Origin of the sequence: Microcoleus sp. C2D2 (assembly GCF_036702495.1) — a bacterium.
Taxonomy (GTDB): Bacteria; Cyanobacteriota; Cyanobacteriia; order Cyanobacteriales; family Microcoleaceae; genus Microcoleus.
Map to the genome: position 1 here is coordinate 1 of NZ_JAUBTO010000047.1, position 51,222 is coordinate 51,222.

Annotated in this window: 27 protein-coding genes, 1 tRNA gene and 2 pseudogenes; 8 read left to right on the plus strand and 22 right to left on the minus strand. The window is 45.5% G+C overall.

Going from position 1 to position 51,222, the window contains the following annotated elements; all coding sequences use genetic code 11:
• Nucleotides 1-390: 390 nt before the first annotated feature.
• The 11 genes from QUB61_RS16745 to tnpA all read right to left on the minus strand — a co-directional run bounded on the left by QUB61_RS16745 (nt 391) and on the right by tnpA (nt 15,721).
• A complete protein-coding gene (locus QUB61_RS16745) occupies nt 391-534 on the minus strand; it encodes a hypothetical protein (protein ID WP_333130413.1) in 144 nt (47 codons plus the stop codon).
• A 163-nt stretch (nt 535-697) separates the two neighbouring features.
• Complete coding sequence (locus QUB61_RS16750) at nt 698-1,183, minus strand: glutathione peroxidase (protein WP_333130415.1); 486 nt, start codon at nt 1,181-1,183, stop codon at nt 698-700.
• Nucleotides 1,184-1,476: 293 nt separating this feature from the next.
• Complete coding sequence (locus tag QUB61_RS16755) at nt 1,477-2,385, minus strand: DUF2382 domain-containing protein (protein WP_333130417.1); 909 nt, start codon at nt 2,383-2,385, stop codon at nt 1,477-1,479.
• 198 nt (nt 2,386-2,583) lie between these two features.
• On the minus strand, nt 2,584-3,438 hold the full coding sequence (locus QUB61_RS16760; RefSeq protein ID WP_333130420.1) for a DUF2382 domain-containing protein: 855 nt from the start codon (nt 3,436-3,438) through the stop codon (nt 2,584-2,586).
• A gap of 720 nt (nt 3,439-4,158) precedes the next feature.
• Complete coding sequence (locus tag QUB61_RS16765) at nt 4,159-4,617, minus strand: DUF1499 domain-containing protein (protein WP_333130423.1); 459 nt, start codon at nt 4,615-4,617, stop codon at nt 4,159-4,161.
• A 125-nt stretch (nt 4,618-4,742) separates the two neighbouring features.
• Nucleotides 4,743-6,401 (minus strand): adenylate/guanylate cyclase domain-containing protein, encoded by a 1,659-nt coding sequence (locus tag QUB61_RS16770; RefSeq protein WP_333130425.1) that lies wholly within the window; start codon nt 6,399-6,401, stop codon nt 4,743-4,745.
• Nucleotides 6,376-8,946: a response regulator gene (locus QUB61_RS16775; protein ID WP_333130427.1), complete on the minus strand. Its 2,571-nt coding sequence runs from the start codon at nt 8,944-8,946 to the stop codon at nt 6,376-6,378. The genes QUB61_RS16770 and QUB61_RS16775 overlap by 26 nt, the downstream gene beginning before the upstream one ends.
• Nucleotides 8,943-9,335, minus strand: coding sequence for a response regulator (locus QUB61_RS16780; protein ID WP_333130429.1), 393 nt, complete (start codon nt 9,333-9,335; stop codon nt 8,943-8,945). The genes QUB61_RS16775 and QUB61_RS16780 overlap by 4 nt, the downstream gene beginning before the upstream one ends.
• Nucleotides 9,336-9,545: 210 nt before the next feature.
• Nucleotides 9,546-10,970 carry a response regulator gene (locus tag QUB61_RS16785; protein ID WP_333130431.1) on the minus strand — a complete coding sequence of 475 codons (1,425 nt, stop codon included), beginning with the start codon at nt 10,968-10,970 and terminating at the stop codon, nt 9,546-9,548.
• Between the two features lie 7 nt (nt 10,971-10,977).
• A complete protein-coding gene (locus QUB61_RS16790; RefSeq protein ID WP_333375424.1) occupies nt 10,978-14,922 on the minus strand; it encodes a PAS domain S-box protein in 3,945 nt (1,314 codons plus the stop codon).
• A 385-nt stretch (nt 14,923-15,307) separates the two neighbouring features.
• Entirely contained in the window at nt 15,308-15,721 is a 414-nt protein-coding gene (gene tnpA / locus QUB61_RS16795) for an IS200/IS605 family transposase (protein WP_333130435.1), read from the minus strand.
• 63 nt (nt 15,722-15,784) lie between these two features.
• Between tnpA and QUB61_RS16800 the strand changes: the two genes are divergently transcribed.
• The gene (locus QUB61_RS16800; RefSeq protein ID WP_333130437.1) at nt 15,785-17,035 is read left to right on the plus strand and encodes a transposase; all 1,251 of its coding nucleotides are present in this window, start codon (nt 15,785-15,787) and stop codon (nt 17,033-17,035) included.
• Nucleotides 17,036-17,170: 135 nt separating this feature from the next.
• Here QUB61_RS16800 and QUB61_RS16805 read toward each other — a convergent pair whose 3' ends face one another.
• Nucleotides 17,171-19,912: a family 10 glycosylhydrolase gene (locus tag QUB61_RS16805; RefSeq protein WP_445300252.1), complete on the minus strand. Its 2,742-nt coding sequence runs from the start codon at nt 19,910-19,912 to the stop codon at nt 17,171-17,173.
• A gap of 458 nt (nt 19,913-20,370) precedes the next feature.
• Entirely contained in the window at nt 20,371-23,109 is a 2,739-nt protein-coding gene (locus QUB61_RS16810; protein ID WP_333130441.1) for an RNA helicase, read from the minus strand.
• 500 nt (nt 23,110-23,609) lie between these two features.
• On the opposite strand from QUB61_RS16810, the gene QUB61_RS16815 reads away from it, so the two are divergent.
• Complete coding sequence (locus QUB61_RS16815) at nt 23,610-25,568, plus strand: adenylate/guanylate cyclase domain-containing protein (RefSeq protein WP_333130443.1); 1,959 nt, start codon at nt 23,610-23,612, stop codon at nt 25,566-25,568.
• A gap of 88 nt (nt 25,569-25,656) precedes the next feature.
• Nucleotides 25,657-26,688 carry a succinylglutamate desuccinylase/aspartoacylase family protein gene (locus QUB61_RS16820; protein ID WP_445300251.1) on the plus strand — a complete coding sequence of 344 codons (1,032 nt, stop codon included), beginning with the start codon at nt 25,657-25,659 and terminating at the stop codon, nt 26,686-26,688.
• 274 nt (nt 26,689-26,962) lie between these two features.
• Here QUB61_RS16820 and QUB61_RS16825 read toward each other — a convergent pair whose 3' ends face one another.
• The 4 genes from QUB61_RS16825 to QUB61_RS16840 form a co-directional block, all read right to left on the minus strand.
• On the minus strand, nt 26,963-27,286 hold the full coding sequence (locus QUB61_RS16825) for a hypothetical protein (protein WP_333130445.1): 324 nt from the start codon (nt 27,284-27,286) through the stop codon (nt 26,963-26,965).
• Between the two features lie 56 nt (nt 27,287-27,342).
• Nucleotides 27,343-27,978 (minus strand): serine/threonine-protein kinase, encoded by a 636-nt coding sequence (locus QUB61_RS16830; RefSeq protein ID WP_333130463.1) that lies wholly within the window; start codon nt 27,976-27,978, stop codon nt 27,343-27,345.
• A 241-nt stretch (nt 27,979-28,219) separates the two neighbouring features.
• A complete protein-coding gene (locus QUB61_RS16835; protein ID WP_333190057.1) occupies nt 28,220-30,481 on the minus strand; it encodes a phosphodiester glycosidase family protein in 2,262 nt (753 codons plus the stop codon).
• Between the two features lie 178 nt (nt 30,482-30,659).
• The gene (locus QUB61_RS16840; RefSeq protein WP_333130449.1) at nt 30,660-36,140 is read right to left on the minus strand and encodes an AAA family ATPase; all 5,481 of its coding nucleotides are present in this window, start codon (nt 36,138-36,140) and stop codon (nt 30,660-30,662) included.
• 125 nt (nt 36,141-36,265) lie between these two features.
• Between QUB61_RS16840 and QUB61_RS16845 the strand changes: the two genes are divergently transcribed.
• Complete coding sequence (locus QUB61_RS16845) at nt 36,266-36,544, plus strand: hypothetical protein (RefSeq protein WP_333130451.1); 279 nt, start codon at nt 36,266-36,268, stop codon at nt 36,542-36,544.
• 1,332 nt (nt 36,545-37,876) lie between these two features.
• A complete protein-coding gene (locus QUB61_RS16850; protein WP_333130453.1) occupies nt 37,877-42,607 on the plus strand; it encodes a glutamate synthase-related protein in 4,731 nt (1,576 codons plus the stop codon).
• 201 nt (nt 42,608-42,808) lie between these two features.
• Here the strand turns inward: QUB61_RS16850 and QUB61_RS16855 are convergent, their stop codons facing one another.
• The 4 genes and pseudogenes from QUB61_RS16855 to QUB61_RS16870 form a co-directional block, all read right to left on the minus strand.
• Nucleotides 42,809-45,934 carry a hypothetical protein gene (locus QUB61_RS16855; RefSeq protein WP_333130455.1) on the minus strand — a complete coding sequence of 1,042 codons (3,126 nt, stop codon included), beginning with the start codon at nt 45,932-45,934 and terminating at the stop codon, nt 42,809-42,811.
• Nucleotides 45,931-47,511: a trypsin-like peptidase domain-containing protein gene (locus QUB61_RS16860; RefSeq protein WP_333130457.1), complete on the minus strand. Its 1,581-nt coding sequence runs from the start codon at nt 47,509-47,511 to the stop codon at nt 45,931-45,933. Before QUB61_RS16860 ends, QUB61_RS16855 begins: the two co-directional genes overlap by 4 nt.
• Nucleotides 47,512-47,696: 185 nt before the next feature.
• Complete coding sequence (locus QUB61_RS16865) at nt 47,697-47,993, minus strand: CU044_2847 family protein (protein ID WP_333130459.1); 297 nt, start codon at nt 47,991-47,993, stop codon at nt 47,697-47,699.
• Nucleotides 47,994-48,313: 320 nt separating this feature from the next.
• Nucleotides 48,314-48,811, minus strand: a pseudogene (locus tag QUB61_RS16870) (Uma2 family endonuclease); the annotation flags it as partial.
• A 428-nt stretch (nt 48,812-49,239) separates the two neighbouring features.
• Between QUB61_RS16870 and QUB61_RS16875 the strand changes: the two are divergent.
• From QUB61_RS16875 to QUB61_RS16885, 3 genes are all read left to right on the plus strand, one after another.
• Nucleotides 49,240-49,443 carry a hypothetical protein gene (locus tag QUB61_RS16875; RefSeq protein ID WP_190659577.1) on the plus strand — a complete coding sequence of 68 codons (204 nt, stop codon included), beginning with the start codon at nt 49,240-49,242 and terminating at the stop codon, nt 49,441-49,443.
• A 154-nt stretch (nt 49,444-49,597) separates the two neighbouring features.
• A tRNA-Ala gene (locus QUB61_RS16880) sits at nt 49,598-49,670 on the plus strand.
• A gap of 124 nt (nt 49,671-49,794) precedes the next feature.
• The gene (locus QUB61_RS16885; protein WP_333130461.1) at nt 49,795-50,646 is read left to right on the plus strand and encodes an Arm DNA-binding domain-containing protein; all 852 of its coding nucleotides are present in this window, start codon (nt 49,795-49,797) and stop codon (nt 50,644-50,646) included.
• On the opposite strand, the pseudogene QUB61_RS16890 reads toward QUB61_RS16885, so the two are convergent.
• Nucleotides 50,617-51,111: pseudogene (locus tag QUB61_RS16890) on the minus strand (IS630 family transposase); the annotation flags it as partial. The gene QUB61_RS16885 and the pseudogene QUB61_RS16890 sit on opposite strands and share 30 nt — an antisense overlap.
• Nucleotides 51,112-51,222: the final 111 nt, after the last annotated feature.

The following is a 51,222-nucleotide window of genomic DNA, read 5'->3' on the forward strand; positions in this document are numbered from 1 at the left end:
GGTTGGAGAAGTCCTGCCTCAGCAAATTGGCTCGTAGATTAAAGAATCCCCGTGCGTAAACGCCGGGGAGTGTCAACTAACAAGTCCGATGGAAGTCGGAAAAACGAAGAAGCAATAAAATTAAGGGTTTCAGCAATTAAGAACGTTCTCACCTTCTTGGCGGTTGCTAGAAAATTGAATTCTGTTATAGCCTTTCGAGCGAAAGATGAGGTACTCATGGGCATAGGCCTCCGTGGGCATAGGCCTCCGTGGGCATAGGCCTCCGTGGGCATAGGGCATACCTCACTTTTTTGAGAACCGCTATAGATTTATTCAGAGTTTGTAGTGAAGACTTCAGTCCTCATAGAAATCTGAGGATTTAACTCCTCACTACGAACCACTTTTATATTGTTATTTTTCTTTAGGGAACGATGCCATGCCTACAAATAGCATGGCCAGCCCGCCTGCAAGAATTGCGAAGGCAAGTAAACCTACAACTAAATCTAATCCCGATGTATTTTCCATTAAATTAAACCGTTCTCCAATTAAATCCAATCATCGGTATTTGTTAATTGCTGAGTGCTTGCCAACAATGGGGAAGAGAAGAAAAAAACCAAATCTCAAGTTAGAAAAAAAGCATATTAAGTTCTTCCCTCTTCCCTAAACATCCATCCGTTAAATCCGTTAAGTCCTATACACTGCTTCGTTGCCTTTCTTCTTATTTTGCCAATTCTCGGTCAATCGCAGCGATCAGTTCTGGCGAATCTGGGCCCACGCTGCTGCGGAATCGGGCAACCACTTCACCCTGTTTGCTAATTAAGAATTTCTCAAAATTCCAGGAAACCTCACCCTTGGGATCGACTGCACTCGTAAGCTTAGCGTACAGCGGGTGCTGCTGAGTGCCTTTAGCGCGTACTTTGTCAAATAATTCAAAGCTGACGCCGTATTTTGTCGTACAAAAATTGACAATTTCTGAATTAGTTCCGGGTTCTTGAGCTCCGAAGTCGTTGCAGGGAAATCCTAAAACGCGGAGTCCAGCCGCGCTGTACTTCTGGCTCAATTCTTCAAGTCCTTTGTATTGAGGTGTATAGCCACATTTGGAAGCTACGTTAACTATCAAGAGTACCTTTCCAGCGTACTCTCCTAGCTGCTTCTCTGCGCCTGCGATCGTTTTTACTTGAATGTCGGAGATGGTGCTGGGCATTTTCAAATACTTTTAAACTTGGCCACCACAATTTTACCGCAATTCGATACAATTTTGTCTAGATGGCGATCGCTAAAAATTTAAATATCCCGACCGGGGCGGGTTTACGGAGTTCGGGCTTATATTATAGATATTGGTGAACCGACCCCTACCAACCTTACGGTTAATTTACCGAAGATGACCTTAGTAGATGGCGGTGAACTTTCCCCAAAGAACAGATCGCCACAGTCCCCTCTTAGATTTAAGTTGTTTCTCGCTAATAGCTAAAATCCACACCGAGGAGGACGAAGAGTTTAACTATCTGAGTGGTTTTCCGTGAGCCATTTTTGGTAAGTATCCTCAAGCTGCTTGTTTTCCAGAACGAGTTCTAGGCGGACTTTGACGCAACCGTGGCGGGGTTGAGAGGCGATCGAATTTAAGATTTTGCTAGCTTTCTGCACAGAAGTAAATTCAGCCTTAACTGTCGGTTCCTGGCGATCGCTCTTAACCTCCGTCAAATCTATACCAGTGATGCTTCCCTCGCCCAAATCTATTTCTGCCAACACCTTCGGATCGTCGCCGACTTGTTCGACAATCAGCTTTTCCCACTGGATGGGCACTTGTACCATCCGAGTTTCAATTTCTTTGCGCACGATGACTTCGCCGACTTTGCGCTTGCTGCGATTGATCACCAATCGTTCTTCTAGCAGGCGAATTACTTCTTGATCGACAATATCAATGTTTTCCTCCTCCTCATCTGTCTCCAAATTTTCATCTGTGCGATCGGCATCTGTTAGATTTGACATAGCTGTTGAGGGATTCGTTAACTCGCTGTTGTTAAATTCACTATGCTGTTCTGAGGCATTTTCTAAAGACTGACCCCCGGCATTTGCCGAAACTGCCGGCAGCAGATCGACTTGAGCCGAATTAATACTTAGAAACAGCGCTTTTTGGTGATAATCCACTTTTTTTAGCAGCTTAATACTTACTATAAAAACGCGGGTATTTTCGGTGCCTAGCCCTGCCACCACAAAGTTTAACTGACCGCTAGCATCAAAATAGACATCTTTTATTTTGCCTACCAACAGACCTTTATTGTCTTTGACTGTAAAACTTTTTAGCTTAGTTCTAACTTTTTCCGGCACCCGGTTGAGACGGGTAATTGATTTGGCAGTTGCTATCTTTTCTGCTGATGCTTGACCGTTAATTTTTTCAACTTTCATGAAACTTTCCTACTTAAGGATTTTTATTAGGCATTGCTAAAGGCGGGAAAAGTGCATAAACTTTGGCTAAACCAGACAATTTTTGTACTCCCCCCGCCCCGTTATATAGGAATTGCGCGATGCCACGAATCACACCGGCGCAGTGACAGAATTATGTAATTAATGCGCAATTCCTATGCAATACCTGTTGGGGTTGGTTTAGATATTTTTATTATCTACAACCGCAGTTCCCTCGGTTTTAACGTCTAATTCTTCACGACGCAAGGTTTCTTCGCCCTCAACCGTGGTGTGAACAACTTCTTTTCTGACGTTGACTTCTTCCCGCACGAAAGCTTCCTTGCGAATGTCGGCCGTTTCTTCGTAGACATCTAGGCGTGCAACTTCCCCTGATTGGAAGTCAGCCTCACCGGCTGAAACTACTTGACCCGCTTCTACGGGCGTTACTCGCTCGATTACGACTCGTTCTTTTTCAATGGGTACTGAAGCTCGCGCTGTTTCAGTTTCCACGCGCTTGCCAACTGCTACTTCGCCTGTTTTTGCGCGGTGTTTGTTAGCAATCAAGCGTTCTTCATAAAGCTTGAGATTTTGGTGCTGCTGTTCGTTGGTTTCGTAGAGGGGGCGGTCGATATCGTAGCTGTAGCTGCTGCGATCGTAGCTAGCAGGAGTTGCAGTGCTTCCAACGCCAGTTTCTTGATTGCGGTAAACGCCTCTTACCTGTTCTTCGCGATCGTAATCTACTGATTCTAATTCATTGTAAGCCGGCAATTGTTCTGCTTGAGCTTTGCTGCGAAGGCCTGTTGCGTGGACGCGACGGGCTCCGTAGTCGAAGCGAGCCGAGCCGATGGGCAGCAATACTTTTTTCCCAAAAATCCAAATACCGGTATCAATTACCAGATAGCGAAAACGACCAGTGTCATCAACCAAAGCGTCATAAACGGTGCCTACTTTTTCATCAGAGTCACCAGCATAAACATCAAATCCCTTGATGTCGTCTCCAGCAAAGATTTCTTCCTGATAATTAGGATAAAAATCTGCTAATCTTTGAAGTGCCATGTGTTTTTCCCTCGTCGTTACTACTTAAATTAATAGTAGAAATTAATTTGTTGACTTCCCTCTCCCTAAAGTCTGAAGTGTATAATTTAGGGCGTTTAATACTATAGGAATACGGCCCCATCTCTTCTGTGGTAGCGCACTCAGCTATTGTAAAGGTTGTAAAATTCCTGTAGATGGAAATATTGGCGGTTGACAGGCTCAGCATTAGAGCAGCTTATATTAAACAGGACTTATACCAAATCCGGTTTCTTATACCACTTCACAAAAGTAGTGCTACATAGAGATGGTACGCGAGCATCTCTAGGGACACAGCCATTCCGTGTCCTTACCGTCCGCTTGGACTGTTAATAATTGTTAATACTAATTTAAAAAATTCTTGCTACAATCCTCAATCTTATACCAATTATTAAAAGTCAAAGCCAACCGTAGGGACACGGGGCTGTACCCTGTCCTACTCCCCGCGCCGAACACGGCACCGCCCCGTGTCCCTACTGTTAATAATTGTTAAGTAGATGGTGATAAATAAACATTATATCAAATCCGTTAGCATCGGAACAGTAAATTCGAGTTGACTGTTGACTGTTGACTGTTGACTGTTCACGGCGTCAACAGTCAACATCATTCCGGTGTAACCGGAAATGATATTACATAGTGAATTACAAAAATCAAAGCCCCTCATCTTGCAGGAGAGGGGCTTCGGGAAAGCTAGAAAATTTAAGTTCAGAGTTGATTTAGTTGAGTTCTGATAGTTTCTATCCTTTTGCGGTTAACTCCTAAATCTGACTCTCCCAGACGCGAAGCCGATCGCACATGGATGACTTTTGCTCCATCATCTACCAAAAATTCAACGTCATCAACAAACCCCATCAAAGCACTGGTGAACTCCGCATAGAGGTAATTATCAGTTGCCGTGATAATCTTAGTTTTTCCCAAAGACTCGATCGCCCCTTTGAGCTTTGCCATCGCTTCACTCTGGGACGAAGTGTATGCCAAAGGCTCAATTTTGTGTTCGGCATCTTGACTGAAGCTGCTGACGCAGTTGGGGGAACTCGGGCACGCTGCGAGTTTTCCTGACACAATGCCGATATTGGCAGGTCTTTTTCCAGCAAACACTGTTTTTTCTCCGGGTATAGCGATAAAACTCGCGATCGACAGTACCGCTACTGCTAGCAATGACATTAAAATAACTAGGACTCTTTTCAATGCTGTCGGCGATTTTGTTTCAACTTTTTGCAAAGGATTAGCCCTCCTGAAAGTGCAAATTACATCTATTTTTAATATTAATTGAAATTGACCGCGCCAACTCAAAAAGATTTACTTTGTTCTTCAATCAACCAGTAAGTCAGCATATTTCCTTTACCTTTAATCGGGATCTGACCCCGTTCTTCAAAAACAAACTGCTCTTTCAAACGCTCGTAAGTCCCCGCCGTCACTTGAATTTTACCAGGCAATCCGTTCGACTCCATCCGCGAAGCAACATTAACAGTATCGCCCCACAAATCATAGCTAAATTTGCTAATCCCAATAATTCCCGCCACCACCGAACCGCTGTGAAGCCCGATCCGCAATTGAAAATTTTCTCCAATTTTGACATTAAACTTTCTCAAAGCTGCCTGCATATCCAAAGCTAAAAGTGCGATCGCCTCAGAGTGATCTTCCCGCGGCGTTGGCAAACCCCCAACCACCATGTAAGCATCCCCAATAGTCTTAATCTTTTCCAACCCGTGCAACTCAGACAACCTATCAAACTCCGAGAAAATTCCGTTCAAAATTTCTACCAACTGCGTCGGAGTTTTTTGAGCAGAAAACTCTGTAAAACCAACCAAATCAGCAAACAATACGCTCACATCATCAAAATGATCCGCTATCAACTTTTGCTCTTTTTGCAAGCGTTCCGCAATAGGTTTCGGTAAAATATTCAGCAGCAATTTCTCTGTTTGCTCTTGCTGCAATTTCAGGGCTGCCTCAGCTTGTTTGCGCTGAATAAGCGAACCGAGCTGCGTAGCAACCGCGCTCACTAATTCCAACAAGCGCGGCTGACATGGAAGAGCTTTCTCGCGATAAAAAATCAAAATAGCTAACACTTGGTTGTCCGCCAATATTGGCACCCCAAAAGCCGCTTTCAATCCCACAGCCGCCGCAATTTTAGACCGCCAAAAAATTTCTTTCGGCGCAGTAGAAATATCCTCGATCCATTCAGACTGCTGTGACTGCCAAATCCTCCCCGAGAGTCCCACACCGGGAGCAAAAGTTAACTGCCAACTTGTTTGTCGGAATTGGGCAAAACTCAAGTCGCTGACGTACCTGCCTGTAGCGCATTTTAAAACGCCCTCACTGCAAGGAATCCAAGCTTCGCCCAGATTCCATTCAATAGTTTGGCAAATTAAACCTAAAATCACATCTATAGCAGACTCAAAATCCTCAGATTTGCTAATAGCTTGAGTTGCCTTCAGCAGCAACGTCGTTTCCATTTCAACCTGGCGGCGTTCGGCGATTTCCTTGTGCAACTGGATATTTTGATGGGTCAACTTTTGATTTTTTTCTTGCAATTGCATTTGCAATGAACGCACAGTAAGTTGATTGCTCACTCGCGCCAATACTTCTTTCACCTGAAAAGGTTTTGTGATATAATCGGCTCCGCCCACTTCAAAAGCTTTTGCCTTATTTATTCCTTCTTCTAGCGCGCTGAGAAAAATGATAGGAATTTCCCTAAATTGCGGTTCTGATTTCAGTTTTTGACAGAGTTCGTAGCCGTCTAGATCCGGCATCATAATATCGAGTAAAATCAAATCTGGTGCGCTAGATTGAATCGCATCTATGGCAGAAAAACCATTAGTAACAGGTCTAACTTTATAGCCGTTTTTTTGCAAAATTCTAATTAACAAACGCAGATTATCTGGCGTATCGTCAACTACTAAAATATCTGCTTGATAGTTTTCAGTTTGTTCCGCATCGATCTGCATTATCTGATTCCTCCGCCTCGGCAATTAAATTGAAAATTTTCTGGTAATCAAAATTATCGAGATGACCCTGGAGGATTGCGGCAAATTCAGGATGAGCGTCCCTTATTTCCTCGATTGTCCTGGAAATTAAGTCAAAATCAGCACTGCGGATTACCTGCTTAATGTTGTTTATCCATTCTGCAGGAAGTTTGGGCAAATAAGCAAGCACAGCATTAGAGGGGGAAGCAGATAGATTATTTCGATCGCCTGTGGAGATAAACTCCGTTGAGTTAGAGTAGACATACTTCACCCCCAAATGTTTGCTGAGGGTATCAAATATATCTGTTTTACGGAAAGGTTTGCTAATAAAATCGTCGCAGCCGACCAATAAAGCAAACGATCGCCTTCCTTCAATTGTACTAGCTGTCAAAGCAATAATCTTCGGAATCGGGGAATCGGGAGCGTCCATATTCATCTCCCCGTTTTCTTGCTGCTCTTGCTCTCTCTGCTGTATACTCGCCTTAATTTGTTTAGTAGCTTCGTAGCCGTCCATCACTGGCATTCGCACATCCATCAAAATTAAGTGCGGGTGCCAATTTTCCCATATTTCTATTGCTTCGCGACCGTTGGTGGCTTCTTGGATCCCGAAACCCAAGGGAGAAAGCATTTTGACTAAAAGTTGGCGGTTGTCTTCGCGATCGTCCACAATTAAAATGCGGTAGCACGGTTGATTTGGTTCCAACCCAGTAACTTCGCGGTTAATTTGCTCTGTGGGAATATCAGCAGCATAAACCGCACCGACTGGAATTTCAAATTTAAAAGTAGTGCCGACTTCCAGTTGACTTTCTACGACGATTTCTCCTCCCATCAGGCGGACAAACTGACTGCTTATCTTCAATCCTAAACCCGTACCTTTCTGATTTTTTTGACCGGAAGCTGTTTGCACAAATGCCTTAAAAATATTGCCCAATTCTGACGGAGCAATGCCAACTCCTGTATCTTCTATTTCAAACTGAAGGAAAAAACCCGGCACAGTTAAGTCCTCAGCCTCTTCCATCAATTTTACCCTGGCAAAATCACTGCTATTTAGCGCCAATTCCCGAATACTTGTTGTGGTATCAAAGCAAGCTGTTGGACGATCCAATAAATCACAAAATCCCGATGTTTCTAACTTTCTCACTCTTAAGATTATCTCGCCTTTTTGGGTAAATTGAATCGCATTGCTGAGAAGATTAATCAGCACTTGCCGCAGTTTAATATCATCGGTGCGCACGTACTGAGGAACGCCATCCTCCCGCAGAAAAAGCAACTGCAATTCTTGACTTAGTGCCCGCAGTTGAAACATATCTTGCAAATCGTCAAGCAAGCGGTAGAGGTCGAAGTTTTTCGGGTCGATAGTCATCCGCCCCGCTTCGATTTTTGACAAGTCTAAGACTTCATTGATCAAGGTGAGCAAGTGTTCGCCACTACGGCGAATAATTCTCATATTTTCTTGGTTTTCGACAGTAAGATTCGGGCTGGGTTCCATGATTTGCGCAAACCCGAGTATGGAATTGAGAGGGGTGCGCAACTCGTGGCTCATATTGGCAAGAAACGTGCTTTTAGCTTTATTTGCGGCTTCAGCAGCTTGTTTTGCTTGTTGCAGTTGTTCTGTGCGTTCGTCAATTTGGGCTTCTAAGGTGCGCTGGTAATCTCCTAGTATTTTTTCGGCTTGTTTGCGATCGCTAATATCTTGAAAAGCTGCGATCGCATAAGCAATATTTCCGCTAGCGTCAAAAATCGGCGTGGTATTGATCTCGATCGCAATTATTTTTCCATCTTGACGGATTTCTACATCGTCAACCTTGACAAATTCTCCTTTCAGTGCGCGCAAAATTGGCAGATTATCCGGCGGGTAAAGCTCATCAGTATTGGCAACATAAAGTTGATAAGTTGCAGCTAATTGTTCCGCAGTGCTTTCCGAAATAGTGTCTGCACCCAGCAATTGCCCCGCTGTCTGGTTGAAATAGGCGATCGAGCCGTCGGGATTATAAACAGAGACCCCCACTGGCAAAGCTTCTAAAAATTGACTCAGGCGGCTTTCACTCGCAGACAGCGCCTCATTTACTAGCTTTAACTCTTCGTTTACTTCTTGCCGCTTCAGGATTTCATCTGTTAACTTTTGGTCTTGCAAGTAACTGTGAATTGCTTCTACTACCGTTAATTTTAAGTCTTCATTTTGCCAAGGTTTAGGGATATAACGGTACAATTTAGCATACTTGATAGCATTGCTCAGGGCTTCCAAATCTGCCTGCCCCGTCAGCATAATAGTCAGCGTATCCGGCGAGCGTTCGTGAATTCGTCTGAGCAGTTCGTCCCCTTTAATATCCGGCATGATATAATCGGAAAGCACCAAAGCAATCTCGTATTCATCGGCCTGCAAATCTGCCAGCAACTCTAAAGCATCAGCCCCCCCTTCCGCCGTTTCAATAATACACCGATCGCCGATCGCCTTTTTGAGTTCAATTTTTAAACTGTTCAAAACGTCAGGTTCATCATCAATACAAACAATCACAGGTTTTTTCATAACTTAGCCAGCCCAGATTTTATAGTCTCTATTAACTCTTTGCTCTTCCACGGTTTGTACAAACAACAGTATAAATCTGCTTCTTGTACTGCCCGCTGAAGTGCCGCTGCATCCGCTTGCCCCGTCAACATCACCTTAATAATTTTAGGATATTTTTGGTGAACTTTAATTAAAAGTTCATCACCTTTAATTCCCGGCATCAGCCAATCAGAAATAACCACAATTACCTGAACTTCTTCTTGAAATTCCTTAAGTAAATCTAAAGCTTCATCACCACTTTCCGCTAATTCATAAAAGTAATCATTTTTAAATTCATTCTTTAGCTGTATCTTGAGAGTATTCAATATATCTGGTTCATCGTCAACGCAAAGAATTACAGGCTTATTCATCTTTTCCTCTCTGCTTTAATTTTAGTAGGTTTACCAACTTCACTTGCTTCTACGTTATTGCTTTCGGGCGAAGATGCAGAATATATGTCCCCTATCTTATTTTAATAGAACTTCCGAACAGAAACCCGGTTTCTCGCAATAAATCTTGTATTTGCCAGCGAGACAGCCACGAGTGTCACGGGAAATCAGCCTCCTGCGGGTAAGTTTTGTTTAATAGATTGGCAGCGAGACTGTAAAAGTTGTCTGCCCCGGTACAGAATCTACAGCAATTGTGCCTTCGTGTTTTTCAACAATTTTTCTGACAATATCCAATCCCAAACCGCTACCTTCGCCCGCAGATTTAGTCGTAAAAAATGGCTGAAAAATTTTGGGAATAACTTCTGGGGGAATGCCTTTGCCGTTATCAGTAAATTTGACGAAAATATTTGCCTCTTGCTGCTGAGTTTCAATCGTTAAAATACCTTTATAATCCATTGCTTGCAGGGCATTGTGAACGAGATTCGTCCAAACTTGATTTAAGTCATCTGGATAGCACATAATTTTGGGTAAATCTCCATAAATTTTCACTACTTCTATACCGTGTTTCAGTTGATTTTGATAAAGGGTTAACACCGTTTCAATGCCGTCGTGCAAGTTCGCCTGGACTTTTTCTTCCTTGCTATCGAAATGAGCGTAGGTTTTCAAGGCAAATACTACTTTGCCCGACTTCGCTGTCGCTCTTTGGATCAGGCTAATACTTTTTTTCAAGCTCGCAAACTGGTAAGCAGTATTTAAAACTACTTCCGAATCCGGCAATTGAAAAAGTGGCAACAACTCTTCTATGTTTGCGTAGATTTCCATGTCAACTAAGGTATCGGCAATTTCCTCTGGATTTTCAACAGATTCGGCAATCAACTCCCCCGTCAACTTCTGCTTAAATTTCCGCTTCTCTCTGCTGGTAAATGAAGTTTCTTGATGGGTAGCTCTGTACAGTAAAGTTAAAAAATAAGCTTGGCTTTCTTCAGAAAGTTCTTGAAAAAATTTAGGCATTTTTTCTAAATTATCGTCCCAAAAATTAGCTATATTATTAATAGACGAACCTATAATGCCCAGGGGGGTATTGATTTCGTGGGCAATGCCGGCAATCAGTTGTCCCAGTGCTGCCATTTTTTCCGATTGAATCAAATGCTCTTGGGTGGCTTGCAGTTGGTGGAGCGCAGTTGCTAAATCTTGATTTTTTTCTTGCAAAGTTTGTTGCAGCGAACAAATTTTTAAATGTGTTTCTATCCGGGCTAAAACTTCTTCAACCTGAAACGGTTTGGTAATGAAGTCCACTCCCCCAACTGCAAAAGCTTTAACTTTATCCGTCACGTCGTTAATCGCACTGATGAAAATCACCGGAACGTCTTTTGTTACTTCACAATCTTTGAGCCGCTGACAAACTTCATAGCCATCCATCTCTGGCATCATAATATCCAGCAGCACTAGATCCGGGAGCATTTTTTGAGCGGCAGACAGTGCTAGCTTGCCGTTGGGAACCGGGCGAACTAGATAGCCTTTTTCGCTCAAAATTCCTGCCAGCAGCCGCAGGTTTTCGGGCGTGTCGTCCACTACTAAAATATTAGCTCGATTGGTTTGAGGTAAAGTTGAAGTCATCGGGTATTTACTGGTTCTCGCTGATCTTGATTATGTCCAAAATTCTGTCATATTCAAAATTATTAATGCAATCTTGAAGCCTGCCCGCAAGAGAGGAATTGACAGTGCAGATTTGTGCGATCGAACTAGCGATCGCCTCCATGTCCACACTCAAAATATTTTGCTTGAATTGGGCCATCCAGTCTGGAGAAAGAGAGGCGAGATCCTCCGGTGTCAGCACCTCCTGACTTGACTCCCCTACACCTGCCGCACTGACTGCTGTTGGATCTTCATAAATATAGCGTACTCCTAAATGTTTTCCCATTGCCACGAAGATATCCTCCTCTCGGAACGGTTTCCGAATAAAATCATCGCAACCCGCCGAAAGAATCACTGCCCGTTCTTCCTCCAAAACGCTAGCAGTCAGGGCTACAATCGCCGTTGCTTGCCCGCCAGTTGTAGTTTTAATCTGTTTCGTTGCCTCGTAGCCGTCCATCACGGGCATTCTCATGTCCATCCAAATCAGATGCGGTTCCCACTCCATAAAAATATCCACCGCTTCTTTACCGTTATTAGCTTCTCTCAACTCAAATCCGAGGGGACTGAGAAGTTTTACCAACAGTTGGCGGTTCAAAGGTTTGTCGTCCACAATTAGCAAGCGATAACTCGGCTGATTCGGCTCGAGGGCAACCACTCGACGTTGAGTTTTTTTGCTTTCAATATTACCAGCTTCAACCAGATGAACTTGGATGTAAAACTGAAATAATGCACCCTTTCCGATCTCGCTGCTAACAGTAATTTCACCTCCCATTAATTGCACGAACTGGCGGCTGATCGCTAAACCTAAACCCGTTCCTTCCTGAGAATCTTTACCTGTTTTTGTCTGCACGAATGCTTCAAACAACTGATGGATTTCCTCCGCAGCAATGCCTGCACCAGTATCTTGAACTTCAAAATACAGCGAGTAGCTGTCTGGCAATTGGTCAGGGCAATTTTTGTGTACCTTCCGCCTTCCTCCTTTGACTTGCACCGACACTCCCCCTTCAGAAGTAAATTTAATTGCATTGTTGAGCAAATTAATTAAGACTTGGCGCAATTTCACTTCATCGGTGCAAATGTAATGGGGTACTTCCGCGTCCCGCTCGAACATTAATTGCAAACCTTTTTGCTCAGCTTTGAGAGCAAACATATCTTCTAAATCGTCGAGCATCTGGTACAAATCGAAGTTTTTTTCATAAAGGGTAGTGCGTCCGGCTTCGATTTTGGCTAAGTCTAAAACTTGGTTGATTAAAGCTAGCAAATGTTCGCCGCTGCGCAGGATAATTGCGACATCTTCTTGATTTTCAGGACACAGGGTTTCACTGCGGAGCATGACTTGAGCAAAGCCGATGACCGCGTTCAGGGGCGATCGCAATTCGTGGCTCATATTGGCGAGAAAGGCACTCTTAGCTTTGTTTGCTGCTTCGGCCGCTTCTTTCGCCTGCTGCATTTTCATTTCCGCTTGTTTGTTATCAGTAATGTCTTTAATAAAACCTTCATAGTAAAGTAGATTTCCTGCTTCATCGCAGACAGCGCGACAATTTTCGGAAATCCAGATTATGCTGCCATCTTTGCGGTAAATTTCTGATTCAAAGTTTGATAGTATCTCATACTCGTTTATCAGCTCTGTAAATTCGTCGCGGCGGTTGGGTTTCACGTAAAGCTGGTTCTTGAAATTTGGCTGTGCTGCTATTAATTCTGCGGGCGATTCGTAACCGTATAGCTGAGCTAAAGCGGGGTTAGCGCTGATGTATTTCCCGTCACCAGCAGTTTGAAAAATTCCATTCAAAGCATTTTCATAAATGTTGCGGTACTTTTCTTCTGCTTCCCGGAGGGCAGTTTCTGCTTTTTGGCGATCGGTAATATCGCTAGAAATCGACAAAAAACAAGCTTCTCCGTCAATATCGATGGTTTCTATCGACAGCAGTGCCGTTCTTTCTGTACCATTTTTATTGCGAAACCTGAGATCGTAATTGTGAATAGCTGTCTTGTTTTTTAACATTTGAATCATGCGGTCACGCTCTCCCAAACTAGCCCAAAAATTGAGCTGCACCGCTGTTTTACCGATAATTTCTTCCTGACTGTAGCCCATCATCCTGCAAAAACTATCATTAATTTCTAGATGACAGCCGTCACTGATTCTCGTGATAGTAATCGCATTCGGACTCGAACGAAAAGCTTTAGAAAACTTTTCATTTGCCTTAGCAAGTTCGGCGGTGCGTTCTGCAACTTGCACTGCTAAATTTTGGTTGTATTCCCTTAATAGTTTCTCCGCTAGTTTGCGTTCCGTAATATCTTGAAAAACGCACATTCCGTAGAGAATATTTCCTTGGGCGTCGTAAATAGGAGTTCCCGAAATTTGCATGGGAACATTTTTGTCACCCGAGAAGATTTCAATGTCATCAACAGTTACACTTTTGCCCTGCAAAGCATTTAAAATTGGGTCGCGTTCCGCCGGATAAATTTCCTGAGTTCCAGCTAAATAAACTCGGTAGGCTTGGCGCAAATTTTCGGCATCGGCTTCCACAAGTCCTTGACCTAAAAGCTGCTCCCCTATAGGATTAACGTAGTGAGGTTGACCGTTTGGCTCTGCAATAAAAATGCCTAGCGGTACTGCATCGAGAAATTGTTTGACTCGGCTTTCGTTGTCCGATAGGGAAGTAAATGATTGCTGCAATTGCTCTGCCATGCTGTTAAAAGAAGCGGCAAGTTCTCCGAGTTCATCTTCGCGATTCAGAGTGAGCTTTGTATCCCATTCATTCCGCGCCAAAGCTTTCGCAGCCGCATTCAATTTTAAAATCGGTCGCACCACCCATTTAGCAGTCAGAATCCCTAGAATTGTCGCCCCAATCAAAGCTGCAACCGACAACAAAAAAGTCGTGCGCGTGTTGAGGTTAATTTGCTCCATAAAGTCAGACTCTGGTACAACTACTACAATCAGCCAATCCAACCCTCTCTCATCATGAAAAGGAGCTACCTGAATAAAATTTCGCTTGCCATCAACATCAAAAGTAAGCTGTTGAGAATTAGAGATTTTAGCTAAGCTGTCGTAGGATTTCTCTAAATGCTGTACGGTTTGGCGAATTACCGGATTCTCGCTTTCTGAAGCTTTGATGCGTCTTGTTTCTTGACCTTCCACCACGAATTCTTGAGTCGCTGTTGAAGTGGAAATTAACATCCCCGATCGCTCGATCACAAAAGTTTGCCCCGACTTGCCAATTTTGAGGCTGACGAGAAATTCTTTGATTCGGGAAAACAGCACATCGCTACCAGCTACTCCTAACAGCTTGCCAGCGTCATCGTAGATAGGCAAAGCAGCAGTAATTGCCAGTTCCCTCGTCAAAAAATCTGTATAGATTGGAGTCCAAATTGGTTTTTTTGCCGCAGCGGCAGCTATGTACCAAGGGCGAATTCGCGGGTCGTAAATATTGGATGAAATTTGCACTAATTGAACGCGTTTTCCCTGAGAGTCAGCAGTATATCGAGCTAATTTATTGCCAGTTGAGCTGTCAGCAGCAGATATCAAAATCCGATCTTTAGTGCGGATTGCTCCCGAGTGGTCTCCATTTTCTGTGCCTGTGTAAATGATGCTTATCGCATCAAAATATTGAATTTGTTCAAGGAAATTATGTTCTAGTTTTTGCTTGTCTTCTAGGTTCAACTGTCCCAATTTTATGCCTTGAACGTTCAGGTGATTGACTATGTGGGGAATTGACATATAATTTTCAATGCGGTCTTTGATGCGATCGCTAATTTCTCCCCGCAACTGAGCGGCAACATCGTTGACCGCCCGCTGACCGTTTTGGAACGACAGCCAACCTACAACTCCTACGGTGCCGACAATTTGCACTAAAAAAGGAACTACGATCACAGTTTGTAATTTAGCTTTGCCGATAAGTTTGGTAGCAAAGCGATTGAGCGGTTTAGGAAACATATTCATCCTATGGCAATTCTCAAGTGAGGTACAGATTGGTAATTGGTAATTAGTAATTGGTAATGGCTAATTAGTAATTGATACTTGATAAGTTTTGAAAATCCGGGTTTCTTTGTTTGGAGTGCGTGACCTCAGCAACCCGGTTTCTTCCGGATTTCTCGTTAGTTAACCCGAATTTTTTCGTATAAGCTGGCTTTCTCGCCGAATTTTATTAGACTTATTGCATAACTTTTTGATTGATAAACAGCAGATGCAACGCAGATGCATTTCAAGATAGGAGAGGGAATGCCTGCAATTCAAGTCTATAGCGCGTCGCGTGAGAACCCCGGTCTTTCAAGCCGGGGATGAAACGCAGTCGTAGCCTTTAGGCTACGAGTGTTCCAAATTATTTATTTCTCTGTTCTTCAATATATTTTCTGACGGTTTCAGTTGAGACATTACCAACACTACCGACCAAATAACTAGGAGTCCACAAGGTAGGCAATTTTAACAATTCAGGACACTCTTTTCTTAAGTAACTGGAAGCCCGGCCTTTGACCCTTTGCATGACAAAGCTAGCGGAATCAGTCGGCTTAACATTAACCAATAAATGTACGTGATCTGGCATAATTTCCAAAGCAATAATTTTCCATCTGTTTTCCGTCACTACCTCAAAAATAATCTCTGGCAGCCGTTGGGCGATTTTGCCGACTTTGACAGCTTTACGGCGTTTCGGGATAAAAACAAAGTGCATATTGATCAGTGAAACGGCGTTACTCTCGTGCCGATATTCTAAATCCTTTTTTGACAAACTCGCCATAGAGCGATTGACTCCGTTGATTGATAGTGTATAATCAACATATTACAACAAAGAAATATTTAAATGTTTGGGTGTCAACAGATACTACTCAAGCCTGACAAAGAACTCAAAGCGGTTCTAGAATATATTTGCCAAGAATCAAATAAACTGCACAATTGTGCGGTTTATTACGCTCGTCAAATATACTTTAAGGCTCATACTTACGTTCGTCCGTTTGACGTAATCAACGCATTGAAGCGCAATCCTCATTACGGGGCTTTATGCGCTCAAGCTGCTCAACAGACTTGTGGCGCTGTTGGTGAATCAGTAAAATCTTTCAAAGGATTAATCAAATTGTTTCGGGAAGGTAAGCTTGAATTTCAGCCAAAGTTCCCAAATTACCGTACTCCTGGTGGGTTCCATGTGATCGCTTATCCGAAGCAAGCGCTTGGAAAAAAGTTGATTGATGGTCAAATTTCACTTCCTCTCGGACAAAAAGTAAAAGCTTGGTTTGGGCTGAAGAACTTTCAAGTCCCAATGCCTTCCAACTTAGACTATGCCGATATTCGAGAAATTAGAATTCTCCCCAGAAAGGGGTGTTTTTACGCCGAATTTGTTTACAAGTCAATTAGTGTCCAAGCTGTCGGGGATGATCGAAAAGCTTTAGGTATCGATCATGGTATCGATAACTGGCTTACTTGCATCAGTAACTCAGGGACAAGCTTTATCATTGATGGCAAGCACTTAAAGTCTGTCAACCAGTGGTATAACAAGCGCGTAGCAACTTTGATGGAGGGCAAACATAATGGTTTTTGGTCGCATCAATTGGCGCGATTAACCGAAAAACGAAACCGTCAGATGCGTGATGCCGTGAATAAAGCAGCTCGTTTAGTTGTCAATCACTGTATCAAAAATAAAATCGGTGTTATCGTTTTTGGGTGGAACAAAGGACAGAAAGGTTCTGCCAATATGGGCAAAAAGACCAATCAAAATTTTGTCCAAATCCCTACAGCACGACTAAAGAATCGCATCGCTCAACTGTGCGAACAGCACGGCATTAAGTTTGTCGAAACTGAAGAAAGTTACACGTCTAAAGCATCATTTGTAGACCGTGATTTTCTACCTATAATCGGTGAAAAACCTGATGGGTGGAAAGAAACAGGTAGGCGGGTAAAGCGTGGTTTGTACCGGACGGGTGCGAAAAACTGGTATATCAATGCTGACTGCAATGCGGCAGCCAACATTTTGAGAAAAGTAGCGACAATGTTAGGGCTTGACCTTGACGGAGTTGGTAGAGGTGTCTTGGCAGCGCCCTTAAGAATTACCCTTTGGTAGTTTCTTAAGAATCCCCGTGCATTTATGCCGGGGAGTGTCAAAGCGTATTTCTGCGGAAAGGGAGAGTACGTGAAGCGAAGCTATCCCGTAGGGAATCGCCCTATCCACAGCCGCGCGCACCCCAAAAACCTGCATTTACCTGCGATTCAACTCTATCCTTTCGCCGTAACGTAACAGCATATCCAAACTCTCCAAACGATTTTGCCAAGTTTGAACTTGATAGCTATTTTCTGCAGAATGCAAGCGCATCGAAGATGGAAATTGAGATTGAAAATTCCTTAACAATCTTTTAGTAGTTGCTAAACTTTCGCTAGAAGGATTGGCAGCCAATTTGCTCAAAGCTTGTGCCAATTCATCCGATCGACTTTGCAAAACTTTCAGTTCAGATTCCGACATCCGCAACTGATTGTTAGCCAACAAAAAACTCCATTCCTGCTTGAGAGCAGTATAGCGCGAAGCCGCCGCCGCAAACGGCTGTCGGTAAGGAATCGGCTGCGCTGCAGAAGTGGAACGCACTGGCGGGCCTTGAGTGCGGTTAAAAAACCCCTGCATCCCGCTGCTGATACTTTCCACGGCAAAAATAGCATAGCCCCCAGCCGGCAAATCGCGCAAAGCTTGAATTTGGTCGATCGCCACAACTTCCGGGAGACTCAACAACTTAACCGACGGAGAAATCAAAGCCGAACCGAGCATTTGTTCCTTTACCAACGGTTCGGTGATGCGCTGAAGTCGGTTCGTATCCAAAGCATAAGTCATCGGCACAATCAAATCTACAATGCCTTGACGAGCCCAAACTTCCCAATTTTGCTGAATTTTGTAAATTCGCTGACTTTCCGGGTGCGGAAACACCGCCACCGACAGAATAGTGCGCGGATAATTCTGCCGCAAAAGCTGAGAAACTTCAGCTACAAAAGTATTAATTTGATTAGTTTTAAACTCTACCCACTGTCGCCACAAACTGCCGGAACTCGGCGAAATATTCACCGGATCTGCACCAGTAAACTGCTTGAATTGCTGCCTCGCCGCCATACCGTAACCGTAAGTAAAACCCGCATTGTCATCTTGAAAAGGATAGCGAATATAGTCTAATTGCACTCCATCTACTTTGTAGTTATTGGCAATTTCGCTGACAATTCGCAGCAAATAATTACGCGCTTCCGGGTTCGCCGGATCGAGATAAAATTTACCATCGTTAGGATGTTGGGTGCGTCCTTTATTGTCAATATTTGCCCAATCTGGATGAGCGGAAAGCACTGGCCCAGGATAAGAACTAGGCTTGCCAATTAAAGTATTGTGGCGCTTATTTCCTACGGCAAAAGCCCAAACCCAAGCGTGCAGTTCCATGCCTCGCTCGTGGGCTAATTTAACCGCAGATTCCAGGGGGTCCCAGCCCACTGTCAGGGGGTTTTGTTGCGGTGCAACTTGACTGGGATAAATCGTATATCCGGCATTCAATGTTTCAAAGAAAACGGTATTGATACCGGCGGCGGCGAGCCGATCGAAGACTGCCGCCAAACCTTGTTGGGATCGCGCTGCGACGATCGTACCGCGATCGAGCCAAACCGCGCGAATTTCCGCCCCAACGCGCTGCCCTTCCTGGGGGTAATTTTGCCACAGCAACTGTCGCGCTTCCACCCACTGCGATCGAGCCTCGGCGTACTTTTGCTCTTGCAGAAGTTGGTCGAAAGTTTGCAAAACCTGCCGCGCCCTTGCGATCGCCCGCGCCCTTGCTCCTTGCAGAACAGGCGGGCGGCTGGCTGCCGGGCCGCCGGCACTGTTGCTTGTCGCCACCAGTTGAGGGGGGGTAGCAGCATTGAGATTAACAGGCGTATTAGCTGAATTAGCTGCTGTCAGGGCGCTTTCAAACCTGCCGAGGAGGTTGGTGAGTTCTTGGCGCATCAAGTACGCTTCAATGCTGACGATCGGCTTATTAGAATTTGCCTGCACGTCCAAACCGGGCGGCGCCGACTGATCGGAAGGGTCTGTAAAAGTTGCAGGTACTGGATCGGGAAGGGAGCCAGAGGGAGAAAGTCGGCTCAGGGGGTTACTGCGCGGCGAATTAGGGCTGTTTCTACTGACTCGGGAGGGGGGAGTTGGTAGTGGGGTCGCGGCAGCAGTGGGCGGCGCTCCGGGCTGCGGAGCGATTGTGCCTCCCCAGCGGGCGATCGAGGCTTGCAGCCAAGCCTTATCTACATTTGCCGAACCTTCGCTACCCCAGCGCCAGCCGAGATAGGTAGCGCGATCGGTGGCGATGGCTGCGGAGGAACCGGAACTATCTTTCCAAGTAGCAATTGTTTGACTGTTCGCATCAGCCGGAATTAAGACACCGCCTTGGACTGAGCCCTTTTTTTGTTCTGGTGGCACCCAATTGCTAGAAGTAGTGCAAGCAATATCGCGGCAGCGCGTGCGGGGTTGCGGGGTCGCCGGCTGGGTTAAGGGAAAAGCCCAATAGGCCCCGAGGAGCGATCGCAAAGATTGGCGCACCAAGGCCGGGGAACTGCGGCCGACTGGGCCCGAAGCAATCAAGCGGCCGCCCTGTGAGGTCCAAGCTTCTAAAACTTTAATTTGCGCCGGACTCAACGTTTCAATGTTGGGCAAAAACAGCACGTTAACGCCTGCTAAATCCGCGGCACTTTTGATTTGTTCGAGATTGATCGGTTTGTAAGCAATGCCGCTTTCCCAGAGGCGCGTGGTAATCTTCACCCAATCGGGAGAATTCTCGGAACTGCGAACAACGCCCAGAACTACTTCTGCGAAACTCGGAGAGGGAAATATGATGAAAAGATTGACTAATGTACTCGCTAGAGTTCCAATTAAGACTCTTTGCAAGAAACTGAAAAAGCGAATTTTTTTAGCCTGGGAGCAGGCATCAGGCATTTGATAAGGCTTTTTGATTTGTTGCATAAATATGAGAATTACTCACCACACCGCTTGAGAAAAATTCAATCACAATTAAGAGCGATCGATCGATCGATCGATTTTAGATTTTAGATTTTAGATTTTAGATTTTAGATTTTAATCTGGGTCTATTCCTCATGACAGTTGACTGTTTGGACATTTGAAAAATACCGATGCAACCGGAAACGATTTTAGATTAAAATCTGCGTGCATTTGGGTTGAAAAACCAAAAATACAATTTATATCAATTCCGGTTACACTGGAATGATGGTCCGTTGGGAGTGGGGAGTCGTCCGTGGGGGAATGTGGAATTATTGACCTTGACTTTATCATTCCGATGCAACCGGAAACGATATTAGATGTCGGACAGCTTATAGTCAACAGCCCACTGTCAACAGCCCACTGTCAACTGTCAACTGTCAACTGTCAACTCTTTTCTAAGTTGCAGCTTCATTCACCGGAAATCGATCGATTAACTGCATCGCCCGACCAGCATTCCTCCGCAAAGAATCCGAAACATGAGGAACATGAGGAATCTGAGACAAGAAATCCAAAGTCCGGCGCAAAATCCGCACCACATCCCCTTCATCCAAACTCGTATGGCTAATCAGTTCCAGCCATTCAACACCCAGAGCCCACTGCTCGACCAAAGTCACTAATTCCCGTTCCAGCCAAATCGGGATTGCAGCTTCATGACGGTACTGAACTTGAAACAATCGGCGGCGCAAGCCTTTTTGCAGATTGTCCAAAGGTGCCAAAACTTCTGGCGACAGCGAGTAGTGAGTCCAACTGTCGGGCCTGGAAACTTCTGTAACTAAGGCCGCGCAAGCAGCAGCGAGGTGGTGGGGGTCGAGTTCGTCAAACTCCGCAGACATCAGGGACAAACCCAGCCACAGTTCGTTATCACCGCGAATGGCGGCGCAAGCTTGACCCAAGATTGTGGGTACCAACCTGTCGGAGGAGTCATCTCGGTTTGCATTTGCCGAAACTACTCTTTCCAAGCAGCCGAAATTCAGCAAGATGTCGATTAAGTTGAGAAATTGCTCCCAGTAGCGAGCTCGCTGCTTTTCTAAGTCTTGTTCGCTTTTGCGGATTTCTTTTTTCAATTCTTCCCGGCGGCGCTGGCGTTTGAGCAAAGTACCGGGATTGCCCCATTGTAGAACCGGGTGAATTTCTAGCTTAGCTTCTAGGGCTGCGATTTTCTGCTGTTGCCCGATCGCCTCTGGGCTCGGTTCCGGTGCCGGCAATTGTGGGATCGATCCAGCAATTGAAGCAGTTTCTTCATTTCCCAAGCGGCACTGGCCGAGTCTCAGGGGCATTTCCGACGGCGGGTTCAAGGTATCTGCAACGCTCAAGCGGGGTAATTCGGCGTGCAGGGTAGCGACATCGCTAATGGCGACGACATACCAGCGGTTATCTTTGCCCAAGCACACCAAATTTGGAGCTTGGCCGGAACCTGCGATTTTGGCAACCAATACGGCGGGTACAGGAGTTGTGTGCGATCGTTTGGCTGTCGGAACGTGCTTACCTTTGAGACTCAGAACCGTGCCGAGCACTGCAAAAGCCACAGCTACGGACATTTCCTTAAATCGCGCTTCTTCAGCTTGCTGCAATAAAGTTTTCAGCAAACGTTTCTCTTCTTTGAGTCTTCCCTGCAATTTTTCGTAATGGGCGAGCTCTTTTTCCAGGGTGGAGACATTTCCTCCGGCCGCCAGGGACTCTTCGAGCACCGCCAATTCTGTTTGCAATCGGTCTAATTCTGCTTGCTGCGGCTGCAAGTACAAGGTAGACAGGTATTGACCAAAACTCCGCTCTACCAACTCTTGAGCTTCGTCGAGAGTGTGAGTTTGCAGCAAATTCAGCACCATGCCGTAGCTGGGAGTAAACTGACTGGCGAGGGGGTCGGCTTTGGCTGTTGCCAAATAAGAGGCTTCTTTTGCGCCTTCAAAGCGCGTCTGAACTGCGACTACGTGCCCGAGCTCGTCCATCCCCCGCCGACCCGCCCGACCGGCCATTTGCAGGAATTCTGAAGCGTTTAGCAGTCGGTGTCCCTTGTCGGTGCGCTTGGACAGGGTGGAAATGACTGTGGTGCGGGCGGGCATATTAATCCCGGCTGCTAGGGTTTCGGTGGCAAATACGACTTTAATCAAACCTCTGCCAAAGAGTTCTTCTACTAAGCCTTTCCAAGCGGGCAAAATGCCTGCGTGGTGGGCGGCGATGCCTTTTAAAAGTGCTTCTTTTTGACCGAAGCGTTCTGCTTCTGGGTTTCGCTGTAAAAAATCGTCAATGATGCGTTTGAGTTCGGCTGTTTCGGCTTCGTTAACCAGGGAGAAATTGCCGACTTCTGCGACTGCTTGGTCGCACCCGCGACGGCTGAAGATGAAGTAAATTGCTGGTAGCATATCTCGATCGTCCAACCGGGCCAAAACATCGGTCAAACTCGGAGTGGGGATGCTGCCTCTTTCTACTTTTTGCTGCTTCTTTTTGGGGACTAACCGGACATTAACTCTTTTGCCGGTCTCGTCTAGCAGGGGAAATATCCCTTTTTGGTTGGCGAAGTGGAATTGCAGCGGCACTGGCCGAAAGTCTGAGTAGACGAGCTCTGTGGGCCCGTGGACTTTATTAATCCAGTCTGTGAGTTGCTCGCTATTGGCAACGGTTGCTGAGAGGGCGAGCAGTTGAATTTCGCTCGAACAGTAGATGATGGATTCTTCCCAGACGGTACCGCGCTGGCGATCGTTCATGTAGTGACACTCGTCGAGCACCACGGTTTCGACTCCGGTGAGGGAAGTACCGACTTCTCCTATAGGCGTACCGTAGAGCATATTCCGAAATATTTCGGTAGTCATCACCAAAATCGGCGCATCTCGATTGACGGAGATGTCGCCCGTGAGCAAACCTACGTTGTCGTCTCCAAATTGACTGCGGAAGTCGCGCAGCTTTTGGTTAGACAGAGCTTTGAGGGGAGTGGTGTAGAAGACGCGCCGCCCCCTGGAAAGTGCTTGATGGATGGCGTATTCCCCGATTAACGTTTTCCCAGAGCCTGTGGGAGCGCACACGACAACGGATTTACCTGCATCGAGGGCGGCGATCGCCTCTCTCTGAAAGTTATCTAGCTCGAAGGGAAATATGGTCTTCAGATCCAGCTCTGGGCGGTTCTGGGCAGTGTCTGGCACAAGGATTATTATAAGGTTTCAGGGTAAGTATGCTTAAATCTTGCTGAAAGCAAGTCAGCAGAGGACTGTATTGATTTTAGACCAACGCCCGCAAATCGGCTATGAAGTCATTAGTCATTAGTCATTAGTCATTAGTAACAATTACCAATTACCAGTTACCTGTTTGGCCCTGGCCCCATGCCCAATTCCCCATTCCCATTCCCCATTCCCCATTCCCCATTCCCCAAGTTTCCTTCTCTATGATTCCTGTTATTTCGAGTATTCCTGTGGTGCAGCTTGCTTCGGGCGATCGGCTTTCACTGCAAGTCTATCAGTTCCAAGGTGCCGTTCCTGAAACAAAGGGTTATATATAGCATGATATTAACAAAAAATATAAATCAGGAATTACGCCCCAAGTATTTTGACACGCTATTTATGGCATAAGGTGCGCACTGCACACCCTATAAATAGGGTTTATGCGTAAGTCCTGTAAATCTCAGAAACTTCACGTTTTTTTTTCTATGAAAATTATCAAAAATCGCAGGTTCGGGCTCCGCATCGCCCTTGTTTTGCCCTTTGTATTGCAGATCGCTGGAACTGTGGGCTTAGTCAGTTATTTGTCTTTTCGCAGCGGTCAAAAAGCGGTTAACGATCTAGCAGCCCAATTACGCAAGGAACTCACTGCCCGGATTGATGGAGAATTAAGAAAATATCTAGGTAGCTCCCACGATTTTAATCAGTTGAATGGAGTAGCTTTTTCTGAGAATAGTTTTGACATGGTTAATGCCAGCAATGCCAAGCAATTTCTGACCCAGGTACAAATTTCTACCTTTATTGATTCATCCTACTGCGGTGACTCCCAAGGGCAATATCTGGGGGCATCTCGCCTGTTTTATCAAGGTTCTGCAACGATCGCCATGTCTGTTAGCAATCAAGAGAGCGACTACAATTTTTACTATTATGCTATGGATAGTCGGGGCAATCGGCAGCAGTTGCTAGAAAAAGGCCGCCCCTACGATCCGCGCAAACGTCCTTGGTACATTGCCGCCATAGAAGCAAAACGACAGATTTGGAGTGAGGTTTACCTGGATTTTTCCGGCGGATTGCCCACGATTACAGCTAGCGAGCCAGTGTACGATAGTACGGGAAACATCTTAGGGGTTTGTGCCACGGATGTGGTGCTTTTAGAAGATTTAAGGAAATTTTTAGCTAGTCTGGCAATTGGCCAAACAGGTCATGCTTTCATTATGGATCGCAAAGGTTCCATGCTTTCTAGCTCCACCAATGAACCTCTGACTGTGGGCAAAGGGAAAAATGCCAAGCTGGTGATGGCGATTCAAAGCGAAGAACCCGTAGTCAGAGAAACTGCCCAATATTTGCAGCAGCATTTTGGCAGCTTCGATCGCATTGAAAGATCGCAACAAGGCGATTACCTACTCAACGGTAAGCGACAGTTCGTGCAGGTATCCCCCCTCAAGGATGGCAAAGGTATTGATTGGCTGATTGCGGTGGTGATTCCAGAAGCAGATTTTATGGCACAAATCTATGAAAACACCCAAAATACGATCGTGCTAGTTTTAATAGCCTTACTCGTCGCGATCGCGATCGGTATTCTCACTGCCCGTTGGATTACTCACCCATTATTAAAACTTGCTCAGGCATCTCAAGAAGTTGCCAGAGGTAATCTCGACCAAAAAGTTGACGCTGGCTCGATTAAGGAAATTGCTATTGTGGCTAATTCTTTCAACAGCATGACCGACAAACTCAAGGAATCCGTAAAAGCCCTACGCTTAGCTAATGAGGAGTTAGAAAATCGAGTGGAAATCCGCACGGCAGAACTACGCAAAGAAAAGGAGAGATCGGAACAGCTTTTACTCAATATTCTGCCTGCCAAAATTGCCGAGCGCTTGAAACGGGCAGAATCTCCCACAGAACATTTTGAAGAAGTGACGATTCTCTTTGCTGATATTGTTGGTTTCACCAGTCTCTCAGCCCAAATGGAACCTATGCAATTAGTTGCCGGATTGAACCAAATTTTTTCGGCTTTTGATGAGTTGACGGAAAAGTACGGTCTAGAAAAAATTAAAACCATTGGTGATGCTTACATGGTGGTGGGTGGATTGCCAATCGCCAGTGAGGATCATGCCAGGGCGATCGCGGATATGGCTTTAGAAATGCAGGATTACATGAAAACAATACCCAACAATTTAGGAAGTTCACTACAAATACGGATTGGCATTAACACTGGTCCCGTTATTGCGGGAGTGATTGGTATCAAGAAATTTATTTATGACTTGTGGGGAGATGCCGTTAATGTGGCTTCTCGCATGGAGTCTCACGGTAAACCGGGCTATATTCAGGTAACAGAGACCACATATTCTCATTTGAAAGATCTGTATGTGCTGGAACCAAGAGGTACTATTTCTATTAAGGGTCGGGGAGAAATGATTACTTACTGGTTAATCTCTCCAAAAATCTAGAAGCCGCTCAATGCTTCAATTGGGAAGATTGGTTTTGCCAAGTTTCACCTGCCTTTCTAAACGTGTTCCCTCTCTCCGAGTCTTGTCTATGATTCCATTTATTTCGACTATTCCTGTGGTGCAGCTTGCTTCGGGCGATCGGCTTTCACTGCAAGTCTATCAGTTCCAAGGTGCGATTCCCGGCAAAAAAGCTTATCTCCAATCTAACCTGCACGGCGCTGAGATTAGCGGTAATGCTGTGATTTACCAATTAATTGAGTTTTTAATGTCTTTGGACAGCAGTCAGTTAAGCGGGGAAATTTTGCTAGTTCCTGTTTGTAATCCTGTGGGTGTCAGTCAGCGATCGCACCATTTTTCCCCGGGTCGCTACAATCTTTATGATGGGGTAAATTGGAACCGAATTTTCTGGAATTTTGAAAAACAAGGGGAAGATATTCTCGGTTTTGCTAATTCTCACATTCATCTCGATGCCGATACTATCAAAGTTAATTACAGAAAAGCGATTGCTTTGAGTTTTGCCAAAGAGTTGGCAAAACTTAACGCTCCTAGTTGCCGTCCCTACAGCGAACTTTACCGATATCAGCTACAATCTTTGTGTTTGGATGCTGACTATGTGCTGGACTTGCACAGTTCTACGAATCAAAGTTTAGATTACCTTTACTGTTTTAATTCCCGCGAGGAGAGTGCAAAAGCTTTTTTGCTCGATCGCGCAATCTTGTTTGACGAGTACGATGGCGATGCTTTTGACGAGGCGTTTATCAAGCCTTGGCTGGCTTTGGAGAAGATTTTGGCCCAGTTGGGAAGTGCGATCGAGTTTGATGTGGAAGCTTGGACTTTAGAATTAGGTTCGGGGATGGAAATGAATCCCGAGTCGGTGGCGAATGGCTTGCGGGGCATCAAAAATTACTTAGCAAGTAAGGGTTTATTGAAAATAGATGGATTTCCTCTCCCCGAAACAGCGGCGCATCAAGTTATTTTCACCCCCAAGAATTCAGCGATCAAATACTACGCGCCGGCGGGCGGGATGATTCAAAATCGAGTGCAATTGGGGAGTTGTGTCAAAAAAGGGCGATGGCGTCCCGCCCCGCAAGCTACGGCTTTATCAAATTCTCAGCTTTAATAAGAATGGGGAATTTCCGAGTTTAGTGGATGTTTGTGCTGAGTCGGATGTTTTCATTTTTGATGTTTCGACCAATCAGTCAGTAAATCAAGGAGAGTATGTGTTGTCTGTGATGGCAGATTGAGTTGTGTGAAGATTGTAAGGGTTCTCGCATTCTGGCGAGAGATTTTGAGGCTAACCCCAGACTTCTAGATCCGAATGCGAGAGCCCACCCCACTGTAAATCTCAATCTACCTCTTGCAAGATACAAGTTACAGTGTCAATATGAAATCAATTACGATCTACTATTTAATAGGACTTGTTTAAATTCCGCTGCACTTTTATAATAAATTTCAGGATTGTCAATTAAAGCGCGATCGATAACTGTGGCTAGCGGTTGAGGAATCGCATAAGTGCGATCGTCCACAGGAACCGCATCAGTTTGCAACACCGCCAAAAACGGGTCTTGATCCTGCAAATTGCGCGGGGAATATCCCGTTATCATGCCATACAAACAAGCCGCCGCCGCCCAAACATCAACATCCGGTTGCGCGTACTTATAATTTACTACCTGCTGTCGCGGCATAAAATACGGCGTGCCCACAACATTACCAGTCATCGTTATATGACATAAAGCGTTGCTGCTAGGGAATAAACATCTGTATAAGCACCGAGTTATGCCCGTTTTTCTAATAATTCAATGGGTGCGTAACACTCAGTCCCGGAATTGCTATTTGTCCGCAACTTCCCCGGTGCCGTCACCTGCCGCGCTAAGCCAAAATCAATCAAAACTGCACCCCCCTTATTAAGGGGGGAAGAAGAGAAGGGGGTATTTTCTCTTACTCCCCCCCTTACCAAGGGGGGGCTGGGGGGGGTTCTTATCATAATATTTTGCGGTTTAACATCGAGGTGAGTAAATCCTTGCTGGTGAACAAAACTCAGCGCGCTTCCCACTTGTTGAATAATTGGCAAAGCTTTGGCTTCCGACAAAATGCCGTTATCTTCGAGATATTCAGCTAAGTCAATTCCGTCGATTAATTCCATCACCATGCACCACAATTCGATATTTCCCACCATTTCGGGAAACACTTCGTAAACTTGGACAACTTGGGGATGGCTGCAGCGGGCTAAAGATAAAGCTTCGTTGACAAATTTGGTTTGGTATTCGCGAAAGTTTGGTTTACCTTGAAAGTTGGCATTTAGGGTTTTGATGGCGACTAATTTGCCTTCTTTGCGGTTTTGAGCGCGGTAGGTGACAGCGAATCCGCCGCCGCCGAGGATTTCTTCGATTAGGTATTTGCCTTGGTGCAGTTGTTGTCCAGGCGGCTAGTGCCTCATGAGGGGTATGTGAGGATGTGGAGAGGATGGTTTTGATTATAGCTGAGACGGGGGGAATTTTGTTGAGTATTGTCTTGTTTCTACAGTCTTCTCGATCGCCCCTAGCCCCCTTAATAAGGGGAGAACAAGAGTTTGTAAGGTGCCCCGGTGCGGAGATTCTCGATTGTTGAGAAGATAACGCACACCGGGGCACCCTACAATTTAAGGTGACGGTTTATGGTTGAATGAAAATACCGATCGCATTATGAACTCTCGCAGCAGTTGACGGAGGTCGATCGAGCAAACTACCTCCCAAATACAAACTCGTCGAACTTCCCCCATCCAAATTTAAAGCCTCCACAGCACCCATTTGCTGCAATATCTGCGCCAGTTCTGCGAAATTTGGCCCCGCCCCGCCCGCGCGATTGTGCACCGCTACAATCAGCAAATTCCCCGCAGCAGTTCGCCCGATCGCACTTCTAATTGCTGTCTGTCGAACATACGCATCGCTAAACCCTTCCGCCTTCGCATCCAAAACCACTCGACTGTTTTGTACCAACACCGGCCCGCCGCCTAGAATGTACGGAAAACGGTTAAAATCAGCAGGAATAGTGTTAGTTTCCAGACGCAATAAAGTGCCGGGTGTGAATAGAGGGGCGATCGACAAATCCGAACGCAAAGCCAAAATATAACCGTTAGCTGGAATGGGAAAAGTTGTTGTTCCCGCCGCACCTCCGGGGGATTGGCTGACAACTATATCCCCCGCAACTGTCACAACTATTTCATTGCCAGACAACGGAGTATAAGTTGTGCCCCAATCAGAATTGTAGCGACCGATTCCCGATTGCACGTAGGCACTATTGAGATGAGAAACAGGCAAAAATTGATTTGCCGGAGTTATCAAAGTTTCTTGCAAAGTCAAACGATCGATCGCAAATTCTCCCCCATCGTTCCAGGCGATCGCCCCCCGGTTCAATATCGGCCCGGAAAGCCATTTATTGTCGCGGCGAATTGCCCCTAAAGCTAAGCGATTTATCCGATTGAAAAACCCTGCATTAATCGCCGCAGCCGCTCCCGAAACTTCTGCTGTTTGCAATAGAGGTGCAGTGCCTCGATCTATCGGTGGATTGCTGAGAATTGGTCGAAGTTTCACACCAGCTTGACGCGGATTAACTTCTAACCAAACTGCTGGAAAACGAGCAGTTCCTAAATTCTGATACTCCTGCCGCCACCGCACACCGGGAGCCCAAAGAATGTTTTTTTCTACTAACGAATCTGGCCGAATGTCGATCGCTAATCGATAGGGATTTCCCTCGCTGAAAACTTGCGGTCGCCAACCTAAAGGAATCGTTACTTTGACTCGGGTTCGATCGCCCTCTGGTTCGACTTTTAGTGATAGCAATTGTTTGCTGGTTTGAAAAGTGTCCTGAAGTAAGGCGGGATCGACTTTGGCATCGATCGCGATCGACCATTCTTGACCGATAATCTGCTGTAAAGGCGTCCTGTGCAGCGGGAGAGCCGGTTTGGTCGGGTCGTCTGGTGTTTCGAGATTTGGCGCTGCGCGGAGGCCTTGCAGTGGGATAGCGGGCTTTGTGGGGTCGTCCGGGGGGTTGGGCGTGGGTGTGGGCGACGGGCTTGGTTTATCGACAAAGTTGACTTGCCAAGGGGCGGGGCGATCGAGATCTACAACAATGCGCGAGCCCCATTCTCTTTCTGCTTGCCGAATTCCAGTCACATTTGCCGCGGGAGACGTGATTCTCAGAACATTACCATCTGCTGATATCTGCCAACCCGCAAGGGACGCAAAATCGGTAACATCTAAGTAACGATACGAGCCTGTTGCCCGCACTGCTAAGCTTTGAGCGCCGGTTAAAGATACCGAAAACCACTGCACCGGTTGTTTGGTACTGTCGGCGCTGCTAAGCAAATCCACTCCCGCACTTTGCATCAATCCAACGTCAGCAATCCCAGTTCGGAAATCCGCAGAAGTGCTGTTTGCCGGCTGCTGAGTCCAACTTAGGGGTAGAATGCGGCCGTTTAGAGACACTTGGCTGCCTTGTCTAATTCTCGAAGATGGCGGTACAGATTGAGCCAAAAACCTATATTCCGACATGGGTTGAAACCCCTGTTTCATAGCTGAAGTTTTCTCAAGAGAACTATCGGTCAATATTTCAGTCGGTTTTAACTCACATCTTGCACCATTCTCAAGAACAGGCAAGATGCCTGTGAAGCGAAGAGTAGATTTGCTTGTGGAACGGGCAAGATGCCCGTTCATAAAAGGCTTATTGACAAGGGTGCAACATCTCAATTTTAACCGACTTTCGCTATCAGCCAGGGAATTCATTCCCTGGCGGGTTCTCGAAGCATCAATCAACCCAGCCCTCTCCCCCTCTTGTGCTCTTCCGGGTTGATTCCACACTAAAGACGGGGCGATCGCCAGTACGGGTAAAATCGAGACTGACAATATTCGACGCCAATACAACAAATTACGTTTCACAGTTTCCAACTCACAATTTCAGTCCTAAACGCATGGGTATCGAGAAACCCGGAATATCCGTATGTTTTTTCTTACTAAACCCTATATTTTTGCCGATCGCTGTGATGAGCAGGAAGCTCTGGATCGGGTCTAGGTTAGTCGATGGCGCTAATTGCGCTAAAGCCCTACTACCAACTGCTCACACCGGAAGAGAAATCACAAACTCCGAACCCTCCCCGAGGGAGGAATTCACTGTTAATGTACCTCCATGTTTTTCCACAACAATTTGGTGGGCGATCGACAATCCTAATCCCGTTCCTTGACCGACAGGCTTGGTTGTGAATAAGTGGTTAAAGATGTTTTCCTTGACGGAGTCCGACATCCCCACTCCATTATCCTTAATCCGAATCAAAACCTGATTTTTAGATTCGCTCAGAACAGTTTGAACCGTGATTTGATTAGGTCGGGCTTGAATTTCACTAAAACAGCGCCCCTTATTTGACTCCTCCAGAGCGTCAATGGCATTGGCCAGTATATTCATAAATACCTGGTTTAACTGTCCGGGAAAGCATTTCACGGCGGGCAAGTTACCATACTCTTTCACAATTTCAATGGCAGGGCGGAACTCGCTGGCTTTTAAACGGTGCTTGAGAATCAGCACAGTGCTGTCAATTCCATCATGAATATTGAAAGAAACTGGTCGATCGCTATCTGCCCTCGAAAACGTTCTCAAACTTGTACTGATATTGCGGATGCGATCGACTCCCTCCTTCATCGAGCCTATCAATTTCGGCAAATCTTCTCGCAAATACTCCAAGTCGATATCCTCAATTTCTGCTTCAATTTCCACTCCCGGAGCGGGAAATTTTTCTTGATACAAATCAATCAAGTTGAATAAATCCCCCACATATTCTTGAGCCGGTTGCAAATTGCCGACGATAAAGCCTACCGGATTGTTAATTTCGTGGGCTACCCCTGCGACTAAATTTCCGAGAGCAGACATCTTCTCATTCTGTATCAGTTGCAGTTGCATCTGCTTGAGATTGTTGATATACTGCTCTAGTTTTTGGGCATCATCCCGAGATTGTTGATAAAGCTGTTGAGATTCCTGATACAAGCGGGCGTTTTCCAGCGAGATCGCAGCTTGGGAGCAGAGGATGTTGAGGAGGGCGACGCGATCGCCAGTGAATGCCCCCCTTGTCAGATTATTTTCCAAATACAGAATTGCCATCAATTTGCCTTGATGGAGAATCGGAGTACATAGGATGCTCTTAGGTTGCTGCTGCATCATATAGGGGTCAGAAGCAAATATTAATTCTGTCGTGACATCATCGAAAACTAGGGTTGTCTGGATGCGTTTGATGTAATTAATGACAGTCTGGGGAATTGATTGGCTCTCCTCGATCGCAATTGTTTCTTGCAGAAGACAGCCTTGGCGATCGCTACAGTGGACAGCGATTTTCCAGTTCTCCTCTTCTTTTAAAATCAATACTCCTGTTTGAGCCCCTGCATTCTGAATCGCCACTTCCATCAGGGTAGTGAGCAATTGTTCAAACTTTATTTCGCTAGACAGAGCTTGATAAGCTTTGATAACTGTTGGTAAATCTATTACTGTGCTACTCGTAGTCCCAGTAATTGTTTGATTTCTGGTAGAAGATAAGGTGTCATGGGAGGTGGTTCCTGCCTCGAACAAACGACCTTGATTCTGTTGCAAAATAGGAGCAAGCAATTGAGGATAGCATTGTTCTAAGCTATCAATCTTCGCTTTAGCCCCCCAACGAGAGTAGGAATAGTAGGCATCAATTAGATAAAGTTGAGCCATTTTTTCTTTCCCCCACTGTAAATAAAATTTGGCAGCCAGCTCGTTTGCTAAAGCTTCTTCATTGACGTATTTGTTTTCTTTAGCGAGAGCGATCGCTTTGTCGTACATCTCGATCGCTTCTATTTTTTGGTCTAAAACCCGATGCCGTTCTGCCTCCACTAGACAGAATTTATGCAGATGATTCATGGGGGCATGATGCGCCCATTTCTGCATTTTTTCTTGATTAGCTTGTACTCGGTCAAGAATGCCCTGTTGCTCTGACTGTGGAGTATCATAATATACCGCCAACCACACCAAAGAATCGTAGAAATAGAAGATAGCAACAACTGGCATTCCTACCACTGCATCTAAATACTTCTCTGCTATAGCGATATTCTCAATCGCTTCTGAGTAATTTTCAAACCAATAACAAAGTAAAAGTTTGTTTAAATATATGTATGCAACTCCCACTTTATCGTTCGCTTGCTGGTAAAATGGCAACTTCATCTGCTCATCGCAGGCTTCACCCTTGAGAAGGCAGTAATTCTCACTTTTTCCCAGCAAATTCAAGATAGCCTGCCAATAGATTTCTATATAATTAAGCGCTGTTTCTTGCTTGATTTTATGAATAGCGTTTCTGTTTCTTGCTATCTCTCTTTCAAGGACAGTCAGTTCTTTGCCACTATAGTAAGCTGAACAGGAGTACTGTAATAAATTATAGCCTGCATATTCTAAATCTCCTGCCTCCATTCCGCTAGAGTAAGCTGACACCAAAGGCTCTAAGGTTTCTCTGAGATGCTCTTTGCAATGTCGGATAAATAAATTTACTATGAAAGCTGTCTTGGCTTTGATTTCTTGAGAATTTAACTTTGACACTAGACTTAAAGCCAATTGACCGAACTGATAACCTGAATCAATATCTTCCACAACTCCACAAAGAAGAAAACCATAATTGGCGTAAGCAAAGGGAGAAACAGAAGCATTCCCATATTGGACGGATAATTGTACTTGTTTGCACACCGTCAAAGGCAACAGTGCAGGAGCAGCAATGTATGCAGGAGCAAAGATACTTGATAAAAGTCTCATAGCTGCTAGTTTATAGGAATCGCTCATTTGAGGCAGGTCAACTAAATCCTCAATTCGCAAGCCATTCAAAATTGACGCAGTTTCCCCTAGTGCCTGCCCAATATCTGACGAGTTTGGCTCCGAGGGAAACTCTACCCCCAACTGCTTTAAAACTTGTAGTCCCGTATTTAGTGCTTCCTGTAGATTATTTTGCGCCATATAAGCTTGCATCTGTACTTCATATACCTTCACTTTATCCAGCAGCGTTTTGGCGCAATTTTCCACGACTGCTGCTAATTTTTTCATCTGGTCAAAGTCACCGCTGAGATATGCCGCTTCTGCTGCTTTTGTAAACAGCGCTAATGTTAGTTCGTATTGATTCTGCCAACAATTTTCTGTCAGTAATTGCCTACCAACATTGAAGCATTCAACCGCAGCAGCATAAGCGGTAGCAGCTTTGGCTTTCTTTCCAGCAACCAGATTCAACCGTGCTAATTGCTCCCGTTGTGCCTCCTGAGTAATTAGCTCAACTCCCACATTTAAGTGGTTGACAATATCAAAAATTCTTTCTTCTCGATCTGCTTCTGGCGTATTGTCTAACAGCAGTTGACCGATTTTTAAGTGAGTCGATCGCTTTTGCTCTTCGGGAATCAGGGAATAGGCTGCTTGTTGCACCCGATCGTGTAAAAACTTATATTTGGGTAATTGCTCATGGGTAATTGGTAATTGGTCAGATTCCTTCCCATTACCGATTACCGAGTTGCTATTCCCCTCCGCTTGATAAAACTTATAAACTTCGCTAATGGGTAAAATTAGCCCTTCTTGTAGTGCCTTCCATAAAGCGGATGCGGTTTCTACTGGCGAATTTTCATCAACAATTGCTAACGTCGCCAAATCGAACTGATTGCCAATACAAGCAGCTAACTTTAAAACGGACTGTGTCCTGGTTGGCAACTTTCGCAACTGAAGTGCCATGAATGCTACTACATCATCCGTTAGTGCCAAGGTTCGCACTCGGGCAATATCGCACTGCCAATACCGAGCTTCAAAATTAAATTCAATTAGCCCATCTTCATGCAAAGATTTGAGGAATTGTGTGCTGAAAAATGGATTGCCTTGGGTTTTTTGATAAACGAGCTCTGTCAAAGGCAGAGCCAAGGCTGTAGAACAATCTAGAGTATCGGCAACTAAACAATTTAGGTCTGCTTGAGCTAGCGGAGCTAAGGTAATAGTGTTGACTTTTGCTTCACCTTTTTGAATCTCTGCTAACCTCAGCATTAATGGATGTGCTGGAAAAACTTCGTTATCCCGATAAGCTCCAATTAATAAGAGATAGCGGTTATCATTAGCACTTATTAACAGTTTAATTAAGTTTAACGACGCTAAGTCTGCCCATTGCAAATCATCCAAAAAAATTACTAAAGAATGTTCTTTTGTTGTGAAAACTTGAATGAATTTTTCAAACAACAGATTGAAGCGATTTTGAGCTGCACTGCCCGAAATTTCTGGAACGGGCGGTTGCTGTCCGATAATACGTTCTAGTTCGGGAATGACTTCAATTATCGCTTGAGCGCTATCGCCCAAAGCTGCCAAAATTTCTAACTTCCATTCTTCAACTTTAGCATCTGTTTCCGATAGTAATTGTCCCATTAAATCGCGAAAAGCTTGGACAAATGCTGAAAAAGGGAGGTTGCGTTGGAATTGGTCGAATTTACCTTTAATAAAGTATCCTCGCTGTCTGACAATTGGTTTGTGAACTTCGTTGACAACAGCGGTTTTGCCAATGCCTGAGAAACCCGCAACGAGCATCATTTCGGCGCTGCCGGCACTCACGCGCTCAAACGCCTCTAGCAGGGAGAATACTTCGCTTTCCCGACCGTACAACTTTTCTGGGATGATAAAGCGATCGCACAAATCTCGCTCCCCTATTTTAAAGTTAGTCAGCGCCCCTGTCTCTTGCCACTCGGATAAACAAGTTTCCAAATCGTACTTGAGTCCGATCGCACTTTGATAGCGATTTTCAGCATTCTTCGCCATCAGTTTGCTAACAATTTCAGACAGCACCAGTGGAACGCTTTTGTTGAGGTGATGGACTGGGATAGGCTGCTTGGCAAGGTGACAGTGTACTAACTCTATCGGATCGTCGGTTTGGAAAGGCAACTGTCTCGCCAGCAGTTCGTAGAATGTGACTCCCAGAGAGTAGAAATCCGTGCGGTAATCAATGCCTCGGTTCATTCGCCCAGTTTGTTCTGGAGATATGTAAGGTAAGGTGCCTTCGAGGACGTTGGGATTTTGTATTTCTTGGGTTTCGCGCGGCAACAGGGAAGCGATGCTGAAGTCAATCAGCTTGACTTCTTTGGTGGTGGGGTTAATTAGAATGTTGGCGGGTTTGAGGTCTTTATGGATGACGTGGTGGCGATAAAGTCCGTCGAGGGAGTTGGCAATTTGAATTGCCATAGGAAGAAACTCGCTAATGGGCAACCCTTCTAGGGGCTCCTTGCTAGCTTCTGCTAGAAGATCGAGATAGCTACTTAAGGAAATTCCGCCAAAGTCTTCCATCACCAGAGCATAGTGGTTCTGGTAAGTCTCCAGGCTGTATGCTTTAACACTGCCGGGGATATCTAAGTTTTTAGCAATGACGTACTGGTTGCGGAAGTTAACCAGTTCGTTGAAGCGGGGAAAGTCATTTCGCAGCACTTTGATCGCGACTGGCTGCCCATTTGAACACCTAAGGCCGCGATACACTAAAGTTCTCGTACCTACGTATATTTGCTCGTTAATGTGATATCCTAGTAAAACATTTGTTGTAGCCATATCTACGTATTCCTACTGCTTCTGTCAAGCCTAAAGTTTGTTTTAGTTGATATCTACTATTGTGCCTCTATCTGCGGTTCTATTCATTAATTTCATTTTTCTTAACATATTTTGAACAAGAAATTATGAAAGAGCGATTTAAAAAAGCCGACTTAATATTTTATGTAAGAGCTGTTGATACTTCAGTTGACACTAAGTATAAAATGACTCCGCGAACGCTGATTGAAGGACAGCAGTTCATTGAAGAGGCAGTTAAGAAGCTCATGAATAGGCGTGGCATCATTATGGGAGGATTTTTGACACTCTGGATCCTCAAGAAACTGAGATTCTTGATTCCAAGAGGCGACTTGCTGATACAGGATTTCTCCAGCCTCAGTAGAGGTCATCTATCCACCAGCATTTAGGGTGTTACTCCAAGTTCCCCTATGCCCTACGCTACGCATCCTCTCCTGGAGAGGATATTTCTAGCTGCCTTACGATCGCGATCTCAAACACACTGTCCGTCAAGCTTTATTAACAGCAGTAAACTGTTGTTGTTTCCGGTAATTTTTAAATTATATAACTATATGACTAAGCTTAATTTGTGAGCTACGAGAAATTTATGATGACATGAACCAGATCAATATAGGGCACTTAATTTCAATATTTTAATTAAAAATTAACTTTTGACTGAATTCCCCCGTGTTCCTTGCATCGAGCAGACTAAAGTCTCGCTCGTTTTCCGCTTACATTCTTTTATAAAAAATAGAAATGAAATGTCCCAAAAGCCAATCAACTTAAATCGGTAAGAACGGCAACTTTTGAGCTTAGGACTTACGCACCGAGGCTCAGAAACCGGGTTTTTTTACGAAAAAACTTGGTTGTGACCCCAGACTCAGTAAAAAACCCGGTTTCTTTGGTATGTGTGCGTCCAGGACTGAGCTAAACAAAATTACCAATGCCAAGTTTTTGGGTGCGGTCAAAAAGGCTGCGCTGGCCGGCACCAGATGCTCCAAATGTGTCAGAAATCCTTGAAATAGGCTTCATTGATGAGTTACAAACGTTTTTGGGTAAAAAAATACTAATTAGGGTTGCGGATAACTGTCAACCTTTTTCGGCCAGGCCTCTTAGCCTGGGTTTTGGGCGATCGCTTACAAGACTTGCGCGCAAACTCTGACTGTAAGCGGTGAAATTTTATCAATTTCTTGATACACTTGATGTTCCAGCTTGATAGTTGACTTCACAATAAGACAGGTTCCACGAGTTGTGAACCGCGCTGCTACATTGCACCTACCGACTGACCGGGCAGGTGGCTTTTGTGTCTGCGGGCGCGGACGAAAGCAACTCAGCAGCGCAGCAAGCAAAATAAAGCTAAAGTCAATATCTACCTGTGTTTGCTGCAAGGCTACCCTTGCGGACTCAGGAAAAAAACAGACAAAAAACTCGTGAAGCGCAGCTATCCCCTAGGGAATCGCCTGCAATGTATCTAGTCTCCGGGCGGCGATCGCCTGCTGAATCACTGCTTTTTAACAGCAGGGTATTCTAGGAGACATCTCCGAGACGATGCGAGCGAGATAATTTAAAATCTGCAAACAGGGCTTCAGTGCTAAGTACAGGCAGCATAGACGTAAATTTTTATCAAATCAGCTTTCAATACGCTGTTTTAAAGTTTACCAGGCTCCCACCGCTCGGCAGCCTTCTCTCCGAGCTATAAAAACGCATCAACCACACAATCACGGAAATAACATTCAATCAACATGGGTAATACGATCGATCCAAACAGAAACGTGCATCAGACTGAGCGAGGAACACCCTATGCCGGCCAAAGCTGGTTAGTGGAAGAAAGAGATGCCTGCGGTGTGGGCTTTATTGCCAACCAAAGCGGCGAAGCTACCCACTCGATTATTCAAAAAGCGCTCCCAGCTTTAACTTGTCTGGAACATCGCGGCGGTTGCAGCGCCGACCGAGATTCCGGCGACGGTGCGGGTTTGATGACCGCGATTCCTTGGGAATTGCTGGATACTTGGTTTGCCGAACAGGGAATTGTGCCTCCCGCACGGGAAAACTGCGGCGTGGGAATGCTGTTTCTGTCTCAAGATAAATTTCAAGCGACTATAGCGCGGCAGGTGGTTGAGCAAGTTCTGGCCGATCGCGGGCTGAAACTTTGGGGATGGCGCCAAGTTCCCATTGTACCGTCGGTTTTGGGCGAGCAAGCGCTAGAAAATCAACCTCACATCGAACAAGTAATTGTCAGTTCACCGCACTTAGCCGGAGACGAACTCGACAGACACCTATTTCTGGCGCGCCGCACGATCGGACACGCCCTGTCAAATCGCCCCAACTTCACCCGCCGAGACTTTTATACTTGCTCTTTTTCCTGCCGCACGATCGTCTATAAAGGCATGGTGCGATCGGCCGTACTGGCAGAATTTTACGAAGACCTGAAAAATCCCGCTTATAAAAGCTCCTTTGCCGTCTATCACCGGCGCTTCAGCACCAACACGATGCCCCGCTGGCACTTAGCCCAGCCGATGCGCTTGCTGGGACACAACGGAGAAATTAACACGCTGTTGGGCAATATTACCTGGATGAAGGCGCGGCAAGCCAATTTATCTCACCCGAATTGGAGTCAAGCGGACATCGACACGTTCAACCCAATTGTCAAATCCGAAAGCAGCGATTCGGCAAACTTGGACAATGTGATGGAGTTGTTGGTGCACTCGGGCCGCACTCCCCTAGAATCCCTGACAATTATGGTACCCGAAGCCTACAAAAATCAGCCGGATTTGGCTCCCTACCCCGAAATTGTCGATTTTTACGAGTATTACAGCGGCATTCAAGAACCTTGGGACGGCCCGGCACTGCTGGTGTTCAGCGACGGCAAACAAGTAGGTGCTACGCTCGATCGCAACGGTTTGCGGCCGGCCCGCTACTGCATTACTAAAGACGGTTTGGTAATTGTGGCTTCCGAAGCGGGAGTTGTCGATATTCCCGAAGCAGATATTGTCGAAAAAGGCCGTTTGGGGCCAGGACAAATGATTGCAGTTGACCTGCAAACTCAAGAAATTCTCAAAAATTGGCAACTCAAGCAGCGCATTGCTAAGCGGCACCCCTACGGCGAATGGCTGAAACAAAACCGCGAAATCTTGCAGCCGCAGCCTTTTGCGGAAACAGCAACCCTCGACTCGCAAACGCTGTTGGCAACCCAAACTGCTTTCGGCTACACAGCAGAAGATTTGGACATGGTGATCGTCGAGATGGCGAGTTCTGGCAAAGAACCGACTTTCTGCATGGGCGATGACGTTCCTTTGGCTGTGTTGTCAGAAAAGCCTCAGTTGCTGTACAACTATTTCAAACAGCGGTTCGCTCAAGTGACAAATCCGCCGATCGACCCCCTGCGCGAGGGAATGGTGATGTCGCTGACGATGAGTGTGGGCCTGCGGGGCAATTTACTGCAAGCAGTGCCGGAAAATGCCAAGCGGCTGAAAATTGATTCCCCCGTACTCAACGACGCTGAACTGTCTTTCTTGAAAGATCAAAAGTCTTTCCCCGCAACCGAATTGTCAACGCTTTACAAAATTGCTGCCGGGCCTGGCGGTTTGAAAAGCGCAGTCGAGCAACTTTGTCAAGAGGCGGCTGCTTCGGTGCGCGAGGGTTCGAGAATTCTGATTTTGACCGATCGAGTCTCGAAGGCAGAAGGCGGATCTTCTGCTGTTGGACTGAGTGCAGAATGCACTTATATTCCGCCCTTCCTGGCAGTTGGTGCGGTTCACCACCACTTAATTAGCGTCGGGCTGCGGATGCAAACTTCGCTAGTTGTCGATACCGCCCAATGTTGGAGCACTCACCACTTCGCTTGTTTGCTCGGTTACGGGGCGGTGGCTGTTTGCCCTTACCTTGCCTTGGAAAGCGTGCGCGCCTGGTGGTCTGACACTAAGACTCAAAATTTGATGCAGCACGGCAAAATTCCCAATATTACTGTGACGCAGGCTCAAGCTAGATACCGCACAGCGGTGGAAAATGGGCTGCTGAAGATTCTGTCGAAAATGGGGATTTCGCTGCTGTCTAGCTATCAGGGGGCGCAAATCTTTGAGGCGATCGGCATTGGCGGTGATTTGCTCGATTTGGGTTTCAAAGGCACGGTTTCTCGGATCGGCGGTTTGAGTGTGGCGGAACTGGCTAACGAGGTAATGTCTTTCCACAGTCAGGCTTTCCCAGAATTGGTTCTCAAAAAGCTGGAAAATTACGGCTTCGTGCAGTACCGCCGGGGCGGTGAATATCACATGAACAGCCCGGAAATGGCGAAGGCTTTGCACAAGGCTGTGACTACTTTTAAGGCTCAGACTAACGGTAACGGCAATGGGGCCGAACCAAAAATGGAACCAATTGGTTCCAAAAATTCTGAAACGGCTTACGATCACTACGAGGTTTACAAGAAACAGCTCGAAAACCGCCCGGTAACGGCTTTGCGGGATTTGCTGGATTTTGTGAGCGATCGCCCTCCCATGGCGATCGAAGATGTAGAATCTGTAGCAGATATTGTCAAGCGGTTCGCCACCGGCGGTATGTCCCTCGGCGCTTTGTCCCCGGAAGCCCACGAAACGCTAGCGATTGCGATGAACCGCATCGGCGGCAAATCCAACTCCGGCGAAGGCGGCGAAGACCCGGTGCGCTACAAAGTGCTAAACGATGTGAGCGCGGCGGGTTTCTCACAAACGCTACCTCACTTGAAAGGTTTGCAGAACGGCGATACAGCTTCTTCATCCATCAAACAAGTAGCTTCGGGACGCTTCGGGGTGACTCCCGAGTACCTGATGAACGCCCAACAAATCGAAATTAAAATCGCACAAGGTGCGAAACCGGGTGAAGGCGGTCAATTGCCTGGGGCGAAAGTGAGCGAGTACATTGCTTATTTGCGCCGGTCGAAACCGGGTGTGACGCTGATTTCGCCTCCTCCTCACCACGACATTTATTCGATCGAGGATTTGGCGCAGTTGATTTTTGACTTGCACCAAATCAATCCGCAAGCAGGAGTTTCGGTGAAGTTGGTGTCGGAAGTCGGCATCGGGACTGTGGCCGCCGGTGTCGCCAAGGCAAATGCTGATGTGATTCAAATTTCCGGCCACGATGGCGGCACCGGTGCTTCGCCATTGAGTTCGATTAAGCACGCAGGTTCTCCGTGGGAACTCGGTTTGACAGAAGTTCACCGGGTGCTGATGGAAAATAAGTTGCGCGATCGAGTTTTGCTGCGCGTTGACGGTGGCTTTAAAAGCGGCTGGGACGTGGTTGTAGGCGCTTTGATGGGCGGCGAAGAGTACGGTTTCGGCACGGTGGCAATGATTGCAGAAGGCTGTATTATGGCTCGCGTTTGCCACATGAATACTTGTCCGGTGGGGGTGACAACTCAACAAGAACACTTGCGGAAACGGTTCCCCGGTACGCCGGAACACGTTGTTAATTTCTTCTATTTCGTAGCACAAGAAGTGCGGAGTTTGCTGGCGAAATTGGGTTATAAGTCGATCGCAGATATCATCGGCCGCGCGGATTTGCTGACAATGCGCGATGGGGTGAAATTAACTAAAACTCAAGCGATTAATTTGGATTGTTTGATTAAGTTACCGGATACTAAGAGCGATCGATCTTTCTTGGTGCACGAACCCGTCCACAGCAACGGCCCGGTTTTGGATGACGGTTTGCTGGCGGATGCTGAGATTCAAAGTGCGATCGCCAATCACGGCACTGTTAGCAAGAGTGTAAAATTGGTGAATACCGATCGCACTGTGGGAGCGCGTTTGGCAGGTGCGATCGCACAGCAACACGGCAACACGGGCTTTAGCGGTCAAATCACCCTTAATTGCACTGGTAGCGCGGGCCAAAGCTTCGGCGCGTTCAATTTGCCGGGGATGACGCTGGTACTGTCGGGCCAAGCCAATGACTACGTTGGTAAAGGAATGCACGGCGGCGAAATCGCGATCGCACCGCCGGCTGGTGCGACTTATGATGCTTCCGAAAATGCGATCGTCGGTAACACTTGTTTGTACGGTGCGACGGGGGGAACTCTGTTGGCTGCGGGTAAGGCTGGCGAACGGTTTGCGGTGCGCAACTCGATGGCGAAAGCTGTGATTGAGGGTGCGGGCGATCACTGCTGCGAGTACATGACTGGCGGCGCGATCGTCGTGTTGGGAAAAGTCGGCCGCAACGTCGGCGCTGGAATGACTGGCGGCTTGGCTTATTTCCTCGATGAAGATGGCAGTTTCCCGGCTCACGTCAACGGGGAGATTGTGAAGATGCAGCGCGTTTGTACGGCGGCTGGGGAGGCGCAGTTGAAGGAGTTGATTGAGGCTCAGTGCGATCGAACTGGCAGCAAGAAAGCTGAGAAGATTTTAGCAAATTGGTCGGAATATTTGCCTAAGTTCTGGCAAGTTGTGCCGCCGAGTGAAGCGAATTCGCCGGAGGCTTCGGAACAAAAGATTGCTGTGGAAGTTTAATTTTGCAGTTGGTTAAATAGATGAGGGGCGACGCGAGTTGCCCCTTTTTTAATTTACTTAATATCATGTCCGGTCGAGCGACCGCGATTTTTGTAGGGGCGGGTTCACCCACAATACCTGCCAATAATTGACCATCTCAAAAACCCGCCCCGACCGGGATATTATGGTTAATCGATCGGACATGATATAAGTTGCAAATTATTAATAATTGCTATTTTTTACAGCCCGTTCTCGAACCCAACGCTCTAATAATGGCACTTCAAAAACATAACCATTATCTGTTTGCTCAATCACATGATATCGTTTCAATCGCCTGATTGCCGCATCTGTTAAATCTTGTACATTGCCCGGAGCTAAGCCATTGGCTAATTCTAACAGGAATTCTTGTCCGGCGATTATTTCTGCGGGATTATTACCTGTAAATTCTGTCCAGACATTGGTAAAATAAGGTTCGCCGTTGGTGAAAGCTTCAGGAATCGCAGCTTGCAATAAATCTGGTGTTACCAATTGAGTATGATTTAAGTTTGCCTGAGTGACAAGAGCAGAGCCAAGGAGTTGCAGCAGGTAGGGCTGACAGCGAGTCAGTTGAATAATGTCGTCAACAATACCTCGATCGTAACGCAGGGCGAATTCTGGGTCAGGATCAGTTAGTAAACTTTCGGCTTCATCGGGTTCTAGATAAGTCATTTCTAGGGGGACAACGCTGATAAAATAGCTGCTCCAGTTGGGGCCGAGTTCGTCTAGAGTTTGGAGGCCAGAGAAGAGAAAAGCTAGGGAATCATAGTGCTGAATCAGGTGGCGGAGTTCGTCAAATAAGTTGATACTTAAGCGTTTTTCCTTGATAGCAGTGCCAATTTTTTCAAATTCATCAAGGTTGAGGAGAAGGCGTCGTTCTCCAAGTCTGGGAATTGCTTGTTCGAGCCAATCTTCTAAGGCAATATAAGGAGTTTCCAGAAAGTCTTTGCGTGTGGGAATAATTGGTAATTCGATGCCTTGACAGCGACTATCGCGGTGGATGGCACGAATTAATCCTTGACAAAATGCAGCTTCATCTGTAGTTATAGCCGAACTTTGTAAATCTACGTAAACGGGGAGTAATCTACTGGGTAAGAGGCGGGGTAAGTTATACAGAAATGAGGTTTTGCCACAGCGTCGGGGACCGTGTAAAACGAGGGTGGGACGATTGCGATCGAGAATTAAGCGGAATATTTGATCGGCAAAGGTTTGGCGCCCTCTGAACAGGTTAGCACGGTCAGATAGCAGTGGATTGCCGTATTGGAAGGGGTTAAGTAGTTCATCTTGAGATTGTTTCTGCTGTTCTTCCAACTCTAGCTCGATTACTCGTCGCCACCTTACTAAAACTGGTTGCCAGCGTTTTATTGCCCGTGTTGTGAGTCCTAATTCAGGCAGTTGTACCTGTAATCTGAGCAGATAAGTGAGGATTGGCTCTAAGGCGCGTTTGCGTATACGAATGTTTCCTGCTTTTAAGGCAGCATCCACATCTTTAGCAACTGTTTGCAGGCGTGGCAATAGTTTATTGATGTCTGTACCATCTTCTATATCAAATGGCCAATTATTTGCGAAATAGCTGGTCAAAATGCCTGCCATAACACTGCCAACAATACTTCCAATAATTGTTTCTATCAGCCGGGTACTTAGAATAAAAACAACACCTGTTATTATGCTACCTAAAACACTTGTAAAAATGAACAATCCGCGAAATATAGAGTTATTATTTGAGGATAATTTTTGTAGAAACTCTGTGTTTCTTACTAGATTTCGGCTTTGATAGAATGTTGGTGCTAGTAAAGGTAAAAATGGATGTTCGGGTGTGGCTATGGCGATGAGTTCCGAAATATTTTCAATTGCCGTTAATTGATCTGTAATAATTTGAGGTAATGCCACTTTAATCGTAACTTTCAAGCCTGGTAGCGGTGATGCTTGCATTTTCTGAAAAGTTGCCAGTGTTGCTGAGCCATCAGTGCGGAAGGCGGCAGCTAAGATGCGATCGTGATTAACGAGAGGCATCCAAAGCAACTCGGTGGTGTAAGGGGGTAGTAAGTAAAGTAATCGCACAGGATTGCGATCCTCGAAAGGTTGTACTAAAAGGATTGCTAGTACAGAGTCGATTAGTGTGAGGATTAAATAGTCTGGTAGTCGGTAGTAACTCATCAAAGTTACTGGCACTGCTAAAATTGATACCCAGCCCTGATGCTCGAAGCCTAAAGCTGTTAGGGTGACTGCCGTAATTATTGCTAACCAATTTTGCATGATTGGGGAGAGACTGGCAGCAATTAGCCAGCACATTAGCAAAAAGAGAGGCAAAGGTAAAATTGCAATCCTTCCGACTACGCCTGCCACAACGCCTCCCACGACACCTGCCACGACGCCTGCCACGATGCTTCCCACGATGTTTAGTACGAGGTTTCTTACGATCGTCATGATGCTGATGCTTCTCACGAGGTCTGGCACGATGTTTATCAGAATTCCTGTCAAAACCCTTATCACGACAGCCGCCACGACGCCTCCCACGACGCCTCCCACGACGACCGTTGCGAGACCTCCCACGACGCCTCCCACGACGACTGTCGAGAGGCCTCCCACGACACCTCCTGCGACGACTGCCACCATGCTTCCCATGATGCGTCCCATGACAAATAACATCATGGAGTCGCTCCTTTCGACTTCATCGCTATAAACAAATATCAACAGTAATAAGCCGATCAATGCAGTGGCAGCCAGAGCAAAATACCAATTCTGTGTCGCCAACCAACTTCCTAACCATGTACTTAGTGTTCCGCCGACCGCGATGACATTGCGAGCTAAAAAAAGGCGCTTTCTATTTAGCAGCCACGCACAAAACAACGTGGTAATAATTAAAGCCAATATGCCGAAAAATAGACCACTTGCTAGTTGGGAAAATGGAGGTAAAATACTACTTACCTGAGCCAGTACAATTAGAGAAACTTGAGGATTTATCAGATAAACCAAATCAACCAGTAGTAGTAGATGCAAGCCCATTGATAAGCAGAAGGAGCCAATGCTATAAGCAGTCGCGATCGCTCCCAACAGCAAGAGCAAATCGAGGGCTTGACCGTGCAATGCAATTCCCGAAATCAGCGGTAAACTAAACAAAAATATCAGCAGTAAAAACTGACCAATAAAGCGATTATTTCCCAAAAGTAAAATATCCCTGGAATGTGTATCCGATCGCAATCCATCCTTTTCCTCAGCAGGAGCCCACTCATTCATCCGCTGCTGAAGCCTTGAAGGACAAAACATTGCCCAGTACCACAACTCCCAAGTCTCCCGCAGAAACCTCTTCATCGCTGATTCCTCACAAACTCTGCAAAAGCACTGCTAAATAATCCACCATCCGATCGCAACAAACCGTGATGTTTGAGGCTATCAACTACAGCATCAGATTGAGTTGAAATCTTACCACTAGCATTTTTCATAATTTGACGTTCCGGTGGAGTCAAATCATCCCAAAGTTCTTTAAAGCGGGGAGTTGCTTGGTAAAAAAACTTAGTCCGTGCTTCTTCGTAATCCCCGTACTGCCAAAACATTGATGCTGCCATTTGGACATAAAAAGGCAAACCGCCAGTAAGTTCATCAATCCAGTCGATTAACTGATCGGGTACAACATCCATTTTACCGCTTTGGATAAACCCATCTTTAACTAAACTACGCCAAGATTCCTCCTCCAATGCACCCAAAATTTCCGTACTAAAAAGATTGGGAAAATTCGATGTAGGAAAACGAGTTTTCCAATCTTCGCTCAAGGGACGCTTACTGGCAATTACCATCGCCAACATACCCGCAGAAGCTTTGGAACGCCAATCTTCTCCCCACTCCTGAAATAGTTCTAAACGTCGGGTAATTCCTTCAAACTCATCTAGGATCACAATCAAGCGATCGCCCTGTTCTTGCAGGCGTATCAAGCCATCTTCCACCTCAAAAGGATCGTCATTAACATCCTGCCTCCAAGGTTCAGTTCCTATTTGTTTGAAAATCTCCCGCCGCAGTCCCTCAGTGATGCCTTCTGGCGTGTGAAATTTGGGAGATTGTAAATCTAAATTCACAATTAATGGTTTTTGTTTAGGTTGACAAAACCTTTCGGTACGTTCTGTAATCAACCGCAATATGGAAGATTTGCCATTGCGTCGCATTCCTACTATATTGATGCTCTCAGAACTAATACCACCAATTCGGCTTTTTACCTCTAAAATAGCTTTTTTCCGTCCATAAAAGCGTTCTGGCGAGACTGAGCTGCCGTAGCCAAAGGGATTGCTATCTGTTTTTTTTGAATTGTTTTGATGAAACCGCTGATTGAGTTCTGCTAGTTCAGGAAATTGGGCAAAAATTATACTTACAGGTACGGCTCGCCCTCCTAAATCACTAAAATCGCCGCGAGAAAGATTCATAATTCCACAAACTTTTCCGGTGCGTTGATTGAGTAATGGTGAACCGCTAGTTCCAGGTTTTGCCTGTCCTCCTTTCAATTTGTATAGTGGCGAATTGTTTTTGATGCTTTCACCTTCATACTTAAAGGTAGCAGAATCACCCTCGGAATAATCTTGGGGATAGCCATAGCTAAATAAGTCATCGCTCAATTCAGGAGATGACCAGTCAAAATTGATACAAGGATGATCTAAATCGGGAAAATTCAACTTTAATATTGCTACATCTAGATGCTTTTCTAGTGGAATATTTTCAAGACTAGCAATGTATTGCTGATTTTTGTATGGCCAGAATACATTGATTTTTTCACGATTAGCTGATTTAACGACATGAGCGCAGGTGAGAATTCGTTGTGGGGCAACAAAAAAACCAGTTCCATGACCACCGGGAACGCTCACTCGCAGGGTGCATTGTTGTAAGAGTTTAGTGATATGTGTCATATTTGGGTGTTAGCAATTAGTCACTCTATGCAATGGAGATATCACGACAGGGTAGTGCCGTTTCCCTACAATTAATCTGGCGATAGTTACATCTCTCGCTAGTGCGAAGGCTGGGAACCCTCACCCGTGCTACGATTATTTTGGGGTAGGGAAACGGCATTGCCGTGTCCTCTGCTGCCTTGGAATTACTTGCTCCATTCTAAAGTAATTTCAAGGTTAGCTTTGCTAGAACCTTTGACAATTAATGTTGTAATTTGTCCAGATTCAATGGCAATCTCTAAGCCAAACTTAATGGTGGCTTTATCTGGTTTGACTTCTTGCAAAACTCCTGAGAGTTCTTTCGCAATTGCCTTGATGGCATCTGTTGCTTCTTTGAAAGGTCGGTTGCCAAAAGCGATTTCCTGGTCGCCAATTGGTGTGGCTTCGACTCTGACAATTGTGCCGTCAGAGAGTTCTAGGGGAATAATTGTTGTTTGTTCCATGCTTTTGCCTGCTTTGCTGTTGATTTTAGATAAATTATTCTCTAGGATAAGCTTTTTTTCCTAAAATTGCTACTATGATTGCACTTCGGGACGGGCAAGATGCCCATCCCACAAGAGTTAAAATTAGTCCTGGAGGCAGGGGTGCTCAGAAACCGGGTTTTGGCGAAAATACTTCGTTACACTATGGACATATGATCGTTGTGACGAATTCTAGGCAACAGCAAGTCACCTCAAGCTACTCCGTCACCCAACCCCGGCGGTGTTACGCAATGCAAGAAAAATACGGCTGGCGACTGCTACGAATCAAACCTACAAAAGACTCAATCCTCAAATACTCCTGCATATTGGAAGGTGAAACCAGTTTTCCGAACTACATGGATAAAGACGAGGAGGATTAACAAAGAAGTCTTGACAAACTGTTCGACATAAACTTTATACTGATCGATTAAAATGTATTCTCGAAACTCAGGAATCGATCGATAATAATCAAACTTATCCCCTCGATCGTAATTTTTCGTACTTTTTGACAAAACTTCAACAATCATCAAAGGATTAATTATTGTAGCTGTGCGATCGTCTAAAAGCACTGGTTCGCCTTTAACCGCCATCACATCTGGATAAGTATACAGATGATAGCGCGGTATCGACAACCGTAAGTCACCGATAAAAACCTTATAGTTTTGCCCCTTCAGAGCAAATTTTAAATGAGCCTAAAAATTGCCCGCAATATCATTATGATTTGGAGTACCACCAGTCATAATAACTATCTCGCCATCAATATATTCACTTGGGGACTCTGCCACTTCCTCTAGTGCAAAATATTCCTCTGGCGAGTAGAGTTTTTGAGTTTGGGTTAACTTAGTTTATATCCTCAACAGCCGTTCATTTTATTTTAATTAAAAGTACACCAATTTTATCAAATTTGCATCGGGTCAGGGTGCGATCGCACTGGTATCAAATCAGTTATACTCAAAGGTCGATCGCACCCTGACCCCTCACCAAAGCGTCTGAAGCGCAGCTATCGGGTTCTTAATCCCTCGCTCAAGAGTCAAAAACGCCCCCTCTAAAGATGAGCTTGCTCTCATTTACTTTGCATATTGTAATTATTAATAAAAGCTATCATTTTTTCTCAGTAGCTTTCCGCTGCTCCCTCCGGGTTTTACAGCAAAAGTTAAATACGCCTGAGCTTATCTGCACTGAGCGAAAAGTTTTGTTACAATAGGTAAGCTGTTACAAATCGTAACTTATGCTGGTTTCTATTTTAATAATTGACGTTGCCCTCGTTGCCTGGTCTTTGCACTTAATGCAAGAGGCGATCGCGCAACGGGAATTTTCACTAATGCTAGCCGGCACCCTAGTTGCGGTCTCAGCCGCCGCTCTGCTAGTCGTCTACTTCCTCATGGGGTCTTGTTTGAGCCATTTGACGGAAATATCCCAACACACTTACTAAATCATAGTAGGGGATTGACCATTGTCCAGAAGCGAGGAGATTTTTTGGGGAAAAAAAGCCGAAAGCCTTGCCAATCCAGGGTTAAAAACTAATTTGCCCAAAAAGCTTGACAAATATTGGTCAGTTAAGGCATGATTGAGAGCGCGAAAAGAAAGGGGAATTAGCTCAGTTGGTAGAGCACTACAATGGCATTGTAGGGGTCAGCGGTTCGAGCCCGCTATTCTCCATAAACAAAACCCGTTAACACAGCGGGTTTTGTCGTTTCTCTAAGAAAAACTGTAGATCTGCTATTCTCAATTAGGGGTGACAGAATATGTCATACTCTGACAAAAAGTGGGATAAAACTGGGATATGGCTTCAGGCTCTGTGAAGGTCAAGATTTTTAAGGATCGGCTTCGTTTAGTTTGGTCATGGGAGGGCAAACGTTTCTGGCTGTACATCGGTTTGCCCGACACGAGCACCAATCGCAAGGCAGCCGAAATCAAAGCCCGCCAAATTGAACTTGACATGGCCAGTGGCAACTTTGACCCCTCCCTGCTCAAGTACAAGCCACAGAAACAAGAATCAATCTCTGTTTCTCAGCTATTTGAGCAATTTGTCGAATATAAACGCCGATCCATCTCGATCGGTGGATTGACTAAATATCTTGCGCTACAAAAACACGTTTCTGTGTTTTTCAACAACAAAACGACAATTTCTGTTTCTGAAAGTATTGCTGAGAAATTTAGAGATTGGCTGGCAGAGAAACTTGAACCCGTCACGGTACACGAACGGATCGTTTTGATGAACGCTTGTTGGGTCTGGGGACTAAAAAAGAAGCTGGTAGTCGAAAATCCTTGGGCTGATGTTCGCGTGATTGTTGCGCCCAAACAGCGCCCACAGCCGTTCACACTGGCAGAAATAAACGCGATCGTACACAAATTCCGCTCAGATCCCGATCTAAATCACTACGCGGACTATGTGGAATTCAAGTTCGGTGTCGGTCTTCGCACAGGGGAAGCAGCAGCATTGCGATGGCAACACTGTTCATCAAACTGCGATCGCATCTGGATCGGAGAAAGTTTGAGTAATCGCGCTCGTAATGGCACGAAGACCAACAAAGCGCGCACGGTGCCACTAACACGGACGCTTCAACAGCTATTGCTAAATCGACGACCAACTAATACCAATTTCCTAAAGTTCTGCTACAGATATTGCCTCTAAAATGAATTGCCATCCCGTCAAAGAAGCAATGACTTCATTCGTCAACTTGTTTAACTCTTTTTGCACCGCTGCTCTCAACTCCTCTATTTGTTCAAATCTCAACCATTTCAATTGTTCTTTTATATATTCCCAGAGTCTTTCTATGGGGTTTACTTCCGGGCTGTAGGCAGGTTGAAATAATAAAATCACATTTTCTGGTATACTCAAATTTAAAGAGTTATGAAACCCTCCATTGTCTACTTGTATTATATGTAAATCCTCATGATACTTACTAGCAAATAGCTCCAAGAATTTCTCGAAGCACACTGTATCCAGATGCGTAAACTCGTAAAAGAATCCTTCCCCTGTTAGTGGCTCTACTGCCCCGTACACCCACAAATAAGTAAAATCCCATAGCACTTGGACTTGCGGTTTTATTCCGTTCCTCGTTAACTTTCTTCTCCTAATTGTAGGCAGCCCCATCCGGCTTTCATCTTCACTTTAATATCGTACTTTTTTCGTATCCGCTCAATAAATCGGGGTAACAGCAAAAAAGAAGGTTCACAATCTAGGCACAGCATGGTAGAATATAAAGCA

Excerpts from the sequence above, each read along its gene's own strand:
- QUB61_RS16750 (WP_333130415.1), bottom strand. The coding sequence starts at position 1,183 with ATGCCCAGCACCATCTCCGACATTCAAGTAAAAACGATCGCAGGCGCA.
- QUB61_RS16755 (WP_333130417.1), bottom strand. The coding sequence starts at position 2,385 with ATGAAAGTTGAAAAAATTAACGGTCAAGCATCAGCAGAAAAGATAGCA.
- QUB61_RS16760 (WP_333130420.1), bottom strand. The coding sequence starts at position 3,438 with ATGGCACTTCAAAGATTAGCAGATTTTTATCCTAATTATCAGGAAGAA.
- QUB61_RS16765 (WP_333130423.1), bottom strand. The coding sequence starts at position 4,617 with ATGTCATTGCTAGCAGTAGCGGTACTGTCGATCGCGAGTTTTATCGCT.
- QUB61_RS16770 (WP_333130425.1), bottom strand. The coding sequence starts at position 6,401 with ATGCAGATCGATGCGGAACAAACTGAAAACTATCAAGCAGATATTTTA.
- QUB61_RS16775 (WP_333130427.1), bottom strand. The coding sequence starts at position 8,946 with ATGAAAAAACCTGTGATTGTTTGTATTGATGATGAACCTGACGTTTTG.
- QUB61_RS16780 (WP_333130429.1), bottom strand. The coding sequence starts at position 9,335 with ATGAATAAGCCTGTAATTCTTTGCGTTGACGATGAACCAGATATATTG.
- QUB61_RS16785 (WP_333130431.1), bottom strand. The coding sequence starts at position 10,970 with ATGACTTCAACTTTACCTCAAACCAATCGAGCTAATATTTTAGTAGTG.
- QUB61_RS16790 (WP_333375424.1), bottom strand. The coding sequence starts at position 14,922 with ATGTTTCCTAAACCGCTCAATCGCTTTGCTACCAAACTTATCGGCAAA.
- tnpA (WP_333130435.1), bottom strand. The coding sequence starts at position 15,721 with ATGGCGAGTTTGTCAAAAAAGGATTTAGAATATCGGCACGAGAGTAAC.
- QUB61_RS16800 (WP_333130437.1), top strand. The coding sequence starts at position 15,785 with ATGTTTGGGTGTCAACAGATACTACTCAAGCCTGACAAAGAACTCAAA.
- QUB61_RS16805 (WP_445300252.1), bottom strand. The coding sequence starts at position 19,912 with ATGCCTGATGCCTGCTCCCAGGCTAAAAAAATTCGCTTTTTCAGTTTC.
- QUB61_RS16815 (WP_333130443.1), top strand. The coding sequence starts at position 23,610 with ATGAAAATTATCAAAAATCGCAGGTTCGGGCTCCGCATCGCCCTTGTT.
- QUB61_RS16820 (WP_445300251.1), top strand. The coding sequence starts at position 25,657 with ATGATTCCATTTATTTCGACTATTCCTGTGGTGCAGCTTGCTTCGGGC.
- QUB61_RS16825 (WP_333130445.1), bottom strand. The coding sequence starts at position 27,286 with ATGACTGGTAATGTTGTGGGCACGCCGTATTTTATGCCGCGACAGCAG.
- QUB61_RS16840 (WP_333130449.1), bottom strand. The coding sequence starts at position 36,140 with ATGGCTACAACAAATGTTTTACTAGGATATCACATTAACGAGCAAATA.
- QUB61_RS16845 (WP_333130451.1), top strand. The coding sequence starts at position 36,266 with ATGAAAGAGCGATTTAAAAAAGCCGACTTAATATTTTATGTAAGAGCT.
- QUB61_RS16850 (WP_333130453.1), top strand. The coding sequence starts at position 37,877 with ATGGGTAATACGATCGATCCAAACAGAAACGTGCATCAGACTGAGCGA.
- QUB61_RS16855 (WP_333130455.1), bottom strand. The coding sequence starts at position 45,934 with ATGAAGAGGTTTCTGCGGGAGACTTGGGAGTTGTGGTACTGGGCAATG.
- QUB61_RS16860 (WP_333130457.1), bottom strand. The coding sequence starts at position 47,511 with ATGACACATATCACTAAACTCTTACAACAATGCACCCTGCGAGTGAGC.
- QUB61_RS16865 (WP_333130459.1), bottom strand. The coding sequence starts at position 47,993 with ATGGAACAAACAACAATTATTCCCCTAGAACTCTCTGACGGCACAATT.
- QUB61_RS16875 (WP_190659577.1), top strand. The coding sequence starts at position 49,240 with ATGCTGGTTTCTATTTTAATAATTGACGTTGCCCTCGTTGCCTGGTCT.
- QUB61_RS16885 (WP_333130461.1), top strand. The coding sequence starts at position 49,795 with ATGGCTTCAGGCTCTGTGAAGGTCAAGATTTTTAAGGATCGGCTTCGT.